At 44.9% G+C, this 57,671-nt stretch carries 40 protein-coding genes, 1 tRNA gene and 1 pseudogene (2 of these 42 running past the window's edge); 19 read left to right on the top strand and 23 right to left on the bottom strand.

Annotated elements, in window-relative coordinates:
• The 4 genes from SHD_RS15615 to SHD_RS15600 all read left to right on the top strand — a co-directional run.
• On the top strand, positions 1-180 hold the end of the coding sequence (locus SHD_RS15615; protein WP_023267994.1) for a site-specific integrase. 387 nt of this gene lie to the left of the window's left edge; the window shows 180 of its 567 coding nt (coding positions 388-567); the start codon falls outside the window, past its left edge; it ends in the stop codon at positions 178-180.
• A gap of 87 nt (positions 181-267) precedes the next feature.
• Positions 268-990, top strand: coding sequence for a lecithin retinol acyltransferase family protein (locus SHD_RS15610; RefSeq protein ID WP_023267993.1), 723 nt, complete (start codon positions 268-270; stop codon positions 988-990).
• 290 nt (positions 991-1,280) lie between these two features.
• Positions 1,281-1,565 (top strand): CopG family ribbon-helix-helix protein, encoded by a 285-nt coding sequence (locus tag SHD_RS15605; protein WP_011920070.1) that lies wholly within the window; start codon positions 1,281-1,283, stop codon positions 1,563-1,565.
• Positions 1,553-1,846 carry a type II toxin-antitoxin system RelE/ParE family toxin gene (locus tag SHD_RS15600; protein WP_023267992.1) on the top strand — a complete coding sequence of 98 codons (294 nt, stop codon included), beginning with the start codon at positions 1,553-1,555 and terminating at the stop codon, positions 1,844-1,846. Before SHD_RS15605 ends, SHD_RS15600 begins: the two co-directional genes overlap by 13 nt.
• 131 nt (positions 1,847-1,977) lie before the next feature.
• Here the strand turns inward: SHD_RS15600 and SHD_RS15595 are convergent, their stop codons facing one another.
• The 9 genes and pseudogenes from SHD_RS15595 to SHD_RS15555 form a co-directional block, all read right to left on the bottom strand.
• On the bottom strand, positions 1,978-2,664 hold the full coding sequence (locus SHD_RS15595; RefSeq protein WP_023267990.1) for an inovirus Gp2 family protein: 687 nt from the start codon (positions 2,662-2,664) through the stop codon (positions 1,978-1,980).
• A 197-nt stretch (positions 2,665-2,861) separates the two neighbouring features.
• Positions 2,862-4,385: pseudogene (locus SHD_RS22305) on the bottom strand (YfjI family protein).
• Between the two features lie 57 nt (positions 4,386-4,442).
• A complete protein-coding gene (locus tag SHD_RS15585; RefSeq protein ID WP_039978529.1) occupies positions 4,443-4,655 on the bottom strand; it encodes a helix-turn-helix transcriptional regulator in 213 nt (70 codons plus the stop codon).
• A gap of 106 nt (positions 4,656-4,761) precedes the next feature.
• Positions 4,762-5,838 (bottom strand): hypothetical protein, encoded by a 1,077-nt coding sequence (locus tag SHD_RS15580; RefSeq protein WP_023267987.1) that lies wholly within the window; start codon positions 5,836-5,838, stop codon positions 4,762-4,764.
• A 257-nt stretch (positions 5,839-6,095) separates the two neighbouring features.
• Positions 6,096-6,998, bottom strand: coding sequence for a type VII toxin-antitoxin system HepT family RNase toxin (gene hepT, locus SHD_RS15575; protein WP_235056975.1), 903 nt, complete (start codon positions 6,996-6,998; stop codon positions 6,096-6,098).
• Between the two features lie 49 nt (positions 6,999-7,047).
• Positions 7,048-8,283: a tyrosine-type recombinase/integrase gene (locus SHD_RS15570; RefSeq protein WP_023267985.1), complete on the bottom strand. Its 1,236-nt coding sequence runs from the start codon at positions 8,281-8,283 to the stop codon at positions 7,048-7,050.
• 356 nt (positions 8,284-8,639) lie between these two features.
• Positions 8,640-8,727 (bottom strand) — tRNA-Ser (locus SHD_RS15565).
• A 202-nt stretch (positions 8,728-8,929) separates the two neighbouring features.
• The gene (locus tag SHD_RS15560) at positions 8,930-10,924 is read right to left on the bottom strand and encodes a methyl-accepting chemotaxis protein (protein WP_023267984.1); all 1,995 of its coding nucleotides are present in this window, start codon (positions 10,922-10,924) and stop codon (positions 8,930-8,932) included.
• 230 nt (positions 10,925-11,154) lie between these two features.
• On the bottom strand, positions 11,155-11,787 hold the full coding sequence (locus tag SHD_RS15555; RefSeq protein WP_023267983.1) for a YchE family NAAT transporter: 633 nt from the start codon (positions 11,785-11,787) through the stop codon (positions 11,155-11,157).
• A gap of 317 nt (positions 11,788-12,104) precedes the next feature.
• Here SHD_RS15555 and adhE point away from each other — a divergent pair, with 317 nt between their 5' ends.
• On the top strand, positions 12,105-14,705 hold the full coding sequence (gene adhE / locus SHD_RS15550) for a bifunctional acetaldehyde-CoA/alcohol dehydrogenase (RefSeq protein WP_023267982.1): 2,601 nt from the start codon (positions 12,105-12,107) through the stop codon (positions 14,703-14,705).
• Between the two features lie 152 nt (positions 14,706-14,857).
• On the opposite strand, the gene SHD_RS15545 is transcribed toward adhE, so the two are convergent.
• Positions 14,858-15,793, bottom strand: a complete 936-nt coding sequence (locus SHD_RS15545; RefSeq protein WP_039978541.1) for a M14 family metallopeptidase — start codon at positions 15,791-15,793, stop codon at positions 14,858-14,860.
• A gap of 406 nt (positions 15,794-16,199) precedes the next feature.
• Here SHD_RS15545 and SHD_RS15540 point away from each other — a divergent pair, with 406 nt between their 5' ends.
• The gene (locus tag SHD_RS15540; RefSeq protein ID WP_023267980.1) at positions 16,200-20,171 is read left to right on the top strand and encodes a tetratricopeptide repeat protein; all 3,972 of its coding nucleotides are present in this window, start codon (positions 16,200-16,202) and stop codon (positions 20,169-20,171) included.
• 106 nt (positions 20,172-20,277) lie between these two features.
• Here SHD_RS15540 and SHD_RS15535 read toward each other — a convergent pair whose 3' ends face one another.
• From SHD_RS15535 to SHD_RS15525, 3 genes are all read right to left on the bottom strand, one after another.
• Positions 20,278-20,736, bottom strand: a complete 459-nt coding sequence (locus SHD_RS15535) for a GNAT family N-acetyltransferase (protein WP_039978528.1) — start codon at positions 20,734-20,736, stop codon at positions 20,278-20,280.
• A 135-nt stretch (positions 20,737-20,871) separates the two neighbouring features.
• Positions 20,872-22,923 carry a dipeptidyl-peptidase 5 gene (locus SHD_RS15530; protein ID WP_039978527.1) on the bottom strand — a complete coding sequence of 684 codons (2,052 nt, stop codon included), beginning with the start codon at positions 22,921-22,923 and terminating at the stop codon, positions 20,872-20,874.
• Positions 22,924-23,197: 274 nt separating this feature from the next.
• Positions 23,198-24,742, bottom strand: a complete 1,545-nt coding sequence (locus tag SHD_RS15525; RefSeq protein WP_023267977.1) for a fumarate hydratase — start codon at positions 24,740-24,742, stop codon at positions 23,198-23,200.
• A gap of 122 nt (positions 24,743-24,864) precedes the next feature.
• Between SHD_RS15525 and pabB the strand changes: the two genes are divergently transcribed.
• Both pabB and SHD_RS15515 read left to right on the top strand, forming a co-directional pair.
• Positions 24,865-26,268 carry an aminodeoxychorismate synthase component I gene (pabB, locus tag SHD_RS15520; protein WP_023267976.1) on the top strand — a complete coding sequence of 468 codons (1,404 nt, stop codon included), beginning with the start codon at positions 24,865-24,867 and terminating at the stop codon, positions 26,266-26,268.
• A 25-nt stretch (positions 26,269-26,293) separates the two neighbouring features.
• Positions 26,294-26,881: a CoA pyrophosphatase gene (locus tag SHD_RS15515; RefSeq protein ID WP_023267975.1), complete on the top strand. Its 588-nt coding sequence runs from the start codon at positions 26,294-26,296 to the stop codon at positions 26,879-26,881.
• Between the two features lie 24 nt (positions 26,882-26,905).
• On the opposite strand, the gene SHD_RS15510 is transcribed toward SHD_RS15515, so the two are convergent.
• A complete protein-coding gene (locus SHD_RS15510) occupies positions 26,906-27,241 on the bottom strand; it encodes a hypothetical protein (protein WP_023267974.1) in 336 nt (111 codons plus the stop codon).
• 151 nt (positions 27,242-27,392) lie between these two features.
• On the opposite strand from SHD_RS15510, the gene asnS reads away from it, so the two are divergent.
• Together asnS and SHD_RS15500 are read left to right on the top strand one after the other, a co-directional pair.
• Positions 27,393-28,793: an asparagine--tRNA ligase gene (gene asnS / locus SHD_RS15505; RefSeq protein WP_023267973.1), complete on the top strand. Its 1,401-nt coding sequence runs from the start codon at positions 27,393-27,395 to the stop codon at positions 28,791-28,793.
• A gap of 260 nt (positions 28,794-29,053) precedes the next feature.
• Positions 29,054-30,064, top strand: a complete 1,011-nt coding sequence (locus SHD_RS15500; protein ID WP_023267972.1) for a D-alanine--D-alanine ligase — start codon at positions 29,054-29,056, stop codon at positions 30,062-30,064.
• 81 nt (positions 30,065-30,145) lie between these two features.
• Here SHD_RS15500 and SHD_RS15495 read toward each other — a convergent pair whose 3' ends face one another.
• The 4 genes from SHD_RS15495 to SHD_RS15480 all read right to left on the bottom strand — a co-directional run bounded on the left by SHD_RS15495 (position 30,146) and on the right by SHD_RS15480 (position 36,941).
• Positions 30,146-32,404, bottom strand: coding sequence for a sensor domain-containing phosphodiesterase (locus SHD_RS15495; RefSeq protein WP_039978526.1), 2,259 nt, complete (start codon positions 32,402-32,404; stop codon positions 30,146-30,148).
• 150 nt (positions 32,405-32,554) lie between these two features.
• A complete protein-coding gene (locus tag SHD_RS15490; protein ID WP_023267970.1) occupies positions 32,555-33,769 on the bottom strand; it encodes an RsmB/NOP family class I SAM-dependent RNA methyltransferase in 1,215 nt (404 codons plus the stop codon).
• Positions 33,770-33,921: 152 nt separating this feature from the next.
• On the bottom strand, positions 33,922-35,193 hold the full coding sequence (locus SHD_RS15485) for a sugar MFS transporter (RefSeq protein WP_023267969.1): 1,272 nt from the start codon (positions 35,191-35,193) through the stop codon (positions 33,922-33,924).
• Positions 35,194-35,318: 125 nt separating this feature from the next.
• Positions 35,319-36,941: an alpha-glucosidase gene (locus SHD_RS15480; protein WP_023267968.1), complete on the bottom strand. Its 1,623-nt coding sequence runs from the start codon at positions 36,939-36,941 to the stop codon at positions 35,319-35,321.
• Positions 36,942-37,438: 497 nt separating this feature from the next.
• Between SHD_RS15480 and SHD_RS15475 the strand changes: the two genes are divergently transcribed.
• The 6 genes from SHD_RS15475 (at position 37,439) to SHD_RS15450 (ending at position 47,002) form a co-directional block, all read left to right on the top strand.
• The gene (locus SHD_RS15475; RefSeq protein ID WP_023267967.1) at positions 37,439-40,162 is read left to right on the top strand and encodes a TonB-dependent receptor; all 2,724 of its coding nucleotides are present in this window, start codon (positions 37,439-37,441) and stop codon (positions 40,160-40,162) included.
• Positions 40,163-40,278: 116 nt separating this feature from the next.
• Positions 40,279-41,769, top strand: a complete 1,491-nt coding sequence (locus SHD_RS15470) for a tryptophan halogenase family protein (RefSeq protein WP_023267966.1) — start codon at positions 40,279-40,281, stop codon at positions 41,767-41,769.
• A gap of 68 nt (positions 41,770-41,837) precedes the next feature.
• On the top strand, positions 41,838-43,868 hold the full coding sequence (locus SHD_RS15465) for a glycoside hydrolase family 13 protein (RefSeq protein ID WP_023267965.1): 2,031 nt from the start codon (positions 41,838-41,840) through the stop codon (positions 43,866-43,868).
• Between the two features lie 87 nt (positions 43,869-43,955).
• Positions 43,956-46,085 (top strand): alpha-amylase family protein, encoded by a 2,130-nt coding sequence (locus SHD_RS15460; protein ID WP_039978525.1) that lies wholly within the window; start codon positions 43,956-43,958, stop codon positions 46,083-46,085.
• 115 nt (positions 46,086-46,200) lie between these two features.
• Positions 46,201-46,584, top strand: a complete 384-nt coding sequence (gene gloA2, locus SHD_RS15455; protein ID WP_023267963.1) for an SMU1112c/YaeR family gloxylase I-like metalloprotein — start codon at positions 46,201-46,203, stop codon at positions 46,582-46,584.
• 208 nt (positions 46,585-46,792) lie between these two features.
• The gene (locus tag SHD_RS15450) at positions 46,793-47,002 is read left to right on the top strand and encodes a hypothetical protein (RefSeq protein ID WP_023267962.1); all 210 of its coding nucleotides are present in this window, start codon (positions 46,793-46,795) and stop codon (positions 47,000-47,002) included.
• 369 nt (positions 47,003-47,371) lie between these two features.
• Here the strand turns inward: SHD_RS15450 and SHD_RS15445 are convergent, their stop codons facing one another.
• From SHD_RS15445 to def, 3 genes are all read right to left on the bottom strand, one after another.
• Positions 47,372-49,528: an AAA family ATPase gene (locus SHD_RS15445; RefSeq protein ID WP_023267961.1), complete on the bottom strand. Its 2,157-nt coding sequence runs from the start codon at positions 49,526-49,528 to the stop codon at positions 47,372-47,374.
• A gap of 308 nt (positions 49,529-49,836) precedes the next feature.
• Positions 49,837-50,685, bottom strand: coding sequence for a rhombotarget lipoprotein (gene rhlP / locus SHD_RS15440; RefSeq protein ID WP_023267960.1), 849 nt, complete (start codon positions 50,683-50,685; stop codon positions 49,837-49,839).
• Between the two features lie 210 nt (positions 50,686-50,895).
• On the bottom strand, positions 50,896-51,387 hold the full coding sequence (gene def, locus SHD_RS15435) for a peptide deformylase (protein WP_023267959.1): 492 nt from the start codon (positions 51,385-51,387) through the stop codon (positions 50,896-50,898).
• Between the two features lie 210 nt (positions 51,388-51,597).
• On the opposite strand from def, the gene SHD_RS15430 reads away from it, so the two are divergent.
• Positions 51,598-52,038, top strand: coding sequence for an MGMT family protein (locus tag SHD_RS15430; RefSeq protein WP_152526561.1), 441 nt, complete (start codon positions 51,598-51,600; stop codon positions 52,036-52,038).
• A gap of 129 nt (positions 52,039-52,167) precedes the next feature.
• Positions 52,168-52,980: a DUF3108 domain-containing protein gene (locus SHD_RS15425; protein ID WP_039978524.1), complete on the top strand. Its 813-nt coding sequence runs from the start codon at positions 52,168-52,170 to the stop codon at positions 52,978-52,980.
• 163 nt (positions 52,981-53,143) lie between these two features.
• Here SHD_RS15425 and SHD_RS15420 read toward each other — a convergent pair whose 3' ends face one another.
• Entirely contained in the window at positions 53,144-53,923 is a 780-nt protein-coding gene (locus SHD_RS15420) for a class II glutamine amidotransferase (protein WP_039978523.1), read from the bottom strand.
• A 243-nt stretch (positions 53,924-54,166) separates the two neighbouring features.
• Between SHD_RS15420 and fadE the strand changes: the two genes are divergently transcribed.
• Positions 54,167-56,614 (top strand): acyl-CoA dehydrogenase FadE, encoded by a 2,448-nt coding sequence (gene fadE / locus SHD_RS15415; protein ID WP_039978522.1) that lies wholly within the window; start codon positions 54,167-54,169, stop codon positions 56,612-56,614.
• Positions 56,615-56,694: 80 nt separating this feature from the next.
• Here the strand turns inward: fadE and SHD_RS21655 are convergent.
• A protein-coding gene (locus tag SHD_RS21655; protein ID WP_152526558.1) for an IS3 family transposase occupies positions 56,695-57,671 on the bottom strand; the annotation gives its coding sequence in 2 pieces (ribosomal slippage) (positions 56,695-57,563 and positions 57,563-57,671; 1,218 coding nt in all); it runs 240 nt beyond the window's last position.

Here is a 57,671-nt window from a genome sequence, read left to right as displayed (position 1 = left end):
AAGTTAGCCCTGGGCACCCACTCAATGCGCAAAACCCGCGGCTATCACCTGTACCAAGCCTGCAAAGACATTGGCCGGGTGATGCGTATGCTGCGGCATCAGTCAGAAGCGGTCACCCTGCGTTATATCGGCATTACTCAGCAGCAAATCGATAAGGACTTTGTCGAGCTGGAAATCTGAATCCATCAGCACGCCCATTTCACCCGATTCAACCCATTAGCAGATGCAACCTAGGAGTATCTGCGTTGCTTTCTTGGAGTACATACCATGTATAGATTTCATCCCGGTGATCACCTGGTCACCAATATCGATCCGCTTGGCTTAACCGAACACCATGGCCTGTATGTTGGCCATGGCAATGTGATTCACTTATCTAAACAGGGCATCATCGAAGAAATCGATCTGCAGCAATTTGCTGGTGGCCATAAGATCAGAGTGAAAAAGTCCAGCCTGTTTCCCCATCAAGCTATTGAGCAAGCGCGCAGTCAGCTGGGTCACAGTCCATACGACGTTGCCACCAACAATTGCGAGCACTTCGTCAATGAATGCTTAGCAGGAAGCAGTACCTCTAACCAAGTCAGTAATCTCACTCACATTGCGCTGCAAGACTCTGCCAGAGCAGGCTTACTGGGAAGTTCCGCGTCAAAGTTGGCCATGGGGACTGTCGCAAACGTCGTGTTAGCCTCTACCGCCATCAAAATGACCGGTGAATACCTAGGGCTACCCGACAACGTCAACACACTACTAGGGACACCAGGGGATCTTGTCGCTAAACCTGCTGAATGCCTACTAAAAGGCACCACCGACACTCTAGGTGAAACTTATACTTGCTTACGCCAAGGAGAAATAACTGATGCGGGGATCAAACTCGTCACTGGCAGTATAGAAACCGGCTTAAACACCGTGTTGACGACAGCTGAAGTTGGCATCAATGGTGTAAAATCCGGTGCTGAGCTGATAGCCGATGCATGGCATTGGTTAAGGTCATGATGCTTCACATACAGTATTGAGAAAGTAGTAAGTCACCTATTGCCCAAACCCTATAAACGAAGCGGCACAACTCGCCGCTATCGTTTTCAACTCTCTTGCGATTACGTCGAAGATTCGCGTGATACCGGCATAATATTTATGACCTGTTAAGTGATACAAACTATCTTCTATCGTCCTTGAGCTTATGCCGTTGCTTGAGCAGACGAGTAAACGTGTAATCATTATTTTTTTGTACCACGTTATGCTAAGGTATTACCTAGTAGTACTAAGCATTACCTATGGAGTAACAGATGAGCACAATCAAACCCGTGTCGGTTAAATTAGATGCCGATATTAAAGCTAGAGTCGAGCATTTAGCCGAAACTCGTAAACGTTCATCACACTGGATGATGCGTGAAGCGATCCGTGAGTACGTTGAGAGAGAAGAGAAACGCGAGGCACTGCAGCAAGAGGCGTTACGTGCATGGGAAGAACACCAGACATCAGGCTTGCATGTGACTGGTGACGAAGTGGTGAGTTGGTTAGAGTCCTGGGGAAGTGAAAATGAAAAGGCTGCCCCTACATGCCACAAATAATCTTCACCGCCACTGCATTACGTGATTTAGAGCGCTTACGTGAGTTTCTTCGCAGTAAAAATCCCCCCGCCGCACAACGCGCTGCCAGCGCCATAATCAATACCATTAGAAAACTGGAAAGCTATCCAGACATTGGCCGGCCTATCGATGACAATGACTTTAGCTTTCGAGAACTGCTGATTGACTTTGGTGACACGGGCTATCTGGCAATCTACCAGTATGATGGCGGCGAACGATTGACAGTGTTGTGTATCCGCCACCAAAAAGAAGCCGGCTATTGAGATACATCTGCAAAGAGGTCTTCGTATGGATGAGCGATTATGAATATACTGCTGCCCTCTATAAATACAAAAGCGTGGGATTTGAGCCCCTTGCCCATTGTACTCATCCGAGAGCAACCGTACTAAGTAGGCTAATCACCAACTTGTAGTCTACCCAAAAAGCGACTACAGCCATAATGACGACGTCCATCACCATAGGTTTTACTGTCAACTTTGGCAAAGTAACTTAACCGCCTAAACAACTCACGGATTGTATGGTCCAAGTGAATTCTACCAAGCTCTACACGCTCCAATTGATAAAAAGGCGTCTTTGGAAAGTGAACTAAGCCTTGTGCAGCAACAACATCCAACGCTAGCGCACTCGCCCAAGCATTAACGATTCGGTTATACATATTAGGTCTACCAAGTTCAAATACACCTAAACTTCTATAAGCGTTGCCATTAAAAAACAAGCAAAGATGATAGTGTGGTCGGTTAAGTTGTCCAGTTTCCTGAACCCAGATATAAAGTACTTCACTTTGATGCACATATCCTTCAGTGTTCTTACACTTTGCAATATAGTCTGCAGTCACTTTTGCTTTTAGAGATTCAATAAACCGCGTAACGTAACGATTATCATCGGTGTTATAATAATCCGGAAATCTCAAGTCAACTCTCACAGCGAAAACCTTTGCATACCTATTTAATGCGTGATAGATAAGGTTTAAGTTATTATACAAATACTCCCCATAGACTCCATTTTTAAACTGAAGGATTGGCAAACCTCTAAAATTTCTAGCATTTAGCACGGTTAAATTCCTATTGCTGGATTTAGACATAATACACCAACTTTAAAATTGTAAAAATAACAACCGTAGGTCATCAATATATTATTAACAACCTAGGAATCGCAATAATTAAAAATCAAGCAAAACACTTACAAAACAAATAATATTAAACAGTAAACACTCATTAAATAAAAAACAAAAGCTATCACTCAAACCAAGAATAACTCTGAACTTATATACAGAAATCACTACAACGACAAAGGACTGCTTTGATTGATATTAAACAGGCTCATATCACGCTTAAAGACAACGTCGTCATAAGGCGCTCCTGGGTACAAATCAATAACCACAATGGTGTTATAATCATAAACTGCAATAAGTCTTTGGGATAAAACATTATTCAACGCATCATTTAAATTCTTACTTTTTCTTAAAGCAGGAGGGCCATATTGTAATATCTTATTCTTTTTAATATACCTAAACCCTCGGTTACGATATGAAACCAACCAGAAATATAGTTTTTCTCCTAGCACCACCTCCATGGGTAGTGGACAAAAATTATTTAAAAAGTGAAAAGAGTAAAAACTCACCAAGTCAATTGCTATTCTTAATGACTCAACGGATATCTTAGAGTCAAAAGAGTGTTCAAAATAATGAATATTTGCTGCCGTTCTAGCAATAATTTCTGCTAGTTTTGAAGCATGATCTCTGGCATTATCGTAAATTTGCCCTGGAGCCATTTTGGATTCAATATCGTTAGATATATCAAGCCACAAATCTTTCGCTTCATCTGAAAATGTTACTATTCTACATTCCATTTATTTACCCTCAAGTAATTCTTCGATTCTTTGATTAAACTCATTAATAAATTCTTTCTCATAGGTGATCCCATTGGTTTTCCTACCACCGCTAAGAGGCATTGGGAAGCACACTAAAAATCGAGAAAGATAACCATTGCCTCTTACAACATCCTGTGATTTATCCATAAATCGTTTCAATGCTTGAGGCTGGATCATGATATGTGTAGTCAGCCTAACACCTGAAAGCGTATAGGAATCTGTTGTTTTTCTTGCCACAGTGACATCATCGCCACTCCAAATCGCATTGAGCACAGGCGTGTTTGACATTAAGGCACTATTCATTAGCACACCGCCCTCACTTGACCCAAGACACGCATGTGGTGAGTCATTCTTGAGTCCAAACGTAAGCGCCTCTATCGTACTATCCTCATATAAAATTCTGAAAGCCTTTGGCCTTTGTGGTTGTTTTTCTTCGTGCTCAACCAACTCTTGTAATAGATTATTTACTTCAATTTCTGCCCCTGAATTCCTGAGCAATTTTCTTTTAAGTGACTTGGTTTTAGCATCATGTACCTCCCTCAAAATTTCATACTTAATTAACTGTTCTTTACAAGTTAATTCACGCTTTTTTTGGTGATTTTTAATCCCTTCCATTAATAGATTTTCAACAGTAGATTTGCGTTCGCCTGAATCTGCACAAGTTAATAAATTAAGCGAGATGGGACATATTTTGCCCGTTGGTAGTTCAACATCTATATGCCCCTGCAAAGCAGTAGAAATGGCTGTAAGTGCTGTACTGACAATTAGGGGATATGCAGCTTGAGTAATTAATTGAGTTTCAACTATAGTATCGTCTAAAAGAGTACCGTCTCCTATTCGATGTAAAAATCCATTAGAAACTGGAAATGTAATATTTCTTTTTTTACTCCCCCTCCTAGGAGCTATTTTTCTATCTTGATAACGTTGAGACATATCAGTTTTCCTTTGATAATAAGTAATGGAATTATTGAGTAGAAAATCTTTAATGCATTACTGAACTCTTATTGATTTAAGCCATGCTTCAACCTCACCGAAATACCAGCCTACGGCACGAGCGCCAAGACATACTTTTCGCGGAAAAAGTGGATCAAACCTTGGGGATTTGGGATTGAGTTTATCGTAGATAGTTGAACGCGAAAGCCCTGTAAGCTGAACCAAGGTCTTCAGTCTAATAATGGAATTGCTTGTGAGAGTTGTGTTCATAATCGTCCTCAGAGTTGTGAATAAACGTCTACAACCCTGAGATTAGATGGTTATCAAGCATGAATAAACGGGGTAAAAACGGTCCCCCTTGCTCACCTAAAGTGCTTTATTCATTGTATTCTATACATTTTTTTGATCCCCTAAGAAATTTACTCGGTCTCAAAAATAATTCAGCATATTTGGCATTATCACTGCTAAAACCTTCTGCAACTAAAAAATCTTTTATTTTAGATGTTATCTTTTTATCATTTATTTCCTGAACAGACCAAAAATGCTCGAGGCAGTGAGTTAAGTATGGAAACTGGCAACCATCTGCAATGGTTTTATCTTTACCGCATAGGCCTTCGGGATTAGGGTTGAGAAAAAAAGCCGCCGCTTCTGCCTTTTTTTGAGCATAACCGAGTTGATTCATAATCCGCTCTACCAATCCTTTAACTTTTGGCGGATTAGCTGTTTTCCCCCAATAATAACTGAAGCCTAAAATAGATAATTGGTCCAGGTCTGATTGATTGCGTATCAAATTTTTAACATAGTAAGGGCTTGCTTGGGGAATATCAGACTGTTCTATATCTTGATGTATAAATGAAAGAATATCACTTTCAAAAACACAGACTGAATCAATTGTTATCTTCAAGGGGATAAATTCATTGTCAATGCTATTGTCTCGCGCCAAAAATTTAAAGCTTTTCCTCGTAAAACAAAATTTGATATTATAATTATAGTTATAAAATTCTGACTGAAAATTAATCCCTAAGTCTTTAGCGTTAATAGGTACTTCATGTCTTTCTATATATTTATCACCACTCATCAATTCAAGTTCGAAGTTTTCAGTATACAGGTAGAATTCCGTGATGAACTTCAAATTAACAATTCCGATTTTTATTAATACGGCTAAGTCATCGCTCCCCAACCTTAGATATTCTACTTTCGGAACCAATGATGCAGCAGAGAATGATTCACTACGTTTCAATTTATCCCGTGCAACCTTTCTATATATAAAATCCTCTCTAGTCAGATATGACCCATTACGATTTTTATACGTACTCCTTTCATATACGGCCCAAATATTAATATTAACAGGAGAAAAAATTAAAACAGGTTTATTTTCTTTCAAAAGGTGCTTTACAACCTCATCTCGGCTAGCATTTAAGTTCACCTTCGATAACTCTACAATTTTTTGCATTGATACAATCCTTTTATCTGCTATTTCTGCTACTAATAGCAGAAATAGCAGATAAAAGGAATTTGATTGTTGAATCTTTCCTTCACGAGATAGCTTAACTTGTGAATATTTTCAACCTGTCATCGTGACTATGTATAAAAATATGCTTAAAGTGGGTTTTCGTAATGTACCAAGAGTTAGCATTCATATATTGGAAGTTTAAGCAAACAAGTTCACATTAGTGATGTTCACTTCAATATAAGAGTCTGGAGGCCCCTTTAGTCAGTCTTCAAAGATAACCATTCCAACCCCTGCTCTGCAAAGGCAAATAATCTATCGCTATAACCTTGAGAGATTACACTGCGGATGATCTCAGGGTCAATATTCAGATAATCATGTACCAGTGCATTACGCAGGCCTATCACTTTACGCCAGCCATTTAATTCATCAGCTGGTTGTGTTCCTCGTTGACACAGGACCTCAAATGTTTGGTAGGCATCCTGCGGACTATGTCCTGCAAGTGCCTTAGCCCAGTGTTTTGCAATGCCAATGCAAGCTTCAATAGAGACCTGTAGTGTGCGCTCTGCTGCTCGATACTCGAGATCAGATAAGGAACGCTGACTAAGTAATTGACGTAACTCTCCAAGCTCGGCTTGGTACTGGCTAAGACTTAAACTCAATGACGTGATATAGGCATCATCCAAAATAATAAAGTAGCTTGGGGCAGAATAATCGAGTTCCATTTGCGACATAATCCGGGACTCTTCTTGCATTCTTCGACCTTCATCTCGACTAAAAATAAGTTTGTTAGCATTAATGATACCGAAGGCCAAAGGGATTGGTGCTAGATTGATATCGACAACTGAAAGCTTCCCTTCGGCTAGCCCCAATGCTCTTTGCCAATCCATAGCAAGCAGTTCAGCTCTAATACGAGTATCAAGCACACTATCTGCCTTTACCGGGTCGAATGCGACGGCTAAATCCCAATCGCTATGCTCGCTAGCATTTCCTTTCGCCTGCGAACCATAAAGCCATAATATCGCCACCTCAGGATGACTTGCAGCTAAAGCGTTTAGTTGGTGCATATACTGGCTCTGCTCGATAGTCATTGGCTTTAGGTTAGTCATGAAGTAAGAGTACCAACCCTGAGTCGGACTTAACAGGTTAGATTCGTGTATCACGCCCCCTATCTTTTGACTCAGGGAGATAATCTCTATTCGGCCTTATAGGTCATGCCCCTAATTTTCTTGAAGTAGCTGTTACTGACAAAGAGCCCACTGCTGCAGTGGCAATATGATTGCTCCACCACTCCATTAACTTGGTCCGTCGCTCTAGGTAGGTCGTGCGATTATAGGCGCTGCGGATTTGGTTTTTATCTACGTGGGCTAACGCGGCCTCAATGACATCACCATCAAAGCCTTGTTCATTTAAGGTAGTGCTCGCTAGTGAGCGTAAACCATGCCCCGTTGTTCTTCCCTTTAATCCCATTCGCCCTAATGCTTTGTTGATGGTTTCAGGATCTGTGTGCTTTTTAGGATCTTTAGATGACGGAAAAACGAATTGGCTTTGTTCACTAATCGGCTTAACAGTTTCGAGTATCGCGAGAGTATGCTCTGTAAGCGGGATAATATGCTCACGATTCATTTTCATGCGTGATTCAGGAATCGTCCAAAGTTTGGCATCAAAATCGATTTCTTCCCAACGGGCTCCGGCCGCTTCATTCGGCCTGGTCATTGTGTGCAATTGCCATTCAATCAAACACCGAGTCGTTAACAATAAATTTGCGTTTGCGACGGTCTGCAATAATTCAGCTAGCTCTGCTGGTTTTAATGCCTTCAGATGCTCCACTTTGCTCTTTCTAAAAACTTCTCGAATACCTGACAATGGATTGGCATGAATGTAACCAGAGTTAACTGAAAAGTTCATGATTTCATTCAGTAACTGAGCGGTACGCTTAACCGTTTCAAGATGCCCCTTCTGCTCTAGGGGCTTGAGCGCGGCAATGGCTATGGGAGCCGTGAGTCTGCTAATCGCAATACTCCCCAGTTTAGGGAAGGCATACAGCTCAAGCTTGCGCCAATTGCCTTCGATGGTTTTAGGCTTAATGCTTCCCTGCTTAGAGTCCATCCACATTTGCGCAATATGCTTGAGAGTTTGAGCGTTCTCTGTTGCCGCTTTTAATTTGTTTTCAACTTTAAGTAGTTGAGGGTCGATGCCTTCGGCCAAGTTTTTTCGCGCTTCTAGCGCTTTATCACGCGCCTCAGCTAAGGATACGTCAGGATATGAGCCTAAACCAAAATAGGTGGGTTTGCTGGTGGAGGGACGTATGTATCTAAATTCCCACGTTTTCCCTGCAGTGCGCACATAGAGATAGAGATTGCCACCATCTGACAATCTATAGGGCTTTGCTTCCGCTTTAGCATTGAGCACCGCTTTTGCAGTCAGCTTATTTGTACTCCTTCCCATACCGTTCTACCCTCTCAAATTAAACCCAAAAGTAATGCTTGATTTTGGCATTATTTTTCACTCGAAAATCAAGCATTACTTATCACTGAATAAATTCAGATAAATCAGGATATTGCCAAGTTAAATCTGGGCCATAAATTCGAGAAAATCAAGTAAAAAAACGGCATAAAAAAAGGGTATTTTTGAAGCCAAAAGTAATGCCAAAATTTACCAAATTTCCTTGGCATTACTTTTGGCATTACTAAAAATTTCGGATGCAGTAGGATGTTATTAAACAATATAGGATGGTAAGTTATTGATTTTAATAAAATGCAGGTAAGAAAAAAGACGTCCTAGGACGTCTTTAAACTTGAATGTGGCGGTGAGAGAGGGAGTCGAACCCTCGATACGTTTCCGTATACACACTTTCCAGGCGTGCTCCTTCGGCCACTCGGACATCTCACCAGATTGTTTGGATATATTTTTATGTGTTTATCATTCACATTGATAACAACACGCTTAACTAACTCATTAAGCATTCGCTGTTAACGGAGCGGTACTGTACGCAAAAGCATAAGGACGGTCAAGTAAAAAAGAGAGGATTTCAGGCGGTTGCACAATTGCTAAGCAAACCGCCTGATGTCTGAGGTTAAAATGTGCGCTAAGGCTATTTTACTGTAAATTTATGGACTTCCTTAGACATAAGATCGGCATCGTAGGTCAATGCCTTAGTTAACTCCCTCAATTCATCGGAGATACGTTGAGTATTCAAATATATTTCACTTATCTTCAATGCGTTACGATTCACATCTTCAGAAACAGCTGATTGCTCGTGTGTCGCGGTAGCAATTTGTTCATTCATGCGGTTGATGATATCGACTTGTTCAACAATACGTTTAAGTTCAAGCCCTGCTTGTTCCGCTTCTTGAACGCTAGTATTTGCCTGCGATAGCCCACGTTCCATGGCTTTTACAGCCATACTCGCGCCGGATTTTAATCTATCTGTCATGTTTTTTATGTCAGAAGTCGAGGCTTGGGAACGTTGGGCTAAGCTTCTAACCTCATCGGCAACCACAGCAAAACCTCTGCCCATTTCGCCCGCTCTGGCCGCTTCAATCGCTGCGTTGAGTGCCAGCAAATTCGTTTGCTCAGCGATGCCGCTGATCACATCTAATACGACTACAATACCGTGGATCTCGCGGTCGAGTTCATTGATCGCTTGTGATGCACCATTAATATCATCGGCAAGCGCTTTAATCGCTTTGCTGGTTCTACCCACTTCAAGATTACCAGTTTTGGCCTCTTGATTTGCCGAATGTGAAGCTTCAGAAGCATGTACAGCATTACTCGCGATTTCGGCAACTGTCGCACTCATTTCGGTCATGGCGGATGCCACTTGCTCTGCCTCACTGTGACCAGCCATGACATCTTGTTCCATTGCATGGGTACAAACATCCATTTGTTCAACCGCTTGTTGTAACTTGCTGGCACTGGCGCGAACTTGCAATATGACATTTTCAAAATCACTCATCATGTCATTGAAAGCTAAGGCAAGTTCGCCAAACTCATCTTGGCTGCTGTGACTTAAGCGGACGCTGAGATCGTAGTGTTTCCTTGCTTGGGTAACGGTAGAGTAAAGGTGATGCACGCTGGAGTGTAGATAGCGAATCACAGATAAGCTCAGTAACAGCACAATTATCAGAATTAAGGCTAAGGTCGCTAACACAAAGAACATTTGTTGATTAGCCGATGCAAGACGTTCATGGGTAACCTTCAAAAGATCTGTTGAAACCTGCTGTTCAAAATCCCGTAAACTGTCTATCCGAGCGGTTGATTTTGCAAACCAGTCCTCTGGGTTTTGTTGCTGAATTTTTTGATTATCTTGGTCAAATGCAATTTGTCTCAGAGCTTCAACCTCTTTGACTTCATTAGAGTTTTGTAACCTGTTGATCGCATCAATAAGATTAGATGAGGCTAATGCGTTAAAGCGCTCTAAATAACTGTTTTGCTCTGAAACTAGGGTGATAAACTTTGCATAAACCTTTGGTTTAAATCCTGATTGACCAAAGGTCGAACTTAATACTGCTCGTTCTATCCCTGCTCTTTCCTTCATTTGTAAAAAAGCACTAAATGCCGCAGCTTTAATCGCAATCTCTTGATTCGCGCCAGTTTTGGCGGTCTCATCGACTATTGCGAGTAATTCTCTATTTAGCTCCGTATAGTAGCTAACTTCATCTGCGACACTGATTGATAAACTATCAACCTGCGAACGAATCGAGGTTAATCGACCGAGTTGGGTATTCAATTCACGTAATTTAGGTGCAAAAACTGAGGGTAAACTGTGGTTTTCGATAAAAGATTGGAAATGTTTAAGCTGGGTATCGGTTAATTGCCTTTGCGTAGGGATCTTTGCAGCGAAGGCTTTGCCTGATGAACCAATAAAACCCGCACTCATACCCCGTTCTTTTTGTAATTCATGTACAAAGTTACTGTTAGTCACCGCCAATTCACTCAACTGCACCACAAGTTTAAGCTCTTGACGATATTCATACTTTTCAATGAGAAACAAAGCACCATACAAAAAGCACGCTAAAAGAGGTGGCAATACAACCATGAGTAATTTTTGCTTTAAGCTGAGGTTGCCAATCCATTGCCATTTCATAAAAAAATCCTTAGTCAATTTACGGTTATCTATCTGACCTACTATGTATAGCACAGGATAGTAATGATAACGACAAAGAATCACTAATTTAGTGATTCTTAATCATCATAAAAACATAGACTTAAATATTTGGATCTTTGCCAACTGAATATAAGTATTCAATGACGCAAGTAAACGAAAGGAGATCTAGGGAGAAGATGCGGGCGAACTTTTCAACCCGCATTCACTGGTTAGCTAAAAAGTTGTGGAAATAAACCTTTAATACCAGCCGCAATGACTTCAATACCGATGGAAAGCATTAATAACCCCATCAGACGGGTGATTACGTTAATACCCGTTTTGCCAAGAATCTTGTAAATAATTGATGCCATTCTAAATAGTGCAAAACTCACCAAGCCAAAAATAATCACTGTGATAAACATCGCAATAAAATTTGACAATGAATTATGCTCTGCGGCAAACACGATGACCGAGCTGATAGCACCTGGGCCTGCCATTAACGGCAAGGCTAACGGCACCACAGCCACTGACTCCATGGCCGAAGATTCGCGATCTTCCTCTTGGTTGCGTTTTACTTCGCCCAATTTACCCTGCAACATCGACATCGCAATAATGGCGATCAAGGTGCCGCCAGCAATCCTAAAAGCCGAAAGTGAAATGCTAAACATATTCAAAATATGTTGCCCCGCCACTATGGTCACCAGCAGGATCACCACCACCGCAAAGTTAGCCACTTTCCCCGTATGGTTACGTTCGGCTTCGGTTTGATGACTGGTTAAGCTCACAAACACTGGCAACAAACCAATGGGGTTGATAATGGCAACTAAGCCAAGAAAAAATTTAACGTAAAGTGTTAACTCCAAGTTGCAGTCCTTAATGTGCGTGTCACGCCAATTTCATCAAACTAACCGTAAGGGCAAGTATAGTAGCTTAAGCACAGATGACTGAAAAATGAGATTTTTGAGGTTAAATCACAAGTTTGAGTAATAGCTGCTTTAGATACTCGACTCATTTTAGGTCAAAGAGGTTAAAACAGATCATAGTTACTGTATTTTTATTACATAAAAGCGCTAAATTGATTGTACCGTCACACTTTCACTTAGGCTTTAGGTGTAATTTTTCATCATAAAGAAGATTTAGCGAATCGCACATTCCCTAAATCTTTTTAGGAGTTTTAATCATGACAGTAACCAATGCCCAAGAACTGGATCTCATGGTCGAGCGCGTGGCCAAAGCGCAAGCCGAATATGCCAGTTTTAGCCAAGCCCAAGTCGATGCCATTTTCCGCGCCGCCGCATTGGCCGCCGCCGATGCGCGTATATCACTCGCGAAAATGGCCGCAGCCGAAACCCGAATGGGGGTGATTGAAGACAAAGTCATTAAAAACCACTTTGCCTCCGAGTACATTTACAACAAGTATAAAGATGAAAAGACCTGCGGGATTTTATCCGAGGACCCCACCTTCGGCACTATTACTATTGCCGAGCCCGTGGGCATTATTTGTGGGATAGTTCCTACCACGAATCCAACCTCCACCGCCATCTTTAAGGCGTTGATCAGCCTTAAAACCCGCAATGCGATTATTTTCTCCCCTCACCCTAGGGCAAAAGTCTCGACCACCACAGCGGCCAAACTGGTACTAGATGCCGCCATTGCCGCTGGTGCGCCCAAGGACATTATCGGTTGGATTGATGAGCCCAGTGTTGCGCTCTCAAATCAATTGATGACCCACCCTAAAGTGAACCTTATCCTCGCAACTGGTGGCCCTGGTATGGTGAAAGCCGCCTACTCCTCCGGCAAACCCGCGATTGGCGTGGGTGCGGGTAACACGCCAATTGTGATTGATGAAACCGCCGACATTAAACGCGCGGTCAGCTCGATTTTGATGTCTAAAACCTTCGATAACGGTGTGGTGTGTGCCTCAGAGCAAGCGGTAATTGTGGTCGATAGTATCTATGAGCAAGTCAAAGAGCGCTTTGCCACCCATGGTGGTTATCTCTTAAATGCTGCGCAAACCGCTGCAATGCAACAAGTTATCCTTAAAAATGGCGGTTTAAATGCCGATATCGTCGGCCAAAGCGCCGCGACCATAGCGCAAATGGCGGGCATTGATGTCCCCCACACCACCAAGGTATTAATTGGTGAGGTCACCGATATCACTGAGGCAGAGGCCTTTGCCCACGAAAAACTCTCTCCTTTACTTGGCATGTACCGCGCCGCCGATTTCAATGACGCCGTCGATAAAGCCGAAGCCTTAGTTGCCTTAGGCGGCATTGGACACACATCCGGCTTATATACCGACCAAGACACCCAAACCGAGCGGGTGAAAACCTTTGGTTTTAGAATGAAAACCGCACGTATTTTAATCAACACCCCGGCCTCGCAAGGCGGCATTGGCGATCTGTACAACTTTAAACTCGCTCCCTCACTCACCTTAGGCTGCGGCTCTTGGGGCGGAAACTCGATTTCGGAAAACGTCGGCCCAAGCCATTTAATCAATAAGAAAACCGTTGCTAAGAGGGCTGAAAACATGCTGTGGCACAAGCTTCCGTCATCTATTTACTTCCGCCGCGGCAGTTTACCGATTGCTCTTGAAGAATTGAGCGATAAAAAACGTGCCCTCGTAGTGACCGACCGATTCCTGTTTAACCAAGGTTATTGCGACGAAACCTTAAAAATTTTAAAAGCCCAAGGTCTTGAAACCGAAGTCTTTTACGAGGTAGAAGCCGATCCTACACTGGCCACAGTGCGCCAAGGTGCCAAAGTCGCCAATAGCTTTAAACCCGATGTGATTATCGCCTTAGGCGGTGGCTCGCCCATGGATGCGGCCAAGATTATTTGGGTGATGTACGAGCATCCCGATGTCGACTTTGCCGATTTAGCCCTGCGTTTTATGGATATCCGTAAACGTATCTATAAATTCCCTAAAATGGGCGTCAAAGCGACTATGGTGGCGGTCCCGACCACTTCCGGCACTGGCTCTGAGGTCACACCTTTTGCCGTGGTGACCGATGAACAAACCGGTAAAAAATACCCCATCGCCGACTATCAACTCACCCCAAACATGGCGATTGTTGACCCAAATCTGGTGATGGATATGCCGAAATCCTTAACCGCTTTCGGCGGAATCGATGCGATCACCCACGCGCTCGAAGCCTATGTCAGTGTAATGGCGAATGAATACAGCGATGGTCAAGCTCTGCAAGCTCTTGACCTACTGTGCAAATATCTGCCCGATGCTTATCAGCTCGGCGCCGCATCCCCCATCGCCCGTGAAAAAGTCCACAATGGCGCCACCATAGCAGGTATCGCCTTTGCCAACGCCTTCCTTGGGATCTGCCACTCTATGGCCCACAAGCTGGGCGCCGAGTTTCACCTAGCCCACGGGCTGGCGAACGCGCTGCTGATCAGTAACGTTATCCGCTTTAATGCGACTGACTTACCAACTAAGCAAGCCGCATTCAGCCAATACGACAGGCCAAAAGCCCTATGTCGCTACGCGGCCATTGCCGATCATTTAGCCTTAGGTGGAAACTCAGATGCGGAAAAAGTCGAGAAATTGCTGGAAAAAATCGAGCAACTCAAGAAGACGCTGGGCATTCCAGCATCTATCCAAGAAGCGGGAGTCAACGAAGCCGACTTCCTCGCCAAAGTAGATATGATTGCCGAGGATGCCTTCGATGACCAATGTACTGGCGCTAACCCTCGTTATCCGCTAATTAGCGAGCTAAAACAGCTACTACTCGACAGCTACTATGGTCGCCCCTTCACCGAGCAATAGTGCTTAGTGGATATAGCGTTTAGGGAACAAAAAAACGTTAAATGCAAAAGCCCTCGTTTGAGGGCTTTTTATTGATTAAACTTAAGTAAAATCAATTGATAACGTCTTGAAAAACATTACAACTGTTCAGACTTAGTTTCAAACAAACTCAATTAGCTCAACGCTAATACATAGTCGATGGCACTGGTGATTGCTGCGACTTGGGCTAAGTTGCACTCTGCGGGCGTGGCCGATGGGCTGTCGGGATACACTTCGGTGGTGGTGTTATAAATACAGCCCGTCACACTGCTGCATAAACCTAGCGCTTTCAACGGGTAATTGATCACTCCGTGTTGCACCACAGTTGAGCCTATAATCTCGCCCTTGTCATCGGCGGGCGCGATGTGAGTCACTTTGCTCACCCCATCGATAATCGCCTTTTGGAAGGCATCCTGCGGATTTTCGGTATCGCCTACGGCATAAAAACCATCTGGAATGGTGCCGGGGATAAAGTCTTTGCCATCACGCGCGGCCAAGGCTGGACGAAATTCGTCTTCATCCGAGTCAGTGGTTTCATGTAAATCCACATGCACATCAAAACCTTGTGGAACGCTTGCCACCAGTGCCATCAGTGCTGCCGACTCTTCAGCGGGACTATTGGCGTAAAAGGAGCGGTTTGGATCGATAGCTTTAGGGTTCCAGCGATTAATAGTCTCATAACCCCAAGGGCTTACACACACTGCCACCACTAAGTTTACCCGCTCAGCATAGTGAGCCGCGTTGTTAGCCAAAAAGGCCAAGGCGCCATGCACGCCACTGGTTTCGTAGCCGTGTACGCCCCCTGTGACTAATACCGTTATCTTTTTCGGATCAAAGCTTGCTGATTTGACCGCAAATAAAGGGTAACGCGCTGGATCAATCGATAAAGCGCCATATTGCACCACACTCAGCCCCAATGCGGCCAGTTGTGACTCCATCGCTTTTAGTGGCGCGACAACATTGTCTTGGTAAGAACGCTTAATTTGCGTGCTAGCAAACCATGCGGCCTTTTCGGCATCGCCCCATTTTTCACCAGTGGTACCAATAGGATAAAACGTTAAGCCTGACATACTTTTCTCGATCATTATATTTATAAAAGATTAGTAATTTATCATTAAAGCATCGAATTAAACGAAATAGGATAACAAAAAAACCATCAAACGCTAAAGCAATAAGATTCAACACTTGTATCAACTGAAGTTATGTGGATAAAGTCAGTATTAGTTCTCTATGTTAAAGAGCAACCACGAACAGCCCACACTTCTAAGAGTTCAAATATTCGCCAACAAGGAACGCCAGATAAATACTGTCATTTAGCCTGTGTTAGCCAAATAACTTTAGAAAGAAACTTCCAAATAATCATATGGTAAGCCGCTATTCACTTTAAGAATTAATTGATATCATGATGGCAGTCACTATGTTTTGGCATGGTTAATAGGCGAATTTCTTTGGTCAACTATATAAGGCTTATCTAGTATGTCACTCCCTACTAAAACGATTATTTCCTTTTCGACACGTTGGGGGCCTCAATTTGGCGGGATTAACAGCTTCAATCAAGATTTGCTCAAATCCTTTGCAGCTGCATTCTCTCAAGATATCAATACTATTTGTGTTGTACTTCAAGCCAGCGAAGCAGAATTCCAAGATGCAAATAATAGTCAAGTCACTTTAGTTTCTCTCAATCTGACCAATGAAAAAAACTTCTCTTCTGAATTCGCCGTTAACGCTTGGAATGAGTTACCAGAGCAATTTAAAAATGAATCCAACCAAATTGTTTGGCTCGGCCATGACCGTATTACAGGTGACGTAGCAGTTAATGCAGCACTAAGATATCGAGGACGTTCTGTTCTTATTAACCATATGAGTTATGACCATTACGAGTCATTCTGTGAAAATAGCGCTCTTGCTAACGATAAAAACAAAGCACAACGCAAACTTTTTGAGCAAGCAGATATTGTTATGGCTGTTGGCCCGCTTTTACGTGATGCGCTTGCTGAAATGCTAGACAGAGAAGATATTCCGATGTTGATTCCTGGTTTAGCTAATATCACAGTGAAAAGTATTTTCAAGACATTCCGAGGTTTTATCAGTGGCCGTTTAAGCGATGATGCAAAAAAAATCAAGCAAGGTCATCTGGGTGTTGCAGCATTCGCGCGTGCCATCTGTAAAGCAGATTCAAACTCTGGTCTTCCCGATGTTCTTCGTGGTACCAAAGAGCCAGAATTAACACTGAGAGGTGTGGATTATGAACAAAGTAACTCACAAGATCATACCAATGCTGAACTTGAACTAAAGCAGTTTGCCGAGATACATGCAAGACGTGCGATTCGTATGCATGCGCTACCTTTCACCACAGAACGTTCCGACCTTTTTGATGATTTACGAAGTGCTAGTGTTGCTATGATGCCTTCATGGCACGAGGGATTTGGATTAGTTGGTTGGGAGGCCATAGCGGCTGGAGTACCACTCATTGTTAGTCAAAAAAGTGGGCTGTATCGTTTTTTATCAGAACTTGAAGCGGGTCTTTACACCAGTTTTGTTTTTCCAATTGACATTGCGGGAAGCAATGCAGAGCCCTTTTTCCAAGAAAAAGATCAAGAAGCATTAGCCGATAAAATAATTGAAATCGCGAAATCGCACAGTATTGCACAACAAAAAGCAATTAAACTCCGTGAAGAACTTCTTAAAAATTACACATGGAAAGATTGTGCGCAAGAACTTGCAAAAATATTGAATTGGGAGCATACAGCTAGTGATTGCGTTGAAAAGACTCAGCCAATAGACATCCTTATTCAAACTGAAACACCAAATAATAATATACTGGGCTTACCCATACCAACATGGAAAATCGAAGCAGGTTTATCTAGCAGTAGATTATTGCGAGCAGAAGAAGCCGTAATCCCCTTTGATAAAAATCGCGAACCCTTTTTAGAAGACTTAATTCAATGGGCATTATCGACTGATTATCCGATAGCCATCAAGCTACTTACGGGGGTCGGTGGCACAGGGAAAACTCGTCTTGCACTGGAGTTATGCAACCGCTTACAAACTCAAGGTTGGCAAGTAGGCTTTCTAGCTAATGATGATCGTATCGCAAATATAGTCTCAAGTTTAATTGGCTCAAAACAGCAGATTTGTCTTGTTATCGACTACGCTGAAACACGCCAATCACAATTACTTGAACTAATAAAAGCGTTCAAATCAAAAAATCTATCAGTACCAATTCGTATTTTACTGTTAGCTCGTGATAGCGGTGAGTGGTGGAGTTTATTACCAGGAAAAGATCCGACTTGTGAAACACTTTTAGATAGCTTGGCGACCACGGGGCCATATCGACTTTTACCACTACACGATAGTGTTGAAAGCCGCAAAATAGCTTACCAAACTGCGATGGAAGCATTTGCAGATAAATTGAAACGACCACAACAGCCAAGCATACCTAATTTACATGACGAACATTTCGGTCACCCGCTTTATGTACAAATGGCCGCTCTGCTTGCACTACATGGTGAGGTACCTGGCTCGGCGGAATCAGTAGCGAGATCTCTAATCAACCACGAGCGCCGTTATTGGACTCAAGCTTTATCAACCATTTCGAACCTCTTCATACCACAAGATGATAGCCCTGCCTTATTTATGGCACTTGCGACTTTAGTTAATGGTTTCGCAACAGTGCGAGATTGCGAAGTGCTCTGGACTCAAGACTTAGGTGATAAAAACATTCTCAAGCCGCTGTTTACTCTGTTAGCCCCACTTTATCCAAACCGCCAAGGTATACAAGGATTACAGCCAGACTTGCTCGGTGAAGCCTTAATTGCTCAATGCCTACTTGGAAAAAAAGGGGACAAACTACTCCATGCGATATTAGGTAGTAGCAATCCCAAATGGCGCCGAAGCAGCCTAACAGTACTGGCACGTATACTGCGTAACCGAGGGGAATTAGCCAATATCATAACACCAGTGCTAACTCAGCACTTTGTTAACTGCGCAGACGATCTTGTTGCGGTGATGATTGAAACTCCTAGTCCGCTTGCTCAAGTGGTAGAACAAGCATTTATTAGTCTTAATACCCCACAGAAAAACCAAGTCTGCGGCATTCTTGATAAACATATCCAAGATGAGGTCCTACCATTAATTGACTTGAATGTGCTCATTAGGCAAGCACAAGTAGATAAAGCAAAAAGTAAGTTAAAAAAAATCACTAATGAGACTCAAGATACACTTGCTGGGGCATTGATTAATCTGTCAATCAGTTTTGTTCAGCAAGGCAACATAGATGAAGCGGCTAAAACAGCAAAACTTGCATTAGATATATTTGAAAAGCTCGCCAAGGCAACGCCTGAGCGCTTCGAACCTGCTTTCGCGACCGCCCTCAGCAATTACGCGAACATCTTAAGCGAATTCGATCGTGCAGAAGACGCTGAAATAGCTGCCAAACAAGCCTCGGACATACTAGCAAAGTTTGCCAAAGCCAAGCCGGAACGCTTCGAACCTGATTGGGCAACATCCCTTGGTAATTACGCAAGTCGTTTAAGCGAATTAGGCCGTGCTGAAGACGCTGAAATCGTCGCCAAACAAGCATTGAATATTTATGAAAAACTCGCCAAGGCTAACCCCGAGCGCTTCGAGCCTAATTGGTCAAGATTCCTTAGTAATTACGCGAACCGCTTAGGCGATTTAGGTCGTGCTGAGGACGCAGAAATAGCAGCCAAACAAGCATTGGTTATCCATGAAAAGCTTGCCAAAGCTAACCCCGAGCGCTTCGAATCTAATTGGGCAATGTCCCTAAACATTCATGCGAACCACTTAAGTCATGTAGGCTATACCGAAGCCGCTGAAAAAACTGCAAAACAAGCATTGGCTATCCTTGAAAGGCTTGCCAAAGCCAAACCCGAGCGCTTCGAACCTGATTGGGCAGATTCCCTTAACAATTATGCGTACCTCTTAAGTGAATTAGGCCATGGCGAAGCCGCTGAGAAAACCGCAAAACAAGCATTGGCTATCCGTGAAAAGCTTGCCAAAGCCAAACCTAAACAGTTTGAATTTAATTTGTTATGTTCAAAAATGTTGGTCATGCGATGCAGCATACTAACGGGCAAACAACCTTTTGAAATTGAGCATATAACGACAATCCACACCTCTTCACGTAAAAAACTTGAGCTGAGTTTTAAAGAGCATTTTTTAAGATCGTTTACAACTTATGAAACAGGATTGGTAAGGAACGCTATAACCGAGGCAGAAGCAAATTGGTCTAAGATGGATGCAACTCAAAAACGAGCCTATGAAACAGAAAGGCTATTACTTGCAGGGTTGGCAGATTCGAAACAAATAGTCTGTAACTTAACTTACAATTGGCAACAAGATTTACAACGTTTTCGGGCACAAAGAAATGGTAGATTGCCATGCTGGATGCTTGAAATGGCAGACCTTGCAGGTTTTACACTTTAAAAGCCATTCATTGATACTTTTAATTTAACCAACGACGAGCCAAGCTTATTGAAACCACTTGGCTCTTCTAAGTACACATAGACTTAAATGTAATATTTGAAATACATCAAAGCACGAGTTGCATCGGAATATCGCGGATCCCACCGCGATCGCGAATATCACTTTGCGCAATAAAGCCAAAGCGCTGATAGACAGGCAGCGCATTCACCGCCGAGTTGACAGTAAACGTGCCGGGATTTCCCTTCGCTAGACACTCAGCTTTAGCATGCTCCCACAGCTGACGCGACAGGCCTTGCCCCTTGGCAATATCCGCCACAAATAGATGATAAAGATGACTGTTATCCTTCATCCCCACCACACCGACGAGTTCGCCAGCCTCATTGATTGCAACATGATATTGGTAACCTAAGGCAAAATAATGAGCCACCGACTCAACCGACATGGCTTTGACTAAGGTTTCAGCGCCAACATCTGTGCACGTAGGAGCGATATAAACTTGTGTAAGCTGCGTGATTAATGCGCTTATTGCCTCAATATCTGTTTTACTCGCCGCTCTGATCAGCATCTTCACTCCTTGCATAAGTCCAGTGTTTAACTGGCTACGATTAACAATCCTAGTATAAAAAAGCCAGAACAGAGTTCTGGCTTAGGCAACAAGATAAAGGGACCAAAAAACGAGTATTTAGTCCATCATCCTCGATTACTTTTTCGTCCAGCTGTCCATCCAACGGAACACGTTCGCGTACCATTGTTCTAGGTTTTCTGGCTTTAAGATCCAGTGGTTTTCATCAGGGAAAATTAGCAGCTCTGATGGAATACCCTTACGCTGCATAAAGCTAAATGCAGCTAAACCTTGGCCATAAGGCACACGGAAATCCTTCTCGCCATGGATAACCAGCATTGGCGTCTTCCAGTTTTCCACATAATTTACTGGGTTGAACTTCTCATATAAGGCTTTGTTATCTGAGTAAGTGCCGCCAAACTCATGCTCTGGGAACCATACTTCTTCGGTCACATAGTACATGGAGCGCATATCGAACAGACCCGCGTGGTTAACGAGGCACTTAAAGCCATCGTTCCAGTTGCCTTGGATCCAGTTCATCATGTAGCCGCCGTAAGAGCCACCCAAGGCACAGGCATTTTGTGGATCGAGCCATTTTTGTTGCTGGCTCACCGCAGCCAGACCTTTTTGTAAGTCTTCTAATGGCTTACCGCCCCAATCTTGGCTGATAGAATCGGTAAAGGCTTGGCCATAACCGGTTGAACCGTGGAAATCCACCATCACAACGCCATAACCCGCGCCTGCCCATAACTGAGCATTCCAACGACCACTGAAGGCGTTACCAAATGAACCTTGTGGACCACCGTGGACTAAGTATGCAATAGGATACTTTTTGCCTTCTTGGTAGTTAGCAGGTTTGATCCAGTAACCGTAAACATCTTCGTTATTCCAACCCTTAAAGCTAAATTGTTGGAATTCACCGAATTTGATTTCGGCCAGTTTATCTTTGTTGACTTCAGTCAGACGTTTCAGGCCTTGGCCATCGGTGTTGATGCGGTACAGATCGCCCGGCTCAACTAAGGTTTTGCTGTCGAAGATCAGTTGATCGTCGGCGATCGCAATCAGGCTATTGCTGCCGTCGCTGTAGACAGACTGCACATCACCAAACTGAGTATTCACTTTGAAAATAGACACTTGGCCAATGTCCTGCGCCGTCACATATAAAGTGCGATTGTCCGGTGCAAACATCAGCGAGCTTGGGCTTCTGTCCCACAGCGGTGCCACTTCCTTCGACTGTCCAGTGCTAGTATCACGCAGCATAATGCGGTAACGGTCAGCTTCGAAGCCGGGTTTAGTCATCGCAAGGTACGCCATGTAGCGACCATCGCTTGAGAATGTTGGCTGGGCGTCCCAAGCAATGTTATCGGCAGTTAAGTTAGTGGCCTTGCCACCGTTCACGCTCACCTGCCACAGATCGTAGTTTGTGGTCCAAGCTTGATCTTTACTTGGCGCTTTGGCGCTGTACACCACATATTTACCGTCAGGTGTGAAGGTCACTTCTTCCATGCCTGAGAATGGCTTAGGTGGCGTTTCTGTATCTAAACCTTGGGTGATGTCCACCACTTTGGTCAGCTTCTCACCGTTAAGGGCACCCACGAATAAGTGATTACGGGCATGATCTTCCCAGGTGTCCCAGTGACGCACCATCAACTGCTTGTATTCACGACCCGTCGATTTACGCTCTTCTTCAGCCTTAAATTTATCTTTTGAACAAGCTAAGTCGTTACACTCTGGGAAGACGCGCATGCTAAGCACGATTTGCTTGCCATCGTTAGAGAGTTTGTAACCATCGATATCCAATGGCAGATCAGAAACCTGCTGCGCTTCGCCGCCCGTTAATGGCAGTTGGAACAGTTGGCTTGAACCGCTGCGGCTGGCGAGGAAATAAATTGATTTGTCATCGTTTGCGAAGTTGACATCGTGCTCAGTACCCGCAGCCGAGGTGATCTGCATCGGTTTAGCATCCGCTTGCGTCAGATCGAGAATATATAAATCCGAGCTCGCCTCTCCCTTGTCATTAACGGTTTTCAGGCCGTAGACCAATTTTGTGCCGTCATGGGACACCGCGGCTGAATGCAATTTGTTGAGTTTAACCAGCTGTTGCACAGTAAAAGGCTTAGGATCGGCCGCGTGGGCAGAGCAGGCCAAACCTGCCGCGCCAAGCGCCAATAGGAGAGGAGCTATTTTCATTGTTATATCCATCTTTTGTTAAACACATTCGGTAGTTGTACCGAATGAACGGTCAAAACGATCATCAATCGTCTTTGTGAAGATAAGTTTGCCACACTAACGAAACAAAAACGCTCAAGCAAGCCAAAAGGCGTACTTGAGCGTATTTTTTTGTGACAAATTGTCAGTCTGCATCGAATGGCGTCATTGAGTGCCACTCGCCGCCCTTTCCCGCTCGAATTCCGCTCAAAAAAGCGACATTTTTGCAAGAAGGACATTCGCTTAGGCCATTTGCTTAGGCTTTGGCGTTAGCGATATTCACTTTCCAAATCGCTGGGCCAGTTTCATGGGCATTCACGCCGTTTGAGTCTACCGCCACAGTCACTGGCATATCTTGTACGTCAAACTCGTAAATTGCTTCCATACCTAAGTCGGCAAACGCCACTACGCGGGATTTCTTAATGGCTTTCGACACTAAGTAAGCCGCGCCGCCCACAGCCATCAGGTACACAGCTTTGTGTTTCTTGATAGACTCAACGGTCGCTGGACCACGTTCAGCCTTACCAATCATGCCCATCAGGCCGGTTTTATCCAGCATCAGATCGGTGAACTTGTCCATACGGGTCGCGGTAGTTGGGCCAGCAGGACCCACAACTTCGTTACCGACTGGGTCAACTGGGCCCACGTAGTAGATAAACTTGCCAGTAAAGTCCACGCCTTCTGGTAAACCTTCACCGCTTTCAATCAGGCTTTGGATACGCTTATGGGCAGCATCACGGCCGGTGAGCATTTTACCGCTTAACAGGATGGTTTCACCGCTCTTCCACTGCTCGATATCCGCTTGAGTGACAGTGTCTAAGTTAACGCGGCGCACATCGCTACCCACTTCGCGGGTGATTTCTGGCCAGTCGCTCAGCGATGGAGGCGCAAGATCAGCAGGACCCGTACCATCTAAATGGAAGTGAACGTGGCGAGTTGCGGCGCAGTTCGGGATCATCACTACAGGCTTTGATGCTGCGTGGGTTGGCGCAGATTTGATTTTCACGTCTAACACTGTGGTTAAACCGCCAAGCCCCTGCGCACCAATACCTAAGTTATTAGCACGTTCGAAAATGTCTAAACGCAGTTTTTCTTCGCTGGTTTGTGCACCGCGCGCCATTAATTCATGAATATCCACGCTTTCCATCAGCGCTTCTTTCGCCAGCACCGCGGCTTTTTCAGCGGTGCCGCCAATACCGATGCCGAGCATACCTGGAGGACACCAGCCCGCGCCCATGGTTGGCAGCGTTTTTTCAACCCAAGCAGCGATATCATCAGATGGGTTTAACATCACCATCTTGGCTTTGTTTTCACTGCCGCCGCCTTTGGCAGCAATAGCCACTTCCACATGGTTGCCTGGCACCATATCGATATGCACCACGGATGGGGTGTTGTCTTTGGTGTTTTTACGGCTACCCGCAGGATCTGCCACAATCGATGCCCGCAATGGGTTATCTGGGTTGGTATAAGCACGACGCACACCTTCATCGACCATTTGCTGCACGGTCATATCGGTTTTGTCCCACTTAACCCCCATACCAATCTTAACGAAGGTGGTCACAATACCCGTGTCTTGACACAGTGGGCGTTTACCTTCGGCAGACATACGCGAGTTAATCAAAATTTGCGCAATCGCATCCTTCGCCGCCGCACTCTGCTCACGCTCATAAGCTTCGCTCATGGCATCAACAAAATCTTTGGGATGATAATAGGAGATGTATTGCAGGGCATCGGCCACACTTTCAATAAAGTCGGCTTGTTTAATCACTACATTTTCAGACGTTTCATGGTGAGATGACATAGTAGGTGCGCTCCAGCAGCCTTTAGGGCCTTACTTGTTTTTTTGTGTAATTCTTTCTGGGCCAATATGATACTCTTTCCCATCTTTTTGGGCTACATCACATTTTTAGATAGGGTTAATAGATGGCAAATAGGGCGGCATTACCGCTGGCAGTACGCCAACTTGACTGGACTTTCAGCACAGCAGCAATCTTCGAACACTTTGCGGCAGAACCTTGGGCCATATTGCTCGACTCGGCCAATGCGCCCCATCAGGACGCTAAATTCGATATGATTTGCGCAGGTCCCATCGCTACCCTGATCACCCAAGGCGAGCTGACTGACATTCGAGTTCATCTGCCTGAATTAGCCAAGCCGACCCATCTCAGCCCGCAGGATGACCCATTTTCGCTGGTCAAACAGCTGCTGCGCCATTGGTATCCACAATCCTTTGCCTGCGATTTGCCCTTCAGTGGTGGCGCCATGGGCAGCTTTAGTTATGATTTAGGCCGCCGAATTGAGCTGCTCCCCAGGACCGCGGCGCAGGATATTCACCTCGGCGAGATGAATATTGGCTTTTACGACTGGGCATTGATTTTCGATTATCAGCAGCAAAGCTGGTTTATGGTGCACTATTTGGGTGAAACCGCGCTAGAAGCTCAGTTGAAAATAATTGATGCAAAAATTGCCCACACCACAAAACAGGCGGAATTTCTTCTCACCAGCCCTTGGTCAGCGCAGCTCACCAAAGCCCAGTACACCACAAAATTTAATCAAGTTCAGGCGTATCTGCATAGTGGTGATTGCTATCAAATTAATTTAACCCAGCGTTTTGAAGCAGAGTATCAAGGCGATGAATGGACGGCCTACTGCAAACTACGAAGTGCCAATCAAGCGCCCTTCTCCGCCTTTATGCGACTGGATGACAATGCGATTTTATCGATTTCGCCCGAGCGTTTTATCCAGCTGCGCGGTAACGACATTCAAACCAAACCGATTAAAGGTACCTTGCCACGTCATCCCGATCCTGAGCAGGATAAACAGGTAGCTCACACACTCGCTAACTCGCCTAAAGATCGCGCCGAAAACGTGATGATTGTGGATTTACTGCGTAATGATATCGGCAAAGTCGCGGCGCCCGGCTCGGTGCAAGTGCCACATTTATTTGCCATAGAAAGTTTTCCTGCGGTGCATCATTTAGTGAGTACTGTCACCGCTAAACTCGCCCCACAATACCACGCCAGTGACTTGCTGCGGGCGGCCTTTCCTGGCGGTTCGATTACCGGAGCGCCGAAAATTCGCGCGATGGAAATTATTGAAGAACTGGAACCCTCACGCCGCAGTCTGTATTGTGGTTCCATGGGGTATATCAGCCAAGATGGACAAATGGACACCAGTATCACCATACGCACGCTAGTGGCTGAGCAAGGTAAACTCTATTGCTGGGCGGGCGGCGGCATAGTCGCCGACTCGAATGTCGATGCCGAGTACCAAGAAAGCTTCGACAAGATAAGCCGAATTTTACCCTTACTCGATAGCCCTCAATAAGCGTCAGCGCACGAATAGGAAGCCTATGGATCAAGCGGAATTTAGACTCAGATTTAATCTGCATCCCTTAGCCTCGCAAGATCCTGCGGCTATTCCTCACCTAGGGTTACGTAAAGCCGCGGTACTCATTCCATTGCAGGAAATCCAAGGCGAGCTGAATCTGATTTTAACCCAAAGACCGATGCACCTTAGGGCGCATCCTGGGCAAATTAGTTTTCCCGGCGGCAAGATTGAACCCAGTGACAGCAGCGCCATTACGGCCGCGCTGCGGGAAGCAGAGGAAGAAATCGGTTTGTGTCGTGAAAATGTTGAGGTAATTGGCACCTTCCCCGCGCACAATACTTTTACAGGCTTTGAAATCACCCCGGTGGTGGGCATGATTAAGCAGGATTTTGCCTTAAGGCTCGATCCCGGTGAAGTCGCCGACTGTTTTCGCGTGCCGTTAAGCTTTTTTATCGAACCGCAAAATCGCCACCGCAAACAGTTTTTACGCCAAGGGCGTTACTACAGCGTGCATTTTATTCCCTATCAGCAGCGCTTTATTTGGGGCGCGACGGCAGCGATCATCGATCACCTCTGCCGCCATTTGAGTTTCCCCGAGGATATGTTGTAGACAACACTCAAGCCTAACAATGGTTTATATAACAAAGTGTACATACAACCCCGCCACCAGCGAGGTTAATAGCAGTAAGGGAATATTGAACCAATAGCCGAGTTTGCTGTGGTGGGCGACATAGTAATTAAACGCCAGACTGACTAAGCTAATGGCGCCGCAAATCCAAATAAGATACTGCAACGTTTGAGTCTCGTGTGGGTCCCAGTACATTCTTACCGAAGTACCTTGGTTAAAAAAAGCACCTACCTCACGTTCTGGCCTTGCCTCGCCAAAAACCAGTAGTGCATAAACCGCCACAGCCCAACCTAAGATGGATAATGTCGCGAGGATGAGCTGAAATATTTTGACTTTCCTCATATCGCCTCCGAACGTTTAACACACCATATAGCTCAATATTAGTAATATTAACCTCAGGATACCTTTTTCAGCTTGAGAAAAGCCACCAGCAAGGTAATATAAACCTCCAAAAATTTTCATATAAAACGTTTCGTTGGAGAACTAAGCAACAATGAGCATTGCATCGGTCGCTTCTGTATTTAAAGGTGAGCACGCAGTTGGTTCAACAGTCACAGTCCGTGGCTGGGTCAGAACCCGTCGTGACTCTAAAGCTGGCATCTCTTTTTTAGCTGTTTATGACGGCTCCTGCTTTAATCCTATCCAAGGTGTTGTGCCAAATAGCTTAGAAAATTACGACAACGAAGTGTTAAAGCTGACAGCTGGCTGCTCGGTGATCGTAACCGGTGAGATTGTGGAATCTCCTGGCGCTGGCCAAGCCTATGAGCTGCAAGTTACTCAGGTTGAAGTAACTGGCTGGGTTGAAGATCCAGACACTTACCCAATGGCGGCTAAACGTCACTCTATCGAGCATTTACGCGAACTAGCGCACTTACGTCCACGTACCAACATTATTGGTGCCGTTGCCCGCGTACGTAACTGTTTATCTCAAGCGATTCACCGTTTCTATCACGAAAACGGTTTCGTATGGGTGTCTACACCGCTGATCACCGCGTCGGACTGTGAAGGCGCGGGTGAAATGTTCCGTGTATCCACACTGGATATGGAAAACCTGCCACGCACTAGCGACGGCAAAGTTGACTACGACAAAGATTTCTTCGGTAAAGAGGCGTTCTTAACCGTATCTGGCCAGCTGAACGGCGAGACTTACGCCTGCGCCCTGTCAAAAATCTATACCTTCGGCCCGACTTTCCGTGCTGAAAACTCAAACACTAGCCGCCACTTAGCGGAATTCTGGATGGTTGAGCCTGAAGTGGCCTTCGCCACCTTAAGCGATATCGCTAGTCTTGCCGAAGGCATGCTGAAGTACGCCTTCAATGCGGTATTAACTGAGCGTATGGACGATTTGCAATTCTTCGCCCAGCACGTGGATAAAACCGTGATTGAGCGTCTGCAATCTTTCGTATCGAGTGATTTCGCCCAAGTAGATTACACCGATGCAGTTGAGATCCTGCAAAAATGTGGACGTGAGTTCGAATTCCCGGTCTCTTGGGGTATCGACTTATCCTCTGAGCACGAGCGTTATCTGGCCGAAGAACACTTCAAAGCCCCTGTGGTTGTGAAGAACTATCCAAAAGATATCAAAGCCTTCTACATGCGCCTTAACGAAGACGGTAAAACCGTTGCCGCGATGGACGTGTTAGCCCCTGGCATCGGTGAAATCATCGGTGGCTCGCAACGTGAAGAGCGTTTAGACGTGCTGGATATGCGTTTAGAAGAAATGGATCTGAACAAAGAAGATTACTGGTGGTACCGCGATCTGCGTCGTTACGGCACAGTGCCACACGCAGGTTTCGGTCTGGGCTTCGAGCGTTTAGTGTCTTACGTAACGGGCGTATCTAACATCCGCGACGTGATCCCATTCCCACGCGCACCACGCACTGCTAACTTCTAATGTGTCCGTGATAAGACACATTCTTTAAAACGCGCCTCGGCGCGTTTTTTATTGGCCTGTAAAAATGCGTTAAAATTCATCACTCGGTCAAACTCCTTCGCCTGAGTCCTTGCACTTTAGGGGGCAAGAAATCTAAGATGGCTGCGGCTAACTTATGTGCTTTGCGCAGATAACAGCCCTGGGCAGAGAGTCGCCTATTGTCGTTAGTAAGCGAGTTGCAAAGGCAACTCAACAGCATTTTGCTCAATCGAGGAATCATAATGTCAAAAATCAATTTACTTTTGCTGTGCGGCGGTGGAAGTGCGGAACACGATATTTCCCTACTGTCGGCTAATTATTTTGAAACCTCATTAGCAAAATCCGAGCAATTTAATGTATTGCGCGTGGTACTGGATAAATTCGGTCAATACCAAACCGCCGCTGGCGATGACTGTGAGCTGAACAATAACCGCGAAATCCGCTTCCGTGATGAGACCAAGGCGCCTTGGCCTGTGGATTATGTGATCCCTTGCATTCACGGCTATCCGGGCGAGACAGGTGATATCCAGTCGTACTTTAATCTTATCCAACTGCCCTACTTTGGTTGTGAATCCGAAGCCAGCAGCAACTGCTTTAACAAGATCACCGCTAAAATGTGGTTCAGTGCCTTAGGCATTCCTAACACGCCTTATATCTTCTTAAATCAATACGATGATGAAGCGATTGCCCAAACCCAAGCGGCGCTAGAAAACTGGGGATCGATTTTCGTCAAGGCCGCATCCCAAGGATCTTCTGTCGGTTGTTATAAGGTTGATGACAGCAGCAAAGTCGCAGGCGTGTTAAAAGATGCCTTTGGCTATGCGCCCTATGTGATTGTTGAGAAGACCATTAAGGCCCGTGAGCTGGAAGTCGCGGTCTATGAGTATCAAGGCGAAGTGGTTGCGACGCTGCCGGGCGAAATCATCTGTGATAGCAATACCTTCTACACCTTCGATGAGAAATACGCCAAAAGCAGCAAGGCGCAAACCGATGTAGTCGCGCAAAATGTGCCAACTGACATCAGCGAGCAGATCCGCGCCTATGCGATTAAAGCCTTTAAGGGCATGAAGCTGCGCCATCTGTCACGCATCGACTTTTTCTTAACCCAAGATAATGAAATCCTGCTCAACGAAATCAATACCTTCCCAGGTTCGACGCCGATTTCGATGTTCCCTAAAATGTTACAAAACCATGGGCATGATTTTACCGAATACTTAAGTTTGGTGATTAACGGCCAGTTAGCTGCAAAGTAATCTCTTCACCCGCGTTGAGGTTAAATAACACTAAGCGCGCCAATGGCGCGCTTAGTGTGATAAAGGAGGTGGTTGAATCGATTATGAACGTGGCGATATGGCCGCTTGTTTAGCCAACAATTCAAAAAACGCCGCCTTGGGCATAGGTTTATAAAATAAATAGCCTTGGATTTCCTGAATATGGTTTTCCATCATCACCTTAAGTTGTTCTTGGGTTTCAATACCTTCGGCTGTCACGCTAAGATCTAACGCATGACTTAACCGTACCATCGCTTCGATCAAAGCAATATGCCGCTCGCCCTCTCCCAATCGGTCAACAAAGCTCTTATCGATTTTAATTTGATCGATGGGGAAATTGGCCAAATACGATAGCGATGAATAGCCAGTACCAAAATCATCCAGAGAAATTTTAATGCCCCTTGCACGTAACTCATTAAGCACTTGAATTAGGTGCGCATGTTTTTTCATTAGCAGGGATTCTGTGATCTCTAAGGTAAGCAACTCGTAGGGAAAATCCTCTACTCCTAATTCGTCAATAATATCGGCAAAGGAGTCGCAAAACTCATCCTGTAACTCATGGGACCAAAATTCAAAGGTTGACACATTTATCGCTAAACTGATCGCCAAGCCACGTGCTTGCATATCGATAATGGTTTTCATCACCGCTTGTCGTACGCTTCGACCAATATTAACGATTAAGCCACTGTTTTCGGCAATCGGAATAAACTCATCAGGGGGAATAAACTTTCCTTCATGCTGCCAGCGCAATAACACTTCTGCTCGAACAATTAAGCCTGTCGTGGCATCGACTATCGGTTGAAAATAGAGCTCAAAGGCATTTTGTTCTAACGCTTGTTTTAACAGTGTGTGTAAATTCGCAATTCGCTCAGCATCTTGCTGCATTTGCTCGGTAAAAAAATGATACCGATTACGACCATTTGCCTTTGAGATATACATAGCTTGGTCGGCGCAGTTTAACAGTTGCTCTAAATCCAAGGCATCTTCAGGGAAACGCGCAATCCCAATACTTACCGAACTATACACACCTTTGTCGTGGGATAATTCGTAACGCCGATAAACTTGTTTATTGATCTTATCCGCCAACTGCGACAGTTCTCGCTGGGTAACAATCCCGGGGAGTAAGATGGCAAACTCATCGCCACCTAAACGCGCAAACACTGTCTGCTCATTTAAACAACTTTTAACCAATTCAACCATTTGTACCAATAAAACGTCGCCCTTATCATGGCCGTAGGTATCGTTAACTTGTTTAAAATTATCCAAGTCCATCAACATAAAGCTAAATCCCGGCGTTAAACTGTCCGTAGAAATAAGCTCTTGGATTTGTCTAAATAAAGCATTGCGATTTGCAAGGCCAGTTAATGAATCATTATTGGCTTGATATTTAATAAGTTGAGCGGCCTTTTTACGTTCGCTGACATCGGAAAAAAGCCAAGCAAAGCCGTTTTCGCTACTATGGGATTCACGAAAAACCGTGACGGTTAAATCGAGATAAAAAGTCTCGCCATTATTACGTTGCCCAATCAGTTCTCCCTGCCACATTTTCCCCTCAGCAAGATGCTTAAACAGTGAAGCGATTTCGTGAGGTTCGGAGGGAGAAAAAAATTGCTCAGGATTAAACTCAATACTTTCAGATGGTTGAGAATAAACCATCTGAGTAAAAGCATCGTTTGCATAAAGGACAGAATGGCTAGCATTGGTGATAACGAGAGCAAGGGGCAGCCGATCAAATATTTTCACAGCAAGTCGCTGAAACTCTAACGAACGACTGCGTTCTATGGCTAAACTCGCCAGTCTTGCCGCTTCCGCGATTAAGATTAAATCCGCGGATGTAGGAGATTTAGCCTCTTTGTAATACATGGCAAAGGTACCGAGCACCTTGCCTTGAGTATCTTTGATAGGCTCAGACCAACAAGCCCTTAATCCGTGTACGAGTGCAAAGGATTTATACAAGGCCCAATAGGGGTGATGTTCAATGTCCTCAACAATCACCCGCTCGCCCGTATAAGCCGCAGTACCACAAGAACCAACCTCAGGACCAATTTCTACCCCGTGGATAACTTGGTTATAACTGTCGGGTAAATGTGGCGCGGCGCCAGTGAGTAACTTTTTACCGTCTTCACTGAGCAATAATACGGAAGCATGTGTACCTAAACGCTGATCTTCAATTTTTAACACTAAAGCATGGAGAATTTCTGCTAAAGGAGCGCCATTTAGCAACATGGAAAGAATACCGTTATAGCATTCTAGACTGACGCTTTGTTGAAAATGGGCAGTTATTTTATCAATACAGCCCGTAACCTGCATTCCTTCGTCCATAAAACCCTTAGTCATTTAGCGTTTAAGTTAACGACCTTACTAAGGTGAAAAACCTTTGTAAATTAAGGGTGAATTTTAGGTACTAAAACACACTAAAGCAACCTTTCAATCAGCGATAAAAGCTTGCTTTAGTGTTACAAGAAGTGAAGCTTACTCTTGAATACGCTCGAGTTTTGCCAGATAAAAACCATCAAATCCTGTATCGGCAGGGCTAATTGTCTCATCTTCAAGCAAACGGAAGTTTGGATTTTCCGCTAAAAAAGCATCCACTTGACCGCGATTTTCACAGGGGAAAATTGAGCACGTCGCGTACACCACAATCCCTCCGACCTTCACCATGCGGCTATAGCTGCTTAAGATATGCTTTTGCAGCTCCATCAATACCGGTAAACGCTCGGCGGTATCACGCCATTTTGCATCGGGATTACGCTTTAATACCCCAAGGCCTGAACATGGCACATCGAGCAGAACGCGATCGGCACTGAGTTTTAAACGCTTAATGGTTTTAGAGCCGACAATTAATCGGGTTTCGATATTATGGGCACCATTACGGCGGGCACGTTCTTTAAGGTTATCGAGTTTCCATTGCTCCACATCCATCGCCAATAAACGCCCTTTTCCTTGCATCTGCGCGGCGATATGCAAGGTTTTACCGCCAGCACCCGCGCAGGCATCGATCACTCGCATACCGGGTTTGGCATCTAGCGCAGCGGCCACTCGTTGTGAGCCAGCATCTTGCTGCTCGAACAAACCGTCTTTAAAGCAGTTAGTGCGAAACAGCGCCGAATCTGAGGTCACTTCAAGAGCGGAATCAACCCCCTCGACCGTTTGGGTGGTGACAAACTCGGCCGCCAGTTTTTGTGCTAACTCATCACGAGTCACTTTAAGGCCATTGACCCGCAGGAAACGTTTTGGCGGAGTGCTTAATGCGGCGCGCTCCTTCTCCCAGGATGCACCAAGCTGGGCTTGACCCATAGCATCTAACCACTCAGGGCAACCATCCCAAAGCACTGGGTTACTCTTAGCCTGTTCGATACGCTCGGCTAAACGCTCGGCATCGACCGGCAAGGAATACTGCATTTTTGGTAGTTCTAACTTGTGGAATAAGTGCCAGACATTAAGCAACTTGGAGCCTAAACGCTCCATTTCTTCGGGCTTTATTTCCGCTAAGAAACAATACAGATTTAACCGGCGCAAAATATCGCCCGTTACAGTCGCGATCCGTGCCTGTTCGGCAGGTACTAACTTTAGCCCCGAAAAATGCTGAGAATAAGCCCGGTCTAAGGGTTTTCCTTCGCTTAGCACCATAGCTAAGATATTGATCACTAATTCATTCGAGCTGGCAGAAAGCGGAGAATTCAACATTTACAGGTCACCGTGAGTAATAAAACCGGAGGATCATAGGAGGTCAGACACTATTACGCAAGTAAACAGATACCTAGTTGCCGTTTCGGAACAAAAAAGTCCAATAAAAAAGCGATCCTTGGGGATCGCTTTTCTCGAATCGGCCGATGCAGTTACATTTTAGAACCTTTCGCACCGTAAAACAGGATAAAACCGTAGCACACCACTGGCAGAATAAAGGCCAATTGAATACCTAAGTTATCGGCTAATACGCCCTGTAATAATGGCACAATCGCACCACCTACAATGGCTAAACAGAGAATACCGCTACCCTGCGAAGTGTGGGGGCCTAAGTCACGCAGTGCTAAACTGAAAATGGTCGGGAACATAATTGAGTTAAATAATCCCACACCCAAAATCGCCCACATAGCAACACTGCCACTGGTAGTCATAGCAACCAGCACTAGCAAAGCCGCCATAAAGGCGTTGAAGGCAAGCACTGTGCCTGCGGGGATTTTTTGCATTACCGCCGAACCAATAAAGCGGCCGACCATAGCGCCACCCCAATAATAGGCGATGTAATGGGCCGCTTGCTCCTCTGGCATGCCAGCTATGTGTGATTCACCAAGGAAGTTGACTAAGAAGCTGCCAATCGAGACTTCTGCGCCCACATAGACAAAAATCCCCACCGCTCCCAGCACTAAATGCGTGCTTTGCAGTGCGCTGGTCTTGCCTAAATAAGTTTGTGCTTCGCCCGCAGCGGCTTCGCTGTGTTCACGGATCACTGGCAAATCTAACTTCGCGAAAATAATCGCCAGTACCGCAAGTGCCGCAGCCAACAATAAGTAAGGCAACTTAACCACTTCTGCCTCGGCATTGGCTTGCGCTAGTTCAGAAGATGCCGTCGCTGCCACGGACAAAATCAAAATCGAGCCAAAAAATGGTGCAACCGTGGTCCCTAAAGAGTTGAATGCTTGAGTCAGGTTTAAACGGCTCGATGCGGTCTCGCTGCTGCCAAGCGCATTAACATAGGGGTTAGCCGCCACCTGTAAAATGGTGATCCCTGATGCTAATACAAACAGCGCGCCGAGGAATAAACCGTAGATTGCAAGGGATGCGGCAGGATAAAATAGCCCACAACCAAGACTCGCAATCACTAATCCGGTAACTATACCTTTTTGATAGCCTAACTTTTTAACCAACTGGCCTGCGGGAATCGACACCAAAAAATAGGCGCCAAAGAAACAAAACTGGATCAACATCGCTTGGGTGTAATTGAGTGAAAACACCGCCTTAAGATGGGGGATCAGGATATCGTTCAAACAAGTGATAAAGCCCCACATAAAAAACAGTGAGGTCAATGAGACTAACGCAAAACGATAATTACCGTTTCCCGCCTCGCTCACGCTGCTCGTGTGGCTGCTGGTGTTAATAGATGACGCCATAGTTGTGCTCTCTAATCATGTTTTTATTATCTAAAGGGAATGTCCCTTAGGCGTTTTCGTACAACGACAGGCTGCTACAATCAACTTGTGCTGCCCGTCCGAAGTGGTGTTATGCCCAGTCGAAACTAGTTCAACAACGCATAAAAGCAGGCGTAGGCCGAAAATGTCAATGTATTAGCGCTTCTTTGCGCAGTTTTCAGACCGTGACCTGTGATTTCTTGCTGGATGCTAAGTGCATTCAAGGGTAACTCAAGATCGATATCTTGCAGGTTGAAGCATACCAGTAACTTTTGTTCTCCGAGGGTACGCACAAACACCAATAACGGCTCTGGCACATCGAGAAACTCGATCTCCCCTTCGATTAAAATAGGATAGCCTTTGCGCCACGCGAGAAACTGACGATAGCTATGCAATACCGATTGACTATCCGCTTCCTGCACATCGACAGCGAGCGCCTGATGAGCCGGTGCCACGGGCAACCAAGGTGAGACTTGGCTAAAGCCATTAAAATCAGCATATTGTTCCCATGGAATTGGAGTTCGGCACCCATCTCGCCCCTTAAACATCGGCCAGAAGGTTTTACCGAAAGGGTCCTGCAATTCATGGAATTCGATTGGCGCTTCGGTTAAGCCTAGTTCTTCCCCTTGGTAACTACACACGCTGCCGCGAAGTGAACAAAGCATCGCATTAAGCATTTTGACCATATCACGGGTTTGTTTGCCCTGCCCCCAACGGCTAGCAACCCGCTGCACATCATGATTTCCAATCGCCCAGCAAGGCCAGCCGTCACCGATACTCGCTTCCAAGGCTTCTACCGTTTGGCGGATATAAGCAGCGCTATAGTCATCGGTCAGCAGCTCAAAACTGTAGGCCATGTGTAAGCGGTCTTCGCCCTTGGTGTAGGCAGCCATCACGGCGAGTGAATCCTCAGCAGAAACTTCACCTAAGGTCACAGCCCCCGGATAGCGATTGATTAACTGGCGTAATTCTTCAATAAATAGAATTGTTTGTGGGCGATCGTTATTGTAGTAATGGTACTGATAGGCATAGGGATTATCTTCACTAAAGCCGCGCCCTTGGCGTTTATCCTTAGGTTTGGCCGGATTATCCCTAAGCTGTTCATCGTGATAACAGAAGGTAATCGCATCTAAGCGGAAACCATCGACCCCCTTCTTCAACCAAAACTCCACATTATCTAACACGGCTTGGCGTACTTCAGGATTGTGGAAGTTGATATCGGGTTGGCTGCGTAAAAAGTTGTGCAGATAATATTGTTGTCTGCGCGGTTCCCACTCCCAAGCGCAACCACCAAAGATCGCTAACCAATTATTTGGGGCGGTGCCATCTTCCTTAGGATCAGCCCATACATACCAATCGGCCTTAGGATTGGTACGGCTCTCACGACTCTCGATAAACCACGCATGTTGATCGGATGTATGACTTAATACTTGATCGATAATGACTTTAATACCGCGTTGATGGGCTTTTTCAATCAGCTCATCGAAATCCTGCATCGAACCGAATAAGGGATCGACCTCGCGATAATCACTGATATCGTAACCAAAGTCGGCAATGGGGGATTTAAAAAAGGGTGAAATCCAAATGGCATCCACATTCAGGCTGGCAATATAATCCAACTTAGTAATGATCCCGCGAAGATCGCCTACGCCGTCGCCATTGGTATCTAAAAGGCTGCGTGGATAGACTTGATAAATCACGGCTCCACGCCACCAGGTTAACTCACTCATAATGCCCCTTTATCCTTATTCTTCAGCGAGCTACCCCAAAAATTCTCACACCAGCAGTTACAATCATGTTACTGCGGAGTAAAGGCGCTACGGCTTGTATTAGTGGCAACGAGCATACGTGAACAAGGAAATAAGGTTCAATACGCCTGCATACGTATGCAAAGCAGGCTATCATTAGATTTGTCTGATTGAGTTAAAATTAACCCTTTACTAACATAAGGTTGCATTAAATCAACCAGAGATTAAATCGGACTTTTTTTGGTCAAAAACGGGGTTTTAGCGGTCGCAGGAGCTATTGAATACGTATGCACAATATTGTGAGGCCAAGATTCTCGGGAGTAGTATCTTCACCGTTGCATAACAATTTGGTCATAAACGCAGCACTTATGCAGTCAATTAAGCGCCGAAATACCAAAAAAGGCCGCATAAACAATGCGGTAATAACGATAAAACGCTCTACATAAGCGGTAAAAAGCGACTTCAAGGGGAAGATAGAAATGATGCGATTTAAACCCAGCTTGCTGACCTTAGCACTCGTTGCTGCAGGCGCCAGTATGCACACCTACGCAGCAGATGATACTACTGCACAATCGACAGCAACCAAAGACGAAAATATAGAAGTCATTCAAGTGACAGGTATTCGCCGTAGCTTGCAAGAATCCCAATCTTTAAAAATGTCATCTTCTTCTATCGTTGAAGCGATTTCTGCTGAAGATATTGGTAAGTTACCTGATGTGAGTATCGCCGAATCGCTTGCCCGACTACCAGGCGTCTCAGCCCAACGTTTAGATGGTCGTGCAAACGTGATTTCGATTCGCGGAATGGGACCCGATTTTACCACAGCAACACTCAATGGTCGTGAACAAGCCTCAGTTAACGATAACCGCAGTGTTGAGTTTGACCAATATCCATCCGAATTACTTAACCGTGTCGTCGTGTACAAAACACCAGATGCATCGGTAATGGCACAAGCTATTGGCGGTACCGTTGATATGCAAACCATTAGCCCTCTTTCACATGGTGAACAAACGATTGCGGTTGCAGTGCGCGGTGAAATGAACGACCTGGGCGCACTCAACAGTGGCTCCGACGACAAAGGTTACCGCGGTAGTATTTCTTATATTGACCAATTTGCCGATGATACCTTAGGTGTCGCCATTGGTTATGCTCGCATGATGTCTCCCAACCAAGAAGAACGTTGGCAAGCATGGGGTTATCCAGATAATGCTAATGGTGACAGTGTATTAGGTGGCGCAAAACCCTTTGTTCGCTCGAGTGAATTAGAGCGTGATGGCCTACTGGCTGTGGTTGAGTATGCACCAAACGACCGTTTCCATTCTACATTGGATGTCTATTACTCAAAATTTGTAGATGACCAACGTTTGCGTGGTATTGAAATCCCTGCGGCATGGGGAACCAATGGCGGTGTCGTCGCCACCACCACAGTAGATGGTTTAGTGACAGAAGGCGTTATCAAAGGAGCTGAAGTTGTTGTCCGCAATGACGTGAACAAACGTGACGCAGATTCCTTATCTATCGGCTGGAACAACAAATTCAGCATTAATGATAGCTGGAACCTTGAAGCTGACGTGTCACTCTCTAAGGCAAATCGTACCGACATCGGTATGGAGAGCTACTCAGGCACAGGTCGCGGTACAGGTGTTGGCGCTGTTGATGACTTAAGCTTTGCCTACAATGGTAAAGGCGGATATGTTTTCGACCATAACCTTGATTATGCAGATAAAAATGTAATAAAACTCGGTGATCCTCTCGGTTGGGGTAGTCCACTTGGCGCCAACACTCAGGACGGTTTTATTAATAAACCTGAAATTGAAGATGAACTAAAATCTTTCCGTCTCAGTGCCGAATATGTGCTCGACAGTGGCGCAATTCGTAGTGTTGAATTTGGTGTTAACCGGACTGATCGTGACAAAACCAAAGTTGACAAGGGCTACTATTTAACCCTTAAAGGCTATGATGGTTCTGCCGATTACACTATGACAGTACCAGATCAGTACTTACTTGATCCTACTTCCCTCGCCTTCTTTGGCATGGGCGATGTACTCAGCTATGACTCTTTAGCTTTCTATAACGACGGCAACTATATAGAAACCGACGTCGCCGATGTGGATTTAAGCCGCGCGACCAACTCTTGGGCAGTACAGGAAGAAGTCACAACAGGCTATGTGTTAGCAAATTTAGAGTCTGAAGTATTCGGTATTCCATTCACTGGTAATGCTGGCTTACAGGCGGTTTATACCGATCAATCATCAGATGGTACTGTTGCCACAGTAGAAGCTGGCAAAGTGATTTTAACTCCGCGTACCGCGGGAGACTCCTACGTAGAATGGCTGCCAAGCTTAAACTTAAGCTTTGAAGTAGCTGAAAGCCAAGTGGTGCGTTTTGCAGCTGCGCGAACATTAACCCGTTCACGCATGGACAAGATGAATGCCAACCTGAACTACAGCTATAACCAAAATCCAAATGATGGCGTTAACTGGACAGGAAACGCAGGTAATCCAGAACTTCGTCCTTGGTTAGCACGTCAGTATGATTTAAGTTACGAGAACTACTTTAGTGATCAAGGCTATTTCTCTGTTGCAGTGTTTTATAAAGACCTAGAGAACTATGTTTACGATCAAAAAGTCGATTTCGACTTCAGCACCCTATTCCCAGGTGTACCAGGTAATCCAATCGGCGTAATCACACAACCTCAAAATGGTGAAGGTGGTTACGTTCAAGGGGTTGAGGCCGCCGTCTCCTTAGACTTTGGTATGTTTGCCGATGTACTCAGTGGCTTTGGTACAGTGCTAAGTGGTTCATACACTGACAGTGAAGTAAAAGAAACACCAACAAGCGAACCAACAACGTTGCCAGGCTTGTCTGAAAAAACCTTAAACGCAACCGTTTATTATGAAAATTCAGGCTTTGAAGCACGTATCAGCTCACGTTATCGCAGTGACTTCCTTGGTGAAGTGACTAAGATCAGTTTGCAACGTGAAAACGTGAACATTAAAGCCGAAACAGTAGTTGATGCCCAAGTGAGTTATGACTTTAGCGAAAGTGGAATTGAATCACTGTATGGATTATCAATTCTTTTCCAAGTCAACAACTTAACCAATGAACCTTTCACATCATACACAGGTTCGGATCAACGTTTAGTTCGCGATTATCAAAACTATGGCCGTAACTTTATGTTAGGCGCTAACTATAAGTTCTAATAGTTTAGGTACCAAGCCTCTGCAATCTATTGCAGAGGCTTTTCTCTTTATTGTTCCACTATCAGTAATTTCCCATTTAGTCATCAGCCTTAAACCTCAACTAAAGGGCTTAGATCATGAGTCAAATCAAAGATATTGTCATTGTAGGTGGCGGCACTTCGGGCTGGATGACGGCCGCATTATTAGCGAAATTATTTAAACACACCCTTAACATTACTCTCGTAGAGTCAGAAGATATAGGCACCATTGGTGTTGGAGAAGCCACTATTCCACCACTGCAGTTATTCAACAGTGTTCTTGGGATCCCCGAAAACGAATTTATTCAAGCAACCCATGCCACCTTTAAACTCGGTATTCAATTTGAACACTGGGGTAAGCAGGGTGATAGCTATATGCACGCTTTTGGTAATATAGGAAAAGATATTGGCTATACGCAGTTTCACCAATACTGGCTCAGTACTCAACCCGAGATGATGGCATCATTTTGGGATTATTCACTTAATTACCAAGCCGCCTTAAACAATAAATTTCAATCTCTTGAACAAATTCCCCATTCGCCTCTCTCTGGTCTCACCCACGCTTACCATTTTGATGCCGCACGCTACGCTTTGCTTTTACGACAATACAGTGAAAAGTCAGGAGTAAAACGCATTGAGGGTAAAATTGAATCGGTAAATTGTGCCGCTAATGGACATATTACAAACCTAACGCTGGTTTCTGGAAACTCAGTTCAAGGCGACTTTTTTATTGACTGTTCAGGCTTTGCTGCCCTATTGATAGGAAAAACACTTAATGTGGGCTATGAGAGTTACCAAGATTGGTTACTGTGCGACAGTGCATACGCTGTCCCAAGCGAAAAGGCCTGCGAGATAAAACCTTATACTCGTGCTATCGCCCATGAGGCGGGTTGGCAATGGCGGATCCCGCTGCAACATAGAACAGGAAATGGCATTGTTTACAGTAGCCGCTATATGAAAGACGAAGAGGCGAAAGCAAAACTACTATCGACACTTGAAGGTAAACCTCTCGCTGAACCGAAAAAAATATCCTTTATCCCTGGCCGTAGGCTTAAACAGTGGCAACATAATTGTGTTGCTATAGGTCTCTCAAGTGGTTTTTTAGAACCTCTTGAATCTACAAGCATTCATTTAGTGCAATCGGCCATCATTCGCTTAACTAAACTGTTTCCCCACCAAGGTGTAGTCCAAGCAACAGTGGATGAGTTTAACCGGCAGTCCCAACTGGAATTCGAACAAATCCGCGATTTTATTATCTTGCATTATTATCTCAACCGACGTTCAGATTCTGATACCGACACGCTATGGAGCGCCTGTCAGCAAATGCAGATACCTGAAAGCTTGCAACAGAAGATTAGCCTTTTTAGCGAAACAGGCGCTATTTTTAGGCACAAGGATGAACTCTTTACGGAAGCCGCTTGGGTTCAAGTGATGTTAGGACAGGGAATCATCCCTACAGATTATAATCCACTCGCAAACACAGTCGCCCCTGAGGCTTTAACTGAATTTTTAAGCAATATCAAAGTGATAATCAAAAACACCGTAAGTAATATGCCAACCCATGAACAGTATCTCGCACAGCTAGTTTAAGCCTCATCAAGTAAAGAAGCCTAAAAGTGTAAATACTTGACTTACTTGGCACTGAATAAGGAACAATTATGGTCTTCACACGACGACATCTACTACTCAGTATTAGCTTTTTAATCAGTTGGAATACTCAAGCAGGGACAATCGATTCTACAGCGTTATTATCAGCCAATCTCAGTGCTAGTGAAGTCAATTCAACAGCCCCTTTAACTATCGAACCGCTCTCTTGGTGGGCGGGCATGCATAATCCTAAGTTGCAACTAATGCTCCACAATAATGCCGTGCCCACGGATGCTGCGCAGCTTAAGGTTGAGATTACTAGCAAAGATGTGGTGTTTGAAGGGATTGAGCAGACAGATAATCCCCATTATTTGTTTATCAATTTAGACTTGCGCCAAGCCAAGCCACAGACCTTTGACATCCGCATTTTCGCTGGCAACAAACAGCTCTTCCAACTGCCTTACACTTTAGCGGCACGGGCAGAAGGCAGCCGTGAGCGCCAAGGTTTTAGTAATAAGGACGTGATTTACCTTATCACCCCAGACCGATTCGCCAATGGCAACCCAAGCAATGACAATCAAGCGGATATGCTCGAGCATGCAGCACCAGAAAATGCCGATGGTCGCCATGGCGGCGATATTGAAGGTATTCGCCAGCACTTAGATTACTTAGCTAAACTGGGCGTTACTCAGCTGTGGATCAACCCACTGCTTGAAAATAACCAAGCCCAATACTCCTACCATGGTTACGCCATTACCAATCTTTATCGGGTCGACCCGCGTTTTGGCAGCAATCAGGATTACCAAAGGTTAGTCACTGAGGCCAAACAACATGGCCTTGGAGTAATTAAAGACGTCGTGCTTAACCATATCGGCTCAAACCATTGGTGGCTAAAGGATTTACCGAGCAGTGACTGGCTCAATTACCCGCAGCATCCCGATGCAAAAAACGCCACAACGTCTCCTGCGGCCAGTTTTACCAGCCTCAGTTCTACCAACCCGGGCTTTACCAGTCATAGACGCACCACAGTGCAAGATCCCTACGCCGACATGCAGGATAAACGGGATTTTGTCGACGGTTGGTTTGTCGGTTCGATGCCCGATCTTAATCAACGCAATCCAAAGCTTGCGACTTACCTTATTCAAAACAGCATTTGGTGGGTGGAATACGCGGGGCTTTCGGGAATTCGTGAAGACACCTACTCCTACGCCGATAAAGCCTTTTTAGCCCAATGGTCAAAAGCCTTAATGGCCGAATACCCACATTTTAATATTGTCGGTGAAGAGTGGACCGCCAATCCCATTACCGTCTCCTATTGGCAAAAAGGCAAAATCAATGCCGATGGTTATACCTCAGATTTACCGAGCCTGATGGATTTTCCACTTTATGAAAAGCTACTTGAAAGCCTGAACGAGCCAGAAGGCTGGGATACTGGTTTTATCAAGCTTTACGAGATGTTAGCGAATGATGTGGTGTATGCGAACCCAAGCCAGTTAGTCCTCTTTGAAGGTAACCACGATACCAATCGGATTTATAGTCTGCTAAAAGAAAACCTGCCGTTGTATCAAATGGCCCTCACCTATGTAATGACAGCCAAACGTATTCCGCAGCTGTTTTACGGCACAGAAGTATTGATGACCAGCCCAACCAAAGATCGCCACGACGGTGTAGTGCGTAGTGATTTTCCGGGTGGCTTTGCCAATAGCAAAGTCAACGGTTTTAGCGGTAAAGGACTAAACGCTAAACAGCAACAGGCCCAAGCATTTATTCGCACCCTGCTTAATTACCGTAAGCATTCAGCCGCGCTGCAAACGGGCGATTTACTGCACTTTGTGCCACAAAACGGCATTTATGTGCAATTTCGATGCGCCGCCAAACAGGCCGCAGCGGGCAATGCCTGCTACCAAGCCGATGCGGATAAAGTGATGGTGATTTACAACAAGAATGACCAAGCACAAACGCTGGATTTAAGCCGATTTAGCAAGGTATTGGCGGGTAATAGCTCTGCTATTTCTGTATTCTCGGAGGATAAGTTCGAGCTGAATCAATCACTTGTTCTGCCCCATGCTGGCGTTATGATGCTTGAACTCAATCATCAATAACCCATACTCAATCAAGCAGCTAAGCATGCTTAGCTAACAGCGCGGCCAAACCACAGTTTGGCCGCCAAGTCAGTAAAGGAACCTAGGTTGAATTTTCTATTATCTAGCAGCAGTAAACGTCGCGCTTATCGCTGGCATCAGGGATTAACCCTACTGGCCCTCAGCAGCATTAGCACCTTTTGCGCTATGGCAGCATCAGTAATCAGCACTCAAGCAACCGCGTTGGATTCAGTGGCGGCTAAAACCCTGCTTGCCAATCCAAATGTGGCCGAAGGCGAAATCCTGCCAGCCCATAACAATGCTGAGCAAGCAAATAAGTTTAAACCCGTTGTTTATCAAATTTTTACCCGACTCTATGGCAATAAAAACACCACCAATAAACCTTGGGGCACGATTCGCGAAAACGGTGTGGGTAAATTTAATGATATTGATGATACTGCACTCAAAAGTATCAAAGACTTAGGTGTTACCCATGTGTGGTATACGGGTGTACCCCACCACGCCCTAATTGGCGATTACAGTGCAATTGGCGTTAGTAACGATGATCCCGATGTGGTTAAGGGCCGCGCCGGTTCGCCCTATGCGGTTAAAGATTATTACAACGTAAACCCCGATTTAGCGGTCGATCCCACCAAGCGTTTACAGGAGTTTCAGGCACTTATCGAGCGCACCCACAAGCAAGGCTTAAAGGTGATTATCGATATAGTGCCTAACCATGTGGCACGTAATTACCATTCCATCACTAAGCCAGATGACCTGCGCGATTTTGGTGAAGACGATAATCAAACCCTTGAATATGCAAAGCATAATAACTTTTACTATGTGACTGATAAACAGCAATCCTCTGGCTTTCAAGTGCCCGATTTGCCTGATAGCCTCAAACCGTTAGGCGGCGAGTCGCATCCCCTAAGTGATGGTCAATTTAAGGAAATCCCCGCCAAATGGACGGGCAATGGCTCACGCCTTGCTAAGCCGGATATGAACGACTGGTATGAAACCGTTAAAATAAATTACGGTGTCCGCCCCGATGGCAGCCATGATTTCCCCGCACTGCCACCAGGTTATGCCAATCTCGGCGCCGAGCAGCACTACGCATTTTGGCAGCAACATAGTCATGAATTACCTAACTCTTGGATCAAATTCAATCAAATTGCCCAGTATTGGTTAGCGATGGGAGTCGATGGATTTCGTTACGATATGGCCGAAATGGTGCCCGTCGAATTTTGGAGCTATTTAAATAGTCATATAAAACATAGTCATCCAGAAGCTTTTATCTTAGCCGAGGTCTATAACCCCGCGCTGTATCGCGATTATATTGAGCTCGGCAAAATGGACTACCTCTACGACAAGGTCGATCTTTACGACACCCTCAAAGCCATTATGGCAGGACAAAAAAGTACCGCGCAGATCGCCGTAGATCAGGCCAAAGTGCAAGATATCGACTCGCATATGCTGCACTTTTTAGAAAACCACGACGAGCAGCGCATCGCCAATGCCGCCTTTTTAGGCGCCTTAACTGGTAACTCCTCGACAGATGCGGTCGATCCCCGCTACGCCCTGCCCGCGATGGTGGTGTCTGCAACCTTAAGTACCTCACCCACCTTGATTTATTTTGGCCAAGAAGTCGGAGAAGCGGCGACACAAAACCTAGGCTTTGGCCATGCTTCGCGCACCAGTATTTTTGATTATGCGGGTGTTCCCGCCCATCAGCGCTGGATGAATCAAGGTAAATTTGATGGCGGCCAATCAACCGCCGCAGAAGTCGCGTTACACGCCTATTATCAAAAATTATTGAACCTCAGCACGGGGAAAAATGCGCCTGCACTCTTGGGGCAATATGACTCGCTGGATGCTGCCAACCGCAGCACGGAATCGGCTGCAAAGGCTAGCAATAAGGCTAACAATAAGACAAACAATGGCAGCGCGACGGGTTATGATGACTCAACCTTCGCCTTTATCCGCTTTGAAGCCAATACCGCCGATAACAAAGGTCAAAAGCTGATTATTGTCAGTAACTTTAGTCAAACCCAAACCAAGTCATTTTCTCTTAAACTGCCTCAAGCTCTGATTGCGCAATGGCAGTTAACCGATGCAAGCTATCCGCTTAAGGATTTGCTGGAAGACCATGAGGCGCAGTTGGTTGTCGAACAAGGCGAAGGACAAGTTAAATTGCAGCTAGCGCCTCTCTCCTCAGCCATTTTTGAACTCGCCCATTAGCCAGATAAGGTAAGATAAAGATCAGAGATCAGCACCAGAGTCACACACCGTTGTGACTCTGGCTTTTTTAAAACACACTAGCGTAAACATCAGTTAAACATCACAGAGGCAAGCCATGTTACTCGGCATTCACCATGCAGCGATTATTTGCAGTAACTATCAAAAGTCCAAACACTTTTATGTGACGATTCTTGGCCTTAGCGTGCTGGCAGAGCATTATCGTGAGGCACGCCAGTCCTACAAACTCGATTTACAACTGCCCGATATGAGCCAAATCGAGTTGTTTTCCTTCGACAATCCTCCCAAGCGCCCTAGCTATCCCGAAGCCTGCGGTCTTAGGCACCTTGCCTTTCGCGTCGCATCGATTGAAACGGCGATCGAGCATCTTACGGCCCATGATATCGCCGTCGAACCCGTCCGCATCGACGAATACACAGGCAAAAAGTTCACCTTCTTTAGCGACCCCGACGGCTTACCCTTAGAGTTATATGAGCTATAACCTGAATCCTCAATGTATTAAAAATGTAAATAAAACAGCGCACTAAAATAGCGTATTCACGCAACGAATAAGATGAATAAAGCTTAATTACGCCAAGGGAGTTTTAGCAGTAGACTCAATGAAGCGGCGCAGCACTAGCTCATCGTTTGACCAAGATGGCTGAGTAAAAGGCTGGAGCTTACCAAGGCTAATCACAGAGGAGCTCAAGGTGTTTGATAACCCAACATTATTGTTATGGAGTTTAGTCTTTGGCCTCTTTGGTCTTGGCTTTTTCACCTACGGCAAGCGCCAAGCCGCCCCTATCCCTCTGGCCGTCGGCCTCACCCTGATGATTTACCCCTATTTTGTCACCAATCTCGCACTACTTATCGCTATCGGCATCGCCCTTATCGCACTCCCCTATTTTGTAAGGATATGATTTTTAAGTAGTAGAAATACTCAAAGCCAGAAATGCGTTGAATGAAGGGCAGGATTAGAACAGATAATTGAATTAAATTCGGGCCCGACAGTGAGGCGAGCCATGATGTTTGCTCATCGACACGCAGCGAGTCCATCCTTGGATGCTCGACCGCCCCGTCCGTGGGGCGGACGGTCGTCTCGCTAATCATCATGGCTCACCTGTTTAGCAGCGGCGTAATCTGTTGTTTTTAAAGAAATACAGAACAGTTTGAGGACAATTTCAATTTAGTTTTTTTTGCTAACTTAGCAATTCATGAGTAACTTCACTTATGAAAAATCACCTAATTTACTGCCTAATTCCGATGATTCAGATCACTATTTAACGTATCTATATCTGAGACATTTTCTGATAGTGTTCAGGATAACCCGTGATTTCGAATAATAACCTTAAACCTTCTCTAAACGCCTCATAATCAAACTCTTTAAAATCAATAATATTCTGACCAAGTGAGTGTGATTCTCGGTTTATATATCGAATGAAAGCCTGATACTTCACTTCTTGAAGCTCTTGTTTTTGCATTACGTTGCTCAAATCTGATTTCTGCACAAAGTTAAAGAAGTATTCAACTACGTTTCTCATACAGTTTGCAATCAAAGCAGCAGGTTGATCCTTGTCATTAATCACTGACCAGTATGATTGATAGTCATTCTGTACTTCTTCATACTTCATCGTTTCAATCGTTGTGCCTTTCGTATTTTTAGATAATCGATACAGCGATTGGTTTTTTGCTCTGCGGTTGTGATTTGAATCAACAAGTTCATAAAAGAAGTAAAGACTGTGCGTGAGGACAAAAACTTGCTCCACGCCGTCAGCATTGAAGAAATCGTTCTTTATGAGCTGCCCGATATTGTAAACAAAGATATGAGACAAGCTTGAAACTGGATCGTCAATTACCGCAATTTTTTTAACGTGTGCCTCATCAGCCGTTTGTTTACCTTTAAACAATTCTCGGAAGTACAAAAAGCTAATAATCATCTTTTCACCCTCGGACAACGATAAAAAGATTGGTCCCTCTGTTCCAGTTCTTACAAGTCGATATAGGGCTTTTTCGTGCTTCTCAATATGAAAATCAGTAATCCCAATATCAACAAGGCCTTTATTGATATTTTTAATCGAATCGTCAATGTTAACTGTTTGTTTTTGTTGCTCGGTTCGTTCAGCTTCGAGTTGAACTATCTCAGTATCGACATTTTCCTTATCTGCTTTCCACTTGATTATTTTGTCATTACTGTCTTTTTTGCTTGATTCATACCCTTTTATGGTCTGATCGTATTCCCAACGAACGATTTTCCAAAACTCGTCTTTAATACGTTTCAATTCTTGCGTTGAATTAGCAATTTTTTGGTTGTGAATGCCGATGCTGGCATTAACAGCATCCACATGTTTATTAAAAGAGGCAACGTGCTCACTAAGTTCTTCCAACTCAACTTTCAGGCTTGGCGTTTGCTCTTTTTTCTGAACTTTGAGTAAATTGGATTTTAATGTTCCAGCAATTGACGCATAAGATTCTGTCATTTCTGCAAGGAACTCGATAGAAAAAGGCGATGTCTTGTAGATTTCTAAATCAGTAAGAGAATCAACTATCTTTTGGTATTTTGTAAGTATTTTGCCTATATTCTGCTTACTTTCTTCATACGTCTCATCAAAGTAGTCTTTGATCTGCGCGATTAACTGAGGCGTAATCGTCTTAGACTGGCAAAACGGACACGTTTCATCTTCAATATCATCAAGATACTGCAAACCATCACTAACCCAGTCAGAGTTTTTCAACTGATTAATCAGTTTTGCGATTGGGCTATCTTCATTACCAATCACTATTTCTTTGAGTAGTTCTAATTCCTCTGGTAAAAGCTCTGATAATGAAATCTTTGGTAAGACGATGTAAGTAGTGGCTTTATCACCATCAATTGCAGTAACTTCCTCTTTAAGCTGTTCAATCGTTTTAACTGGTTTAACGGTTGGCAAAGGGACAGAAACAAGATGATCGAACAGAACGGTTTTGTCCCCCATTAACCGTTCAAGGCAAAATTTCAGAACGCGATCACCACCAGAGTAGTTCGTCTTTATTTCCCAGGCCTTTTTTTCTGCCGTATCTTTCGCTTTCTTCAAAGCACCAATTTCTTTGTCAATGTCAGCTTGGTAGCCCTTGCTTTTTTCACTCAGTTGGTCAATATCTTTGCCAAGCTGCTCTACCTTTTCCTTAGCTTCTTTGTTCTCTTTGGATAGGCTAAAAATACCATTAATAGAATCTTTGGAATAAAAGTTATCTTGAATAAACTTCTGATTATAAACAAGAACCTTACACCCATCGTTTGTGTAAGAACAGTCTTTATATTTAGGATCATCGGCCGCATAAAAATAGTTTGAGAATGTACTTTTTCCAGTACCATTTAAGCCATAAATGATGTTTACTTTTTTATCTGTATTGAGAGTTGTTGTGTTTCGGTAACTTGCTACATCACCAAGGTTTATTTGTGTAATCATATTCTGCCTATACCAACTGGAAATTGAAATTATTAGTAATGTTGATTTGAAACAACCATTGATGTGCCACAGATATCATATCCACTTTTAGATTGAGGAAAAGTATGTCAAATAACGGCTCAGTAAGGCGGTAAATTAATTAGGTGTAAATTAAAAAGGGAAAAAGCTTTTCGCAGAATTAACCGTGTCATGGCTAGTTAAGATTGTCATCAATACAGCAGTTCTTAACGGCATAAATATCATCCTAACTAACCTTCCCTATCCCACCTTCCCTATCTGACTAAATAGGCTCAAACCAATCAACTCAACTATTCTCGGCAGATAGTTAAACGGCGAAGTGCAAATATGCCCAGTAGCGAGAGCATTAATAGGGATAAACTGCCACCGCCGCTATAACCTTGTTTATGTTCTATGGTCGCAATATGTTCTTCTTTCACACGGGTTTTAAAGCGGGCTAATTCAGCGTCTAAGTTAGTGATCATATCGTTTACCGCTAGTTCAAAGCCTTCGGTGGATTTTTCACGTAGCACGTTGGTGACGCTCACCGCGGTTGACGTGTCGGTCAGTTGGTTGATGCCGGGCGCCCTAAACAACATTTTTTGGCTGCGCATATCAAATACAGCGGTATCGACAAAGGTTTGGATCGCGTTTTCATTGCCGGGCACCATATACATGCCGACTATGGTCCAATACAGCAGTGAAGCCTTATTCTCGCTGCTTTGTAGCAGTTGATCATAAGACACCAGTGCCATCACATCGACATCATGTAAGCGGGCGACCTGCTGTAAGGTGCTAAAACCTTTGCCATTTTTAAGATAAGTGCTGGGGATTAATTCGATTCGATCAATAAAGTCATATTTAACAAATGACTGTTTCACTTTATCCAGCAAGGCGATTTGCGAGCTGCTATCGAGGGCTTCGTATTGCCAATGGGTGGAAGGTAAAAAGGCGATACCAACCGTGATGGGAAGACGCAGCACTGGGATACTAGGCTGCTGCGCCTCACGCTGCTTATCGTCGGGATAGAGATATTCAACCAGACTGCTGGAAACCACGTTTTTTTCGGTGGTGTTACCGTTAAAAAAAGCACTGCAACCACCAAGCAAGATGCTAATCGATGCCAGCGCGCCCACAAGCGCTATGAATTTTGTCTTCATCTGTTTCCCTACCGTATCCTTACTGCGCACAGGCCGTGCAACCCGTGCATATTGCCGCTACCTTAGCGAGTCACTGCTGTAAAAACAAGCCGTTAACTTCACATATCGCGCTTTTGTATGGGTTTTTAAATGCATAGAAACAACAAAGCCGCATCGGAATGCGGCTTTGGCTTAGATGATTAAAATAATGAGTTGCGCAAATTCATCTGCTTAGGCGTATTTACGCACTTTTTTCAACGCGATTTGCTGCTTTAATGCCGATAAATGTTCGATAAACACTTTACCGTGTAAATGGTCGATTTCGTGTTGTAAAACAATGGCTAAAAAGTCATCGGTTTCGATTTCAATCGCTTTGCCTTGTCTATCTAAGGCGGTGACTTTGACCTTTTCAAAACGGCTCACTTTGGCGCGATAGCCGGGGATAGAAAGACAGCCTTCTTCACCCACATATTCGCCTGACTTTTCAACAATCTCTGGATTAATCAGCACTAAGGGTTGGTCACGATTTTCGGATAAATCGATCACAATCACTGCATCTGTACTGCCCACTTGGGTCGAGGCCAGACCGATACCATCGTCGGTGTGGTACATGGTTTCGATTAAATCATCGATAAATCCCTGAATCGATTCAATGTCTTTTACGGGTTGTGCTTTGCGCTTTAGACGCTCATCGGGAATTGTCAGAATATCGAGTACAGCCATGACTGTTTCATCTCTTAGTGAGTCAAAAAATTTGGCGCTATTATGAACTATTCCTGTGTTTTCTCAATATTCAAAACTAAATAGTTTAATAAAAATCATTACAATCGATTTTTTAGATTTAAATTGTAGCAGTATCAGCCGTTCGCTGTTTCACTTAGGCGGTAATTAACGCTACACTGGCTAACCTCTTTTATGGTTTTATTTGGCATCATCATGCGGTTTGCAAAAGATAAATCCCCACTTTATCGCTACTTAGAGCAAGATAAGGCCGTCACGTCAGACGAAACGAGCAACACGCAAGAGATACAAAACACCCTCTCGCCGATGGCGAAGATTTGGCATATTGTCGCGATGATCCCGCCAGGTAAAGTCAGCAGTTACGGCAAGGTGGCCGATTTTGCTGGTTTACCCGGGCGCGCCCGCTATGTGTCGAAGGCACTTAAATCCGCCCCCGAACATTTGTCACTTCCTTGGCATAGAGTACTCAACAGCCAAGGGAAAATATCCTTCGAAAAGCATTCAGTCTCCTTTCAGGAACAGATGGAATTATTGCGTATTGAAGGCGTTACAGTGAACTGTGGCAAAGTAGACTTGTCTGAGTTTGAGTGGCAACCGGATATGGCAACCTTAGTGATGTCAATCCCCTTCTAGTTTAATATATTGATCTATAAACTGTTTACACCCGATATAGCCTCAGCTATAAACAATTAAGCGTGACAGTTTAGCCAATGGGATAAGCGGTGTTAGCCGCAATCTGTTTGCGATATAAAGGAGCATTACTTGCGCACAATTCCAACGTTATTCGTGAGTCTCGCACTCACCCACAGCGTATTTGCGATGGCGGCGCCAACGCCTTTAACGCCTCAAACTGCTGAATATCAAGTTAATTATGGTGATATTGAGTTGGGTAAGGCCAAGTATCAACTGCCCGCCATCGAGGATGGCGTTTATAAATATCGCTTTGACAGCGACCTTAGCCTGTTATTACTCACCGATGTGCGCCATGTACTGAGTGAATTTGGCCAAGAGGGTAATCAATTATTACCCATGCGCTATTTACATGAGCGTAAAGGTGTTGGCCCGAACTTTGTCGAGCAAACCGCCTTTGCCAAGGCTCAGGGGATGATCCACACCCGTTATAAGGATGAAAAAGGCAAATTCCCCTTTGAAGGCGATATTTTCGACCCTTTAATGGTGCAGCTGCAGTTTCGTCTCGATATCAGCGCTGGTAAAGAAGTGCTTGATTATAAGATGGTTAAATCCAACGAGATCGATGAATACAAGTTCCATGTGATTGGTAAGGAACGGATGACAATTGAAAGCGGCAGCTACGATACGGTCAAAATTGAGGTTGTGCGTGACAATCACAAACGCCAAACCTTCTTTTGGATGGCGCCGGATCTAGCCTACCTGCCCGTTCGTCTTACGCACTTTGAAAAAGGCAGCAAACAGCTGGATATCAAACTGCTGAATTATCACTTCGACGATGTGCCAGTTGCAGTCACGCCCGCAGCCGTTGAAGCCGCTGCCGATAAAACCGAAATTCCGACTGAGCAGAAAGTGCCTAAGCTTTTAGGCACAGGCGCTAATTAAATTAGTTAAGTGTTTATGGCTGATAAGACGAATTGAGTGCTGCTTCTAAGATGCAGTAACAACGCAGCACAAAACACAAAAGGCCAAACGTGAGTGACTCCGTTTGGCCTTTTTGTCTCTGATTTAATGCCATCAAAGTAGAACAACAGTGACAGTGCCCCGATTACACATCGATAAGCAGCTCACCTAAGCGGAACAACTTCCAATTACCGGGTTGCATGACATGCCAGTTTTCATTTTCAGTCAGTGGCCGAGTGGCAATCACGGTGACAACGTCGTGCGGTGTGGTTTCTTTATCAAAATCAATAACCACATCGGTATCAATTAATTTTGCCTTACCGAAGGGCGCTCTGCGGGTGATATAGCAAAGATTATTACTGCAGTAGCTCATCAGATATTCGCCATCACTGAGGATCATATTAAACACCCCAAGGGCGCGGATTTGTTCGGCAAGCGCTGCAACAAATTTAAATACGGCTTGCATATCGTCGGGGCGATGGTCGCCAAACTTGGCCGCGATTTGCTCTAATATCCAGCAGAAAGCCAACTCGCTGTCGGTATCGCCAACACTCTGATAACGGGACACCTGAAACTTCGACTGATAGTCGCTTAACTGGCCATTGTGAGCATAGGTCCAATAACGCCCCCACAACTCGCGGGTAAATGGGTGGGTATTTTCAAGCGAGACACAGCCGCGATTAGCTTGGCGAATATGGCTTATCACCACCTCGCTTTTAATTGGATAAGATTTGATCAACTTTGCAATGTGCGACTCACTACTCGGGCAAGCATCTTTAAAAGTACGGCTGCCACGACCCTCATAGAAAGTGATCCCCCAACCGTCAACATGGGGCCCAGTGACGCCACCACGCTGTGCTAACCCTGTAAAACTAAACACAATATCGGTCGGCACATTGGCGCTCATCGCCAGTAACTCACACATATTTCTCGCCTTTCTTAATCCAAATATCCACGGTTTTGCATTGTAACTAGTTGATGACATTTGTGGAATGATCAAAGGTGACAAAAAATTTAAACAATTGTTTGAAAAATACTTGTATTAAAACGGCCTTAGGTTTAACTTTTATGCGACACAGGTCAGACCACAAACTATAATTGTGATCGCAATCAACAAAACTCGTTATGACCTGTGATTGGCACTCGGTCATGATTAAGGAGAAATACAGTGACTACCCTACTTTGGCTCATCGCCATGATATTAGTGCTAGGAGCCCTAGCTTACCTTCGGGTATCTTTGCTCACTGCCACTATTGCAGCCGCTGTTGTGATGACAGCCGGATGGACACTCGATGTTGTCGGCCCTATCTCTTGGATTATCTTCCTGGTGATCGCGCTGCCCCTCAATATCAGTGCATTTAGACAAAATGTTATCAGTCGCCCACTGATGAAGATGTACCGTGGCATCATGCCCGAAATGTCTTCTACCGAAAAAGAAGCGATTGAAGCCGGTACCACTTGGTGGGAAGCCGATCTGTTTGCGGGTAACCCAAACTGGAAAAAACTCCACAACTACCCTGTCGCTCGTTTAAGTGCCGATGAGCAAGCCTTCTTAGACGGTCCAGTGGAAGAAGTGTGCCGTATGGTGAATCAACACCAGGTATCACACCAACTGGCTGATTTACCGGCTGAAGTATGGCAATACCTGAAAGATCACGGCTTCTTCGCCATGATCATCAAGAAAAAATACGGCGGTTTAGAGTACTCAGCCTACGCCCAATCACGCGTACTGCAAAAACTTGCTGGCATTAGCAGCGAACTGGCATCCACTGTAGGTGTACCTAACTCCTTAGGCCCTGGTGAACTGTTACAACACTATGGTACGCCTGAGCAGCAAAACTATTACCTGCCACGTTTAGCCAAAGGTTTAGAAGTGCCTTGTTTTGCGTTAACTAGTCCTGAGGCGGGTAGCGATGCGGGTTCTATCCCTGACTTTGGTATCGTATGTAAAGGTCAATGGGAAGGCGAAGAAGTATTAGGTATGCGCTTAACTTGGAACAAGCGTTATATCACCCTCGCCCCAGTTGCCACTGTATTAGGTCTGGCATTTAAGCTGCGTGACCCTGATCACCTGTTAGGCGACAAAGAAGAGCTGGGCATTACCTGCGCGCTTATTCCAACAGACGTTGAAGGCGTTGAAACTGGTCGTCGCCACTTCCCGCTGAACTGTATGTTCCAAAACGGTCCTACTCGCGGTAAAGACGTGTTCGTGCCATTAAGCTTTATCATCGGTGGTCCGAAAATGGCTGGCCAAGGCTGGCGTATGCTGGTTGAGTGTTTGTCTGTTGGCCGTGGTATCACGCTGCCATCAAACTCTGCCGGTGGCGTGAAAACAGCCGCTCTGGCAACAGGTGCCTATGCGCGTATTCGTCGTCAATTCAAACTGCCTATTGGTAAGTTAGAAGGGATTGAAGAGCCAATGGCACGCATCGGTGGTAACGCGTATCTGATGGATGCAGTGACCTCATTAACCACTACAGGTATCGACTTAGGTGAAAAACCTTCGGTTATCTCGGCTATCGTCAAATATCACCTGACCGATCGTATGCAGAAATGTGTTATCGATGCCATGGATATCCACGGTGGTAAGGGTGTGTGTTTAGGCCCTAACAACTACTTAGGTCGTGGCTATCAGGCGGCTCCGATTGCGATTACCGTTGAAGGTGCAAACATCCTCACACGTTCGATGATCATCTATGGTCAAGGCGCTATCCGTTGTCATCCTTATGTATTGGCCGAAATGGAGTCAGCGTTCGATACTGAGTCTGGCCAAGGCTTAGCCAACTTCGATGCGGCCATCTTCGGTCACATTGGTTTTGCAACCAGTAACTTTGTCCGTAGCTTCTGGTTAGGTCTGACATCAAGCCGTTTCTCTAACGCGCCATATTCAGATAAAACCAAGCGTTATTATCAACATATGAACCGTTTCAGTGCCAACTTAGCCCTGCTGTCAGACTTAGCCATGGCAACCTTAGGCGGTAACTTAAAACGTAAAGAGCGTATTTCTGCCCGCTTAGGCGATCTGTTAAGCCAGTTATACCTCGCTTCTGCGACCTTAAAACGTTACCAAGATGAAGGCCGTCAAACTGACGATCTACCACTGGTACAATGGGCTGTTGAAGATGCGCTGTACAAGTTACAGGCTTCATTAGACGATTTACTGGATAACTTCCCTATGGGTCTAGGCGGCGTATTACGTGCCATCATGTTCCCATTCGGCCGTCCACTGAAACGTCCAAGCGATGTGTTAGACCATAAAGTGGCCAAGATCATGCAAACCCCATGTGAAAGCCGTGATCGTTTAGGTAAAGGTCAGTTCTGGACTAACTCTGAGCACAATGCTGTGGGTATCCAAGAGCAAACCCTGAAGGATATTCTGGCCGCCGAACCTTTATTCGACAAAGTCTGTAAGGCTAGTGGCAAGCGTTTACCTTTCATGTGGTTAGATAAAGTTGCCGCTGAAGGTAAAGCCTTAGGTGTATTGAGCGACAGCGAAGTAGAACTGTTGGAACGTGCCGAAATCGGCCGTATGAAGTCTATCAATGTGGATGACTTTGACCCAGCAGAGCTGCGCCCTGAAGTCGTCGCAACGACGTCACAGGAACGCGCCGCTTAATAGCGAAGCTGTATTAGCTGAGCTGTACTAACTAAGCCCATCTATGTCCCGTCCTGAAATAAGTTGACACTTATTTCCACCTAAAACGCCTGATGAACCTCATCGGGCGTTTTGTATTTTAAGGCCAAATGGGGCCGTCGTTGATTATAAATGGCAACAGCTTCTGTCACCATCTGTCGTGCATCCTCCAGCGTTGCGGGTTTATGAGTTAAAAACTCCTGCTTCAATATGCCGTTTACTCGCTCTGCTAACGCATTTTGGTAGCAGTCATATCCGTCTGTCATTGAGCATGTTACACCATGTTGTGCGTGAACCGCTTGATACGCTTTGGAGCAGTACTGTATCCCTCGGTCTGAGTGGTGTATCAGCGGTTTACTTTTATCTTGTCGCTGTCTCAGCGCCCGTTTGTAGGCGGTTAGCACAGCATCTGTTTTAAGATTATCATCAACATGATAGCCCACAATTTTTCGTGACCAAGCATCGGTCACCAAGCTTAAATAAGCTTCATTATCTTGCAGTGGCAGATAGGTAATATCCGCCACCCAGACTTGCTCTGAGCGAGTGATGTTCACTTGTTGCTCACTGGGTTTAAGCAAGTTGGGATGACACCTAAATCGATGGTGGCTGTTGGTCGTTTTGTGGTACGCCCGCTTAGGCGTAACCAACAAACGATGCGCTCTGAGACAGCGAAATAACCGGTCTCTCCCAATCAGTATTTGATGCGATTTCTTGAGTAAATACTGTAGCTTGCGTGTACCTATTCGTGGTTGAAACAACCGTTCATATTGTACCGTTTGCAACACCTGTTGCTCCCTTTGCTCCCATGCTTTTTGCCGCTGACCTTGCTGATAATACGCCTGGCGACTGATACCAAGGTAGCGGCAGCATTGAGTGACGCGATAACCTACGGTCGTTTTTTCCTGGAGCGTTTTGCACGTGGCTTTTTTACGACGGATATCCCGTAGTCTGTTCTGAGTTTCTCGACAATGGCTTCGAAGAACGCAGCTTTCATGCGGGTATCTTCGAGTTCGGCTTCGAGGGCTTTTATCTTTTGCTC

It is taken from the genome of Shewanella decolorationis S12, from assembly GCF_000485795.1.
In the GTDB taxonomy this organism is placed as follows: Bacteria; Pseudomonadota; Gammaproteobacteria; order Enterobacterales; family Shewanellaceae; genus Shewanella; species Shewanella decolorationis.
This window is presented reverse-complemented; position numbering and strand designations above follow the sequence as displayed.

Bases quoted from the DNA above. Each gene is read 5' to 3' on its own strand.
- SHD_RS15610 (WP_023267993.1), top strand. From the start codon at position 268: ATGTATAGATTTCATCCCGGTGATCACCTGGTCACCAATATCGATCCG.
- SHD_RS15605 (WP_011920070.1), top strand. From the start codon at position 1,281: ATGAGCACAATCAAACCCGTGTCGGTTAAATTAGATGCCGATATTAAA.
- SHD_RS15600 (WP_023267992.1), top strand. From the start codon at position 1,553: ATGCCACAAATAATCTTCACCGCCACTGCATTACGTGATTTAGAGCGC.
- SHD_RS15595 (WP_023267990.1), bottom strand. From the start codon at position 2,664: ATGTCTAAATCCAGCAATAGGAATTTAACCGTGCTAAATGCTAGAAAT.
- SHD_RS15585 (WP_039978529.1), bottom strand. From the start codon at position 4,655: ATGAACACAACTCTCACAAGCAATTCCATTATTAGACTGAAGACCTTG.
- SHD_RS15580 (WP_023267987.1), bottom strand. From the start codon at position 5,838: ATGCAAAAAATTGTAGAGTTATCGAAGGTGAACTTAAATGCTAGCCGA.
- SHD_RS15570 (WP_023267985.1), bottom strand. From the start codon at position 8,283: ATGGGAAGGAGTACAAATAAGCTGACTGCAAAAGCGGTGCTCAATGCT.
- SHD_RS15560 (WP_023267984.1), bottom strand. From the start codon at position 10,924: ATGAAATGGCAATGGATTGGCAACCTCAGCTTAAAGCAAAAATTACTC.
- adhE (WP_023267982.1), top strand. From the start codon at position 12,105: ATGACAGTAACCAATGCCCAAGAACTGGATCTCATGGTCGAGCGCGTG.
- SHD_RS15545 (WP_039978541.1), bottom strand. From the start codon at position 15,793: ATGTCAGGCTTAACGTTTTATCCTATTGGTACCACTGGTGAAAAATGG.
- SHD_RS15540 (WP_023267980.1), top strand. From the start codon at position 16,200: ATGTCACTCCCTACTAAAACGATTATTTCCTTTTCGACACGTTGGGGG.
- SHD_RS15535 (WP_039978528.1), bottom strand. From the start codon at position 20,736: ATGCTGATCAGAGCGGCGAGTAAAACAGATATTGAGGCAATAAGCGCA.
- SHD_RS15530 (WP_039978527.1), bottom strand. From the start codon at position 22,923: ATGAAAATAGCTCCTCTCCTATTGGCGCTTGGCGCGGCAGGTTTGGCC.
- SHD_RS15525 (WP_023267977.1), bottom strand. From the start codon at position 24,742: ATGTCATCTCACCATGAAACGTCTGAAAATGTAGTGATTAAACAAGCC.
- pabB (WP_023267976.1), top strand. From the start codon at position 24,865: ATGGCAAATAGGGCGGCATTACCGCTGGCAGTACGCCAACTTGACTGG.
- SHD_RS15515 (WP_023267975.1), top strand. From the start codon at position 26,294: ATGGATCAAGCGGAATTTAGACTCAGATTTAATCTGCATCCCTTAGCC.
- SHD_RS15510 (WP_023267974.1), bottom strand. From the start codon at position 27,241: ATGAGGAAAGTCAAAATATTTCAGCTCATCCTCGCGACATTATCCATC.
- asnS (WP_023267973.1), top strand. From the start codon at position 27,393: ATGAGCATTGCATCGGTCGCTTCTGTATTTAAAGGTGAGCACGCAGTT.
- SHD_RS15500 (WP_023267972.1), top strand. From the start codon at position 29,054: ATGTCAAAAATCAATTTACTTTTGCTGTGCGGCGGTGGAAGTGCGGAA.
- SHD_RS15495 (WP_039978526.1), bottom strand. From the start codon at position 32,404: ATGGACGAAGGAATGCAGGTTACGGGCTGTATTGATAAAATAACTGCC.
- SHD_RS15490 (WP_023267970.1), bottom strand. From the start codon at position 33,769: ATGTTGAATTCTCCGCTTTCTGCCAGCTCGAATGAATTAGTGATCAAT.
- SHD_RS15485 (WP_023267969.1), bottom strand. From the start codon at position 35,193: ATGGCGTCATCTATTAACACCAGCAGCCACACGAGCAGCGTGAGCGAG.
- SHD_RS15480 (WP_023267968.1), bottom strand. From the start codon at position 36,941: ATGAGTGAGTTAACCTGGTGGCGTGGAGCCGTGATTTATCAAGTCTAT.
- SHD_RS15475 (WP_023267967.1), top strand. From the start codon at position 37,439: ATGATGCGATTTAAACCCAGCTTGCTGACCTTAGCACTCGTTGCTGCA.
- SHD_RS15470 (WP_023267966.1), top strand. From the start codon at position 40,279: ATGAGTCAAATCAAAGATATTGTCATTGTAGGTGGCGGCACTTCGGGC.
- SHD_RS15465 (WP_023267965.1), top strand. From the start codon at position 41,838: ATGGTCTTCACACGACGACATCTACTACTCAGTATTAGCTTTTTAATC.
- gloA2 (WP_023267963.1), top strand. From the start codon at position 46,201: ATGTTACTCGGCATTCACCATGCAGCGATTATTTGCAGTAACTATCAA.
- SHD_RS15445 (WP_023267961.1), bottom strand. From the start codon at position 49,528: ATGATTACACAAATAAACCTTGGTGATGTAGCAAGTTACCGAAACACA.
- rhlP (WP_023267960.1), bottom strand. From the start codon at position 50,685: ATGAAGACAAAATTCATAGCGCTTGTGGGCGCGCTGGCATCGATTAGC.
- def (WP_023267959.1), bottom strand. From the start codon at position 51,387: ATGGCTGTACTCGATATTCTGACAATTCCCGATGAGCGTCTAAAGCGC.
- SHD_RS15420 (WP_039978523.1), bottom strand. From the start codon at position 53,923: ATGTGTGAGTTACTGGCGATGAGCGCCAATGTGCCGACCGATATTGTG.